Origin of the sequence: Achromobacter pulmonis, assembly GCF_902859765.1 — a bacterium.
In the GTDB taxonomy this organism is placed as follows: domain Bacteria; phylum Pseudomonadota; class Gammaproteobacteria; order Burkholderiales; family Burkholderiaceae_B; genus Achromobacter; species Achromobacter pulmonis.
On the sequence record NZ_CADIJV010000008.1, the window covers coordinates 1 to 55,836 of the forward strand.

Below are 55,836 nucleotides of genomic sequence, written 5' to 3' on the forward strand. Positions count from 1 at the left end.
CGAGGCCGCGCCACGCCGGCGCGGCGCCAGCGCTGCTCGGCCAGGGCCGCGGCCAGCTCATCGGCCGTGCCGGGCCGGAAGAACAGGAAGCCTTGCAGCAGGTCGCAGCCGGCTTCGCGCGCGGCGCGGCAATGCGCCTCGGTCTCGATGCCCCCGCCCACAGTGGTGATGTCCAGGTCCCGCGCCAGCCGGCAGATCGACGCCAGCACCTTCTGCGCCTCCGCCTGCCGCGCGGCGCTCCAGATGATCGACTTGTCCAGCTTCAGGCCCGCCAGGGGCAGCGTCGACAGCCACTCGAGGTTGTTGTAGCCCTTGCCGAAATCATCGAGCCACACCTGTATGCCGCGGCTGGTGAAGGCTTCCAGCATCGACCGGATGTCGGCGGACCCGGCGTGCAGCGCCGCCTCTTCGGTCAGCTCGATGCGGATATCGCCGTACGCCAGGCCGCAAGCGGCGATGTCGCGCAGGATCGCGCCGACGAAATCGCGGCGGGCAAAGCTCTGCGGCGAGATCTTGATGTTCACCGCCAGCCCTGAGCCGTGCGCCGCCTGCCGCCAGCGCGTCTGGTCACGGGCAATGGTGTGCAGGCCCCAACTGATCAGGGCCTGCGCCGCCTCCGGGGCGCAGGTTTCGCGTAGCAGGCCATCGATGCCCATGGTTTCGCCGCCGGCCGCGCGCCAGCGCAACAGGGCTTCGGCGCCGACGATCTCCAGATCCGTGGCGGTGACGATGGGTTGGTAATGGAACTGCAGCCGGTCGCCCTGGATCGCGGCCAGCAGCGGCGACACGGCGCCCTCCTTGCGGGCGGCTGGGGTTTCCTGGGCCTCGCCGTCCTGGGACAGCGCGGCCGAGAACGCATAGCCCTTGCCGCGCAGGCTGCGGATCGGGATGGCCATGCCGGCGGCGGCGCCCTTGCGCTTGAGGCGGCTGATGACCAGGTCCAGCGCGCGGCCGTTGCCGGCGATGTCCAGGCTGGCGACGGCAAAATCCGCGCGGCGGATGAGCCGCTCGGGGTGATCATGCATGCCCTTGAGCACCGCGCGCTCCATGGGCGTGAGGGTGATGCCCTGGCCGCCCGGCGACACCAGCGTCCATTCGTTCTCGCACAGCCGCCAGCTTTGTTCCGCCACGGGCGCGCCGGCGACCACGTCCGGCCGGCGCGGCGCGGACGCCGCGGGGGGCTGGCACAAGGTCAGTTTGCGCTGCGCCGACTGGATCGCCGCCGCCACCTCGCTGTAGCTGATGTTGGCGCCGTAGCAGCTGTCGGCGCCGGCCAGCAGCGCATTGATCCGCACCGCCGGGCTTTCGATATGGCGGATGGCGATGATGGTCGAATGGGCGAAACGCGCGCGCAATTGGCCGATCGTGATGTCCAGGTCCCGTGGCAGGCACAGGTGCACCTGGATTTCCCCAGCGTGACGCGCCGGCGCCGGTTCCTGGAGCGATACGGGATTCAGAACGAAGCCGATCTGCTGGAGCGAATCGGAAATGCCCTGCTTGGCGAATTCATTGTCGAAAATAAGGATAATGCGCGACCGATTCATGATGATTGAGCCCTGGAGAAAAACGCTTTCCATCGAACGGTATTGAAATGTTTTTTTGCATCTCCATACCTTGAACAGGGTCGCAAAAAAAAAGCGCTCAACCCCCTGTGTTGCCGCGCAAAGTCAAAAATAATTGAATTTCACTCATTATTAAATGAGTGGAATTCAATATATCGAAATAAAACTCACCGGTTGGTGAAACGTAGCGACACGCGCGCCGCTACGGTCCGCGCGGATTCTGACGCCATTGCGGCGTCAGTCGGCAACGCGTCCCGGCGGGCCGCCTGGCACATCCCGGCACGGGGATTCGTTGTTATTGCCTGGCCGGCGGACGGCTCAGGCTTCGCCCTGCGCCTGCCACTTGTCCCAGCCGGCCCGGCGCAGCTTGCAGGCAGGGCACTCGCCGCAGCCATAGCCCCAGGCATGGCGCGCGCCGCGCTCACCCAGGTAACAGGTGTGGCTTTCCTCGACGATGGTCTCGACCAGCGCGTCGCCGCCCAGTTGCCGGGCCAGCGCCCAGGTTTCGGACTTGTCGATCCACATCAGCGGCGTCTCGATGGTGACGCGGCTGCCCAGGCCCAGGCCCAGCGCCACCTGCTGCGCCTTGATGGTGTCGTCGCGGCAATCGGGGTAGCCCGAGAAATCGGTTTCGCACATGCCGCCCACCAGCACGTCCAGCTGGCGCCGGTAGCCCAAGGCGGCCGCCAGCGTCAGGAACAGCAGGTTGCGGCCGGGCACGAAGGTGTTGGGCAGGCCGTTGGCCTGCATCTCGATGGCGCGGTCGCTGGTCATGGCGGTGTCGCCCACCTGTCCCAGCACCTTCAGGTCCAGCAGATGGTCTTCGCCCAGGCGCGGCGCCCATTGCGGAAAGCGCGCGCGGATCTCGCGCAGCACGTTCAGGCGCGCGTCCAGTTCGATGCGGTGGCGCTGGCCGTAATCGAACGCCACGGTTTCCACATGGGCATAGCGCTCCAGCGCCCAGGCCAGGCAGGTGGTGGAATCCTGGCCGCCCGAAAACAGCACGAGCGCGCGACGTTGGTGATTCAGCATAAAAGGGGGCTTCTGCAAAGACAAAGGGATAGGCCAGACTTTACCGCAGCCAGCGGCCTGGCCCGTAAGGAAGCCTGCGTAAAATCGATGCTGTTCTCGTTCACGGTTTACCCCGCAGTGCGCATCACCTGACCCTTCCTCTTTCTCCAGCAGCCCGACGGATCCCCCGCCCGATGAATGCCAGCCGCCCGCAGTCCGACTCCGCAGAACCCTTGCGTCACGATATCCGGCTGTTAGGCCGGTTGCTTGGCGAAGTCATCGCCGAATGCGAAGGCAGACGGGTTTTCGACACCATCGAAACCCTGCGCCGCACCGCCGTCAAATTCCGCCGCGAAGGCAACAAGGCCGATGGCAAGCTGCTGGAACAGCGCGTCAAGCTCCTGCAGGGCAGCGACCCGAACTCGGTGGCGCGCGCCTTCAGCTATTTCCTGCATCTGTCCAACATCGCCGAGGACCGCGACCAGAACCGCAGCCAGCGGGCCCGCGCCCTGGCCGGCGACGCGCCCGCGCGCGGCAGCCTGCGCGATGCCGTGCAGACCCTGGGCCGCCACGGCGTGACGCCGGCGCGCATCCGCCGCCTGCTGGCCGAAGCCTGCGTCATGCCGGTGCTGACCGCCCATCCCACCGAAGTGCAGCGCAAGAGCACACTCGACCTGCACCGTGAAATCGCCGCCGCACTGGCGCAGCGCGACCAGCCACTGACGCCGGAAGAGCTGGCCGAACTCGACGCCGCCTTGCTCGGCCGCGTGGCCACGCTGTGGCAGACCCGCATGCTGCGCTACACCCGCCTGACGGTGGCCGACGAAATCGAGAACGCGCTCTCGTACTACCGCAGCACCTTCCTGCAGGTCATCCCGCGCGTCTACGGCGACCTGTCCAAGCTGCTCAACCGCGATGCCAAGCCGTTCGGCGCCCCGCCGCCGCCGCTGGAACCTTTCCTGCGCATGGGCAGCTGGATCGGCGGCGACCGCGACGGCAATCCCAATGTCGACGCCGGCACGCTGGAACGCGCCCTGCTGCGCCAGGCCACCGTGCTGTTCGAGCACTACCTGCAGGAAGTGCACGCGCTCGGCGCCGAGCTGTCCATCACCACGCTGCTGATCGCGGTCGATCCGGCGCTGCAGGCACTGGCCGAGCGCAGCGGCGACGACTCGCCGCATCGCAGCGACGAGCCCTACCGGCGCGCGCTGGTCGGCGTCTATGCGCGCCTGGCCGCCACCGCGCTGCGCCTGACCGGCCAGAACCTGGCGCGCCGCAGCACCGTCGCCGCGCAGCCCTACGACACGCCACAGGAATTGTCGGCCGACCTGGCCGTCATCGCCGCCTCGCTGGCCGCGCACCACGGCGCGCCCGTCGCCCGGCTGCGGCTGGCCGGGTTGCAGCAGGCCGTCGAAGTGTTCGGCTTTCACCTCGCCACGGTCGACCTGCGCCAGAGTTCCGACGTGCACGAACGCGCGCTGGCCGAACTGTTCAGCCGCGCCGGCGCCACCCACGACGGCCGGCCGCTCGATTACCTGGCGCTGGACGAAGACGCGCGGGTGGCGCTGCTGCGCGCCGAGCTGGCGCAGGCGCGGCCGCTGGCCTCGCCCTGGATCGCCTACAGCGAAGACACCACGCGCGAACTGGCGGTGCTGCGCGCCGCCGCCGCCGGCCGCCAGCGCTACGGCAAACAGGCGGTGCGCCAGACCATCGTCTCGCACACGGAAACCCTCAGCGACCTGCTCGAAGTGATGGTGCTGCAAAAGGAAGCGGGCCTGACCGCCCCTCCCGGCCAGGACATCCTGCCCGAGGATGGCCTGATGGTGGTGCCGCTGTTCGAGACCATCCCCGATCTGCAGCGCGGCGCCGGCATCATGGCCGCCTGGCTCGACCTGCCCGAGATCCGCGAGCGCGTGAAGCGCGCCCAGAACGGCGCCCAGGAAGTCATGCTGGGCTATTCCGACAGCAACAAGGATGGCGGCTTCCTGACGTCCAACTGGTCGCTGTACCAGGCCGAGCGCGCGCTGGTCGACGTGTTCTCCAGCCGCCACGTGCGCCTGCGCCTGTTCCACGGCCGTGGCGGCTCGGTGGGCCGCGGCGGCGGTTCCAGCTTCGATGCGATCCTGGCCCAGCCGCCGGGCACCGTGGCCGGCCAGATCCGCCTGACCGAACAGGGCGAGGTCATCCAGAGCAAGTACAAGGACGCCGAGGTCGGCCGCTGGCACCTCGAACTGCTGGTCGCCGCCGCCCTCGAATCGAGCCTGGCGCCGCGCGCCGCGGCCACCAGCGCCGAAGACGCGCACATGGCCCAGCACGGCCCGGCCATGTCGTTCATGTCGGAGGCCGCGCAGCGCAGCTACCGCGGCCTGGTCTATGACACGCCGCGCTTCGCCGAATACTTCTTCGCGGCCACCCCCATCGCCGAGATCGCCGGGCTGAACATCGGCTCGCGCCCGGCCTCGCGCAAGAAGGGCCAGCGCATCGAAGACCTGCGCGCCATCCCGTGGGGCTTTTCCTGGGCCCAATGCCGCCTGATGCTGACCGGCTGGTACGGCATGGGCTCGGCCATCGAGGCCTACCTGGAAACCGGCGCGCCGGGGGCGCCGCGCTCGCGGCGCGCCCGCCTGGCCCAGCTGCGCGAAATGGCGCAGGACTGGCCGGCCTTCCGCACCCTGCTGTCGAACATGGAGATGGTGCTGGCCAAGTCCGACCTGGCCATCGCCGCGCGCTATGCGCAACTGGTGCCGCAACGCGCGCTGCGCGAGAAGATCTTCGGCATGATCAGCGCCGAACACGCCCGCACCCTGGCCATGCTGAAACTGCTGACGCGGCGCGAACTGCTGGCCGACAATCCCGCGCTGCAAGCCTCGCTGCGCGAGCGTTTCGCCTATATCGACCCGCTCAACTACCTGCAGGTCGAACTGATCCGCCGCCACCGCGCGGCGCAGAAGTCGGCCGGCGGCGACGGCGACGAACGCGTGCAGCGCGCCATCCACCTGACCATCAACGGCATCGCGGCCGGGCTGCGCAACTCGGGGTGAAGATTGAAGGCCGGCAGGGGCGGGCGCGATGCCCGTCCCTGCCGGCCTGGTGCCCCGCCGCCGGCGCGTCACGCGCCATTACGTCCACCAGACGAACATCTCAAATCGCGTATTTGTCCGCTCCCGGCAACTTTTAGTACTATCTTCGCCAGAAATTCTATATACGCACAAATGTTCGTATATAGAACACAACGATTTTTCTGGCCCGCGCACAGGAAGACACCGACGGAAGAGACAGATCGCAGCTCCCTGGTTCCGCCCGTGCCCTTCTGCCGCACCGGCCTGTAAGGCTGCAAGCGAACCCTCATGGATACTCCCCTCAAGCATCTGGCCGTCATCGGCGCCGGCGCCATGGGCAGCGGCATTGCCGCGCTCTTCGCGTCGAAGGGATTGGACGTAGTCCTGGTCGATCCCATGGACGGCGCGCTGGATCGCGCCCGCGCGGTCATCGAGCGCCAATTGAATGTCTACGCCCCCGGCCAGATCGACGCCGTGATGCAACGCATCCGCATGGCGCCCGGCCTGGACGCGGCCGCCGCCTGTGATCTGGTGATCGAGGCGGTGCCGGAGAACCTGGAACTCAAGCGCGGCCTGTTCGCTCAGCTCGACACGCTGTGCCAGCCCGAAGCGATCTTCGCTACCAACACCTCGGGCCTGTCGATCAACGCCATCGCCAGCGCCGTGGCGCGCCGCGACCGTTTCGTCGGCACGCATTTCTTCACCCCCGCCGACGTCATCCCGCTGGTGGAAGTGGTGCGCAACGACGCCACCTCGGAAGAGACCGTGGCGCGCGTCATGGCCACCTTGCGGCAGGGCGGCAAGCGCCCCGTGCTGGTGCGCCAGGACATCCCCGGCTTCATCGCCAACCGCATCCAGCACGCCCTGGCGCGCGAGGCGATCTCGCTGCTGGAAAAGGGCGTGGCCAGCGCCGAGGACATCGATGAAGTGGTCAAGTGGAGCCTGGGCATCCGCCTGGCGCTGTCCGGACCGCTGGAGCAGCGCGACATGAACGGCATCGACGTCCACTACGCCATCGCCAGCTATCTCTACAAAGATCTGGAAAACCGCACCGAGCCGTCCGAGCTGCTGAAAAGCAAGGTCGAAAACGGCCAGCTCGGCGCCAAGAGCGGCCAGGGCTTCTATGCCTGGAGCCCCGAGCGCCGCGAACAGGTGCTGCGCGAAAAGAGCGCGGCGCTCGGCGAGTTGGCCGCGTGGCTCAACGCCAAGGCCGGCGACTCCTGACGCGGCGACCACTGCACCGAATACCTACACCATAAGGCGCGCGGCGACCCGCCCGACGCGCCAGCGGGCCACCGGCCCAACCACGCAAAGAAACCGACCGTCCCGCCACCGCGCCCCCACCCGGCGCGCCACGGCGCAAGACACCAGAGCAATAGGCCTTACCGGAGTTCGTTGGAGGCACCATGAATAAATTGGCATCTTTTTTCACTGAGCTGATGCGCAAGTATCTGCCCGATCCCTTTGTCTTCGCGATCGCGCTGACCTTGCTCACCGTGCTGCTGGCCATGGGCATCGAAGGCCAGAGCATCGGCGACGTGACCCGCGCCTGGGGCAAGGGCTTCTGGAGCCTGCTGGCCTTCACCACCCAGATGGCCGTGATCCTGGCCATGGGCTACGTGCTGGCCACCGCGCCGCTGACCGACCGCCTGCTCAACCGCATCGTCAGCCATGTGCACAAGCCGCACACCGCCATCATCGTCGCCACCCTGGTCGGCGGCATCGGCAGCTACCTGAACTGGGGCTTCGGCCTGGTCATCGGCGGCATCGTCGCCAAGAAGCTGGCGCTCAAGGTCAAGGGCGTGCACTACCCGCTGATCATCGCCGCGGCCTACAGCGGCTTCACCATGTACGGCCTGGGCCTGTCGGCCAGCATCCCGGTGCTGGTGGCCACCCCCGGCCACCCGACCGCCAAGCAGATGGGCACCATTCCGCTGACGGAAACCATTTTCTCGGTGCCGATGCTGATCACCAGCCTGGTGATCATCGTGACGCTGCCGCTGCTGAACGCCTGGCTGCATCCGAAAAAGGGCGAGAAGATCGTCGAAGTGGACCCGGCCATCGACCGCGACACCCACGCCGCCGGCGGCGCCGACGACCTGCTGGAAAAAGGCACGCTGGCCTCCAAGCTCAACAACAGCCGCCTCCTGAGCCTGCTGATCGGCGCGCTGGGCGTGGCCTATGTCGTCTTCCATTTCATGGATGGCGGCTCGCTCGACCTGAACCTGATCAACTTCATCATCCTGTTCCTGGGCATCATCCTGCTGGGCACGCCGGCCGCTTACGTGGCCAAGCTGACCGAAGGCATCAAGACCATCTCCGGCATCATCCTGCAATACCCGTTCTACGCCGGCATCATGGCCATCATGGCCGCCTCGGGCCTGGTGACGTCGATCTCCAAGGTGTTCGTCGACGTGGCCACGCCGGCCACGCTGCCGTTCTGGGGGCTGATCAGCTCGTTCGTCATCAACTTCTTCGCGCCCTCGGCCGGCGGCCACTGGGTCATCCAGGGGCCGTTCATGATCGACGCCGCCCGCGAGATCGGCAGCGCGCTCAACCAGACCACCATGGCCGTGATGCTGGGCAACGCCTGGAACGACCTGGTGCAGCCGTTCTGGATCCTGCCGGCGCTGGCGCTGTCCAAGCTCAAGCTGCGTGACGTGATGGGTTATACGGTCATCATGATGCTGTGGGTCGGGGTGATCCACATCACCGCCGTCCTCGCTTGGGGTTATTTGACTCATTGAGAGGGCCCCCCCGTACGCGCTGCGCGCGCCCCCCAGGGGGCGACACCTGCAGACCGGCAGCGCCGGATCTGGCGGTGTCCTCGCTGGGGAGGCAGATGGAATGGTGAAAGGCGGTGTTCTTGAGAATGTCGCGATTGAGAATTGAATTGGGAGCTGAGATGAGCAAACCTACCGCGTATCTGGTGACCGGCGGCAGCGCCGGGATCGGCGCCGCCATCATCCGCATGCTGCTGGATGCCGGGCACAAAGTGGTCAACATCGACTACCGCCTGCCCGAGCACCCGCCGGCCGGACTGGTGTCGTACCAGGCCGACCTGACCGACGAGGCGCGCACCAGGGAAGTGGCCGCCGAAGTGACCGCCGCCTACGACATCGTCGGCCTGGTCAACAATGCCGGCGCCACCCGTCCGGGCACCGCCGACACCGCCACGCTGGCCGACCTGGACTACGTGGTCAACCTGCACCTGCGCACCGCGCTGATCCTGGTGCAGGCCGCGCTGCCGGCGATGCGCGCGGCCGGCTTCGGCCGCATCGTCAACATGTCGTCACGGGCGGCGCTGGGCAAACCGGAGCGCGTGGTCTATTCGGCCACCAAGGCCGGCCTGGTCGGCCTGACGCGCACGCTGGCGATGGAACTGGGCGGCGACGGCATCACCGTCAACGCCATCGGCCCCGGCCCCATCGCCACCGATCTGTTCACCAAGAGCAATCCGGCCGGCGCGCCGCAGACCGAACGCATCATCAACAGCATCGTGGTCAAGCGCCTGGGCACGCCCGAGGACGTGGCGCGCGCCGCCATGTTCTTTCTGTCGCCCGACAACGGCTTCGTCACCGGCCAGATGCTGTATGTCTGCGGCGGCACGACGCTGGGCGTCGCCCCGATCTGAGGCCCGCCGCCATGTCCGCCCGCTTGGTCGCCCCCACCCGCCCGCGCCGCCTAACGGCGCAACAGCGCGTGGTTGATCTGGTCGGCGGCGTGGCGCAGCGGCGGCAGGAAGGCCGCCAGCATTTCCTCGCGCGTAAAGCGGTTGGCATGGCCGCTGACGTTCATCGCGGCGATCACGCGGCCGCTGCGATCGACGATCGGCACCGCCACGGATTGCAGGCCGGGTTCCAGTTCCTGCGCCACGCAGGCGTAGCCGTCGGCGCGCACGCCGGCCAGGATGGCCTTGAGCGCGGCGATATCGGTAACGGTGTCCTTGGTGTAGGCCCGGATCTGGCTCATCGCCAGCGCCCGGTCCAGTTCGGCCGCGGGCAATCCGGCCAGCAGCACCCGGCCCATCGACGTCACCCAGGCCGGCAGGCGGCTGCCCACCGCCAGGTTGATGGTCATGACCTTGTGAGTCGACAGCCGCAGGATGTAGACGATGTCGGGGCCTTCCAGCACCGACACCGAGCACGACTCGCGCGTCTGCTCGGCCACTTCTTCCATGTAGGGCAGCGCCAGGTTCCACAACGGCGTGCCCGACAGGTAGGCGTAGCCCAGTTCGAGGATGCGCGGGGTCAGCGCGAACTTGCGGTCCTCGACCGTGACGTAGCCCAGGTGTTCCAGCGTCAGCAGGATGCGGCGCGCGCCGGCGCGGGTCAGCCCGGTCACGGCCGCCACCTCGGACAGCGTCATCTGGGAACGTTCCGGGCCGAACGCCCGGATCACGGACAGGCCGCGCGCAAAAGATTGAACGTAGCTGTCGCTGGGTTGCTGGGTTGCTTGCTCGGCCATCCGTCTACCGCGAGAAAAAACGTTGCCGCTGCCGGCAACCCTGAACGGGGGGGATCGCACCGCGCCGGCTTGCCTTGACGGTCGACCATCCCCATGAAACGATGTTCTTCAGAAGAACGAAAGTTCTAATTGAGAACAAATTATGACACGCCACCTATGAGCGAACACCATGATTTCTAAGCTTGTTGCAAGCGCGGCGGCCGCCCTCGCCGACGTCCCCGACGGCGCCACCGTCATGATCGGCGGCTTCGGCACCGCCGGCCAGCCCATGGAACTGATCGACGCCCTGCTCGAACAAGGCGCCAAGGACCTGGTCATCATCAACAACAACGCCGGCAACGGCACCACCGGCCTGGCCGCCCTGCTGGGCGCCAACCGCGTGCGCAAGATCATCTGCTCGTTCCCGCGCCAGGTGGACTCGCAGATCTTCGACGGCCTGTACCGCAGCGGCAAGATCGAACTCGAACTGGTGCCGCAGGGCAACCTGGCCGAGCGCATCCGCGCCGCCGGCGCCGGCATCGGCGCCTTCTACTCGCCCACCGGCTACGGCACCCCGCTGGCCGACGGCAAGGAAACCCGCGAGATCAACGGCCGCCAGTACGTGCTGGAATATCCGCTGCACGCCGACTACGCGCTCATCAAGGCCGAGCGCGGCGACCGCTGGGGCAACCTGGTGTACCGCAAGACCGCGCGCAACTTCGGCCCCATCATGGCCAGCGCCGCGCGCGTGGCCGTGGCCCAGGTGCGTGAAGTCGTCGAACTGGGCGCCCTCGATCCGGAAACCGTCGTCACCCCCGGCATCTTCGTGCAGCGCGTCGTGCAGATCGACGCCGCCCAGGCCGCCAAGGAGCAGCAATGAGCACCAAACTGACCCGCGACCAGATCGCCGCCCGCGTCGCCCAGGACATTCCTGAAGGCGCCTACGTCAATCTCGGCATCGGCCTGCCGACGCTGGTGGCCAACCACCTGCCGGCCGACCGCGAAGTCATCCTGCACACCGAGAACGGCATGCTGGGCATGGGCCCGGCGCCGGCCAAGGGCGAGGAAGACTACGACCTGATCAACGCCGGCAAGCAGCCCGTCACCGAGCTGCCCGGCTGCTCGTTCTTCCACCATGCCGACTCGTTCGCGATGATGCGCGGCGGCCACCTGGACATCTGCGTGCTGGGCGCCTTCCAAGTGTCGCAGCACGGCGACCTGGCCAACTGGCACACCGGCGCGCCCGACGCCATCCCCGCCGTCGGCGGCGCGATGGACCTGGCCATCGGCGCCAAGGACGTCTTCGTCATGATGGAACTGCAGACCCGCGAAGGCCAGAGCAAGCTGGTCGACGCCTGCACCTACCCGCTGACCGGCGTGCGCTGCGTGTCGCGCGTGTACACCGACGTCGCGGTGTTCGACATCCGCGCCGACGGCGTCACGGTGATCGACATGTTCGGCGACATCACCGCCGACGAGCTGCTGCGCCTGACCGGCCTGCCGCTGAAGTTTTCCAACTGATCCCCCCCGCGCCCCGGCCGTGCCGGGGCCGCTTTCCTGGAGACACCCATCATGTTGTTCATGGTTCAAATGCAGGTCAATCTGCCCGTCGATATGCCGGCTGCGCAAGCCGACAAGCTCAAGGCCGACGAAAAGGCCCTGGCGCAGCAACTGCAACGCGACGGCAAGTGGAAGAGCCTGTGGCGCGTCGTCGGCCGCTACGCCAACGTCAGCATCTTCGACGTGCAGGACAACGACGAACTGCACACGCTGCTGTCGTCGCTGCCGCTGTTCCCCTACATGGACATCCAGGTGACGGCGCTGGCGCGCCATCCCTCGGCCATCTGAACGGAGCCGCCCATGCCCTACATCATCGAGACCTTCGACAAGCCGGACCACCAGGCCGTGCGCCAGCAGCACCGCGCCGCGCACCTCGAATACCTGGACGCCAACAAGCACCTGCTGCTGGCCTGCGGCGCCAAGCTGCAGGATGACGGCACGGACCTGGGCGGCGGCCTGTACATCGTCGACCTGGACACGCGCGAGGCCGCGCAGCAGTTCATCGACGCCGACCCCTTCGCCCAGGCGCAGCTGTTCCAGCGCGTGACCATCACGCGCTGGCGCAAGGCCTACGTCGACGGCACCTGCCACCTGTAATCGCCACGCGGCCGCCCGCGGGCGGCCGCGCCTTCATTCCCCGAGGATTTCCCGCATGTCTTACGCCGATCTCAGCCAGGCACGGCTGTACTACGTCATCGATGGCCCCGCCGACGCGCCGGTGCTGGTGCTCTCCAATTCGCTGGGCACCTGCGCCGACATGTGGGCGCGCCAGATTCCCGAACTGAGCAAGCACTTTCGCGTGCTGCGCTACGACACCCGCGGCCACGGCAAATCCTCGATCCCCGACGGCGAATACAGTTTCGCGCAGCTAGGCAACGACGTCGCCGAACTGCTGGCGCACCTGGGCATCGAACGCGCGCACTTCTGCGGCCTGTCGATGGGCGGCCCCACCGGCCTGTGGCTGGCGCTGAACCGCCCCGAACTGATCGGCAAACTGATCCTGTGCAACACCGCCGCGCGCATCGGCTCGGCCGAAGGCTGGAGCGCCCGCATCGCCGCCGTGGCCGAACAGACGCTGGAAAAAATGGCGCCCACCCTGGTCGAACGCTGGCTCACCGACGGCTACCGCGCCGCCGAGCCGGGCCTGGCGCAAGTGCTGGTGGACATGCTGCGCCGCACCTCGGACGCCGGCTACTCGGGCAACTGCGCCGCGCTGCGCGACGCCGATTTCCGCGAGCAGGTGTCGGCCATCAAGGCCCCGACGCTGGTCATCGGCGGCACCCACGACCTGGCCGCCACGCCCGCGCAGGGCCAGGAACTGGCCGGCGCCATCCCGGGCGCGCGCTACCTCGAACTGAACACCTCCCACATCTCCAACTGGGAACAACCGGAAGCCTTCACCCGCGCGGTGCTCGACTTCCTCACGCAATAGGCCATGCAGCGCGGCCGATGAGCGGCCCGCCGCTGCGCCTGCCGCGCGCGATCGGCTCGCCGGTCACGCCGATCGCCACGGCGTGACCAGCGGCGCAAACAAAAGCGCCGGTCCGAATGCACGGCCGGCGCTTTTCGCATGAGGCGGTATTCAGCCTTTCAGGCAGGTGCTCATGAAGGTCTTGCGCTTGTCGCCGGTCAGCTTCTGCTCGCTGGCCTTGGCGTTGCAGTCCTTCATCTTCTGCTGCTGCGGCGTCAATTGCTTGGCGGGCGGCGGCGCCTCGCCCTTGAGACAGGCGCTCATGTACGCCTTGCGCTCGTCACCCTTCTTGCCTTCGGCCGACTTGTTGCAGTCGGCCATGCGTTGCTGCTGCGCGGTCGGTTTCTTGGCCGGCGCGGGCGCGGAGGTCTGGGCGTTGACGGCGCCAAAGCAACAGGCGGACAACACGATGGCCGAGGCCAATTGGCTGGTACGGGAAAGCATGAGTTCCTCCCTTGAGCGCCCATGGACGCCACCCTGGCGCGCAACCGGGCCGCAAGATCCACCGGCCACATTGCCGGCGTGGTCATCATCGAACAAAGCCGGGCACGACGCAAGCGTCGAAAAGACAATAAATGCCAACGCCGGCGCGCCAGGGGCAGCCAGGCGCCCGCCCCCCGCCAACCCCCACAAATTGGAGACATTCCGACGCATTTGTGGCATCCGCGGAAGAATCTGCGGCTATCCCCTGCAACCTGTTACCCATTCATCCATTTGAGCCGTTGTGCGGCGGGCGGGAAAGGTGTGAGATAGGCACATGTCCCCGGACACGCGGCCCGCAGAGGCCGCGGCGCGGACAACCCGGTACCCGGGTCCCACAGGAGACCGCCATGAGAACCGCTCTTGCCTCCCTTGCACTGCTGGCCGGCCTGACTGGCGCGGCCGGTGCGCAGAGCCTGTACGGCATCACGCTGGGCAACATCCAGGCCATCCGCGACACCAACGAAAACCTGTCGACCATCACCGGCTCGCTCGCCAACCAATCGATGCGCGCCGTCAACTACGTCATGCTCACCTTTGTCCTCTACGACGAACAGGGCCGCGAAGTCGGCCGCGTGCGCGACGACGACATCGGCCCGCTGGCGCCGGGCCAGATCAAGACGATCCGCGCCATCACGCCACTGCGATTCGCCAAAGTCACCGCCCTGGACATTCGCGCCCGGTGACCAAAAAACCCTTATCTGGATAGGGTTTAGTCAAGCGGGCGGCCGCCCAATTGTGGGAAAATTCGGCAGCCGACTCGACAAAAGGGGCTTCCACACGAAGCCCCTTGTTGCGTCCGCCGGCACGCCGGCATGCCCGGCCTCGTTACCAAGGAAGTGAAAAGATCATGTTTCCCAAAAGACTCACCGAAGGCTATCAATCCTTTCTCGCCGGCCGCTTCCATTCCGAACGCAGCCGCTACGAAAAACTGGCCGAAACTGGGCAAAGCCCGGAAATCCTGATCATCGGCTGTTGCGACTCGCGCGTCTCGCCCGAAGCCATCTTCGACGCCGGCCCCGGCGAGATGTTCGTGGTGCGCAACGTCGCCAACCTGGTCCCGCCCTGTGATCCCGATTCCGAATCCTCGTACCACGGCACCAGCGCCGCCATCGAGTTCGCGGTCAACGGCCTGAACGTCAAGCACATCGTCGTCCTCGGCCACGCCTCCTGCGGCGGCATCCGCGCCTTCTTCGACGACGCCAAGCCGCTCACCAAGGGCGACTTCATCGGCAAGTGGATGTCCCAGATCGCCCCCGTCGCCGACGAACTCGGCCCCGGCGGCGACGACCGCGCCACCGACCTCAAACGCCTCGAACTCGCCGTCATCGGCCACAGCCTGAACAACCTGATGACCTTCCCCTCCATCCGCCGCCGCGTCGAAAACGGCGACCTGGAGCTGCACGGCACCTACTTCGGCGTCGCCACCGGCGTCCTGTTCCTGCGCGACCCCGCCACCGGCGAATTCAGCCCCTGCCTGGAAACCGGCCTGCCCGGCTGATCGCTCCGCGAACGCGGCGGCCCGGCCAGCGCGCAGCGCCACCGCCCCGACGCCAGCCCCCCAAACGCCAAAGGCGGCCGCCCCCCACGATTGCCGACAAAAACGCCAAGCAGCCAGCCCGCCTCAACGGCCGCCGTTAAGTCTCATCGCGAGCGGGTGACGGGGCCGGCGGGGGATGGCGGGGCGTGTAGATGCGCCCGAGGGAATCTGAAGGAACAGCCGTCACCCGCGCCTAAAGAACCCAACAGCCCCGCCCACAGCGACAACAATCCCCCTCAAACCCGATAGGCCTGCGCCAACCTCTCGTAATTCCCCTTGAGAATGATCCCCGCGTAGTAGACATGCTCGCGCATCAGATCCTCGGCCCGCGCCCCATCCCGCGCAATGATGGCATTGACGATCCGGTGATGATCGTCATGCGACCGCAGGATGATCCCGTGATCTTCCCAAAGGATGATCCGATCCGACGCATAAGGAATCGCCTGCGCCTGCGTCGCGAACCGCTTCACCCACGGATTGCCCGCCGCCTCCAGGATGCCGTTGTGCAGCGTGATGTTGACCTGCTGGTAAGGCAGATGATCCTCCGCCAGCAACACCCCCTTGCCGAGAATCCGATCGCCTTCGTCCAGGCAATTCTTCAGCACCGCCACCGCGTCGTTCGATAGTCCGCGCAGCGCCGCCTGCCGGCAGGCCAGCCCCTCCAGCGCCGCGCGCACCTCATAGGCCGCCACGATCTCCGCCAGGTCATAGGCCCGCACCGTATAGCCGCGCTTGGGCAAATGCTCCAGCAGCCCTTCATTGCCCAGCGTCGCCAGGGCCGCCCGCACCGGCGTGCGCGACACCCCCAGCTTCTCGGCCAACGGGATTTCCTCCAGGCGGGCGCCCGGGCTGAATTTGCCATGCAGCACCCAGTCCCGCAGCGTATCGGTCACGTGTTGAGATAGCGTATCCATGCCCGCATTGTATACATGAAGAATACATGCGATACCGCTCCTTACCACCCCGCTAGGGCTTTCCCCAATGAGAACAATCAAAGCCAGCGCACCACTACGGGAAAGCCCCTATACCTGCACCATGCTCATGTATACATAATCGCCAAAAATTCAGATCGACGGACGCCTACTCCAAGGCAGGCGAATCCGTGCAATAGGAGACAGCATGTCCAATGTATCCACGCCGGCCGCGGGCCCGGCCGCGCGGCTCGCGCTCGTCACCGGCGGCGGCGGCGGCATCGGCGCCACCATCTGCCAGGAGCTGGCCCGCGCCGGCTATCGCGTGGTGGCCTCCGACCTGGACGCCCGCCGCGCCGCCCGCGTGACCGACGAACTGGGCCCGCCGCACAGCGCCCACGCCTTCGACGTCAGCGACGAAAACGCCGTCGAAACCGCGTTCGACCAGATCGAACAGGCCCACGGCCCCATCGCCGTGCTGGTCAGCGCCGCCGGCCTGCTGCTGTTCCAGCCCAACGGCGAACGCCCGCTGATCAAGGACACCCCGCTCGACATCTGGGAACGCAGCTTCGCCGTCAACGCGCGCGGCGTGTTCCTGTGCGGCCGCGCCTACCTGCGCCGGCGCGAAGCCGCGCCGCTGCGGCATGGCCGCATCGTCACCTTCACTTCGGTCGCCGCGCAGTTGGGCGGCTACCGCTCCAGCGCCTCCTACATCGCCGCCAAGTCGGCCGTGCTGGGTCTGACCAAGGCCATGGCGCGCGAGTCCGCGCACCTGGGCGTCACCGTCAACGGCATCGCGCCCGGCCTGATCGACACCGACATGCTGCGCAGCACCGTCACCAGCAGCGGCGCGCTCGCGGCCGCCGCGCAGGCGATTCCGCTGGGGCGCATCGGCACCGTGGACGACGTGGCCGCCGCCGTGCGTTTCCTGGCCTCGGAAGAAGCGGGCTACATCACCGGCAGCGTCATCGACGTCAACGGTGGCTACCGCATGCAGTGAACCCAATCCGGCGGCTCCGCCGCCCTCGCAGCAACGCGCCATGGATAAAGGCGCGCACACATAAAACGGGAGACAAACCATGAAGCACCTTCGCCGCCATGCGGCTGCCGCGCTATGCGCCCTCGCCCTGGGCGCCTCCGCCCAGGCCCAGCAGGAACCCGGCATCACCGACAAGACCATCAGGATCGGCCTGTTCGCCCCGCTCTCGGGCAGCGGCATGGCCTATGGCTTCGACGTGCTCAACGCTGCCAAGATGTGGTACGCCAAGGTCAACAAGGAAGGCGGCATCAACGGCCGCCAGATCGAACTGGTGATCGAGGACGACCGCTGCAACGCCAACGACCTGGTGGCCGCGGTCAAGAAGCTGACCGAGCAGGACAAGGCGTTCCTGCTGAACGGCGGCTCATGCTCGGCCGCCGTCGTGGCCGCGCGCGAATACGTCGAGCGCGAGAAGGTGCCGCTGGTCATGCTCAACGCCTCCGGCGACGGCGCGCTGTACCCGCCGTCCAAGTACATCTACGGCGCCTTCTCGATCTCGCAACACGCCGTGGGCGGCTCGATGGTGCAGTTCGCCGCCGAGCACCTCAAGGGCAAGAAGATCGGCTACATCAATCACGACGACGCCTACGGCGGCTGGAACCTGGAGGCCGCCCAGGCCCAGGCCAAGCACCTGGGCGGCGTGAGCCTGCAGGTGCAGTCGGTCAATCCCAACATCACCGACGTTACCGCGCCGATGCTGAAGATCCGCGCCGGCAACCCCGACGTGCTGCTGCTGACCACCTACGCGCGGCCCGCCGCGCTGATCATCAAGAAGGCGCAGGAACTGGGCTGGAACAAGCCCATCGTGCTGGCCGTCAACGGCACCGCCGACCTGAAGCAACTGGTCGAGAACGTCGGCAACAAGGACGCCTTCAAGAACGTCTACATCCAGGAAGTATTGAGCGACATGCCTGGCGGCGCCAAGCTGAGCTGGGTCTACGACATGTACAAACAGGCCTATCCGGACCTGGCCTCCAAGCCCGGCCATCCGCAGACCTATATGCCCTACGGGCTGCCGTCGGCGATGGCGGTGGTCAACGCGCTCAAGGCCGCCGGCCCGCAGCCCACCCGCGAGAAGGTGCTGGCCGCGCTGGAGACCATGAAGTTCGATTCCGGCGTCATGGCCGGCCCGATCGAATTCGGCCCGAACGACCGCGCCGCGCAGGAGTCGGCCATCTACATCAAGTTCGACGGCAGCAACATGTCGCTCGTGCCGGGCGCCTTCAAGAGCGTCTGGCAGTACCAACCGTAACCGCCGCCACAGGCAGTGTGCTGTCCCGTAGATACGTGCGCATGACGAAATTCATCCATTGGCGTCAGGGCTAGGCGCAAACCGCAGTGCTACCCGTAGGTAGCGCGAGGATTTGCAACGACGCCATGGCGTCAAGGGGTGGATTTCGTGCGGGCGTATCTGCGGGACAGCACACCCGGTCCGCGCCGCGGCGCAGCGCCGCGCGGACCGCCGGAGACCATCATGAGCTTTGCCGATATCTGGTTGTTCCTGCAGCAGGGGGTGCTGTCGGGACTGGTGACGGGCAGCGTGTACGCGCTGCTGGCGGTCGCCGTCGTCATTATCTTCAAGACCACCGACGTGCCCAATTTCGCCCAGGGCGAGATCTTCATGGTCGGGGGCTACATCGCCCTGTTCCTGACCCTGGTGATGGGCTGGCCCTACCTGGTGGTCATTCCGGTGACGCTGGCCCTGGTGGCCGTGGTCTCCGGCCTGTTCCAGCGCGTGGTGATGGAGCGCGTCATCGCCTCCAAGGGCGTGGGCGTGCAGATGGTGATCGCCACGCTGGGCCTGGCCTACGCCCTGAAGGGGCTGGTGCGCCAGAGCGGGCTGGGCGACACGCCGCGCTCGCTGCCGCCGCTCGCCCCCACCGACGCCATCCTCATCGGCGACGCGGTGCTGACACAGCTGGACCTGGTGATCTTCGCCGTGGCCGTGGCCGTGATGCTGCTGCTGTACGCGATGTTCACCCATACCCGCGTGGGCAAGGCCATGCGCGCCGTCGGCATGAACCCCAAGGCCGCGCGCCTGGTGGGCGTGAACCTGACGCGCATCCGCATGATGGTGTGGGCGCTGTCCGGGCTGATCTCGGCCGTGGCCGCGCTGCTCATCACGCCCAAGATCCTGATCACGCCGGACATCGGCCACATCGCCATCCTGGCCTACGCGGCCGCCATCGTCGGCGGCATCACCAGCCTGCCCGGCGCGGTGGTCGGCGGCTTCGTGATCGGCGTGGCCGAGAACCTGGTGGGCCTGTTCATTTCGACCAACGCCATCGTCGTGGCGCCCTTCGTCGCCATCATGGTGGTGCTGCTGCTGCGCCCGCAAGGCCTGCTGGGCGGCAAACTGCAGGTGAAAAAAGTATGAAATCCAAGACCGACCGCGCCGTGCTGGCGCTGATGGCCGTGGTGCTGGCGGCCCTGCCGTTCATGGCCAGCGGCTACGTGATCTATGTCGTCAACCTGCTGATGGTGTTCGTGGTGCTGGCCCTGGGCCTGCATATCGTCATCGGCGAGACCGGGCAGTTCGCGCTGTCGCACGCCGCGTTCTACGGCGTCGGCATCTATACCGCCGGGCTGATCAACAACCTGTGGCATCCGCCCTTCTTCGTCTCGATCGTGGCGGGTGGACTGCTGGCCGCGCTGCTCGGCTACGTCATCGGCGCCCTGGCGCTGCGCATGCGCGACATCTACCTGGCGCTGTCGACCTTTGCCTTCGGCGAGGCAATGCAATGGGTGTTCCTGAACTGGCAGTCGGTGACCAACGGCTCGAACGGTTTTCGCATCTCGCCGGCCACGCTGTTCGGCTATGAACTGGTGTCCGACATCAAGGCCTACCCCTTCGTGGTCGCGATCGCCGCGCTGCTGCTGTGGGTCACCGTGGCGCTGTCGCGCTCGCAACTGGGCTCGGCCTTGCGTGCCGTGCGCGAAAGCGACGTGGCGGCGCAGGCGATGGGCGTGAACGTCAACGCCATCAAGCGCACCGCCTTCACGCTGTCGGCCGCCTACGCCGGCATTGCCGGCGGCATGTACACCACCTTCGCCTCGTTCATCCATCCGGAAAGCCTGGGGTTCCAGACCACCATCCTGATCCTGACCATGGTGGTGGTCGGCGGCATCGGCTCGGTGCGCGGCGCCATCGCCGGCGCGATCGGCTTCGGCCTGATCTCGGAACTGCTGCGCCAGGCGCTGTCGTTCCAGGAAATCATCTACGGCGTGATTCTGATGGGCTTCATGATGTTCGCGCCCAAGGGCCTGTTCGCCGGCCGCGAGGCCCGCCGCCGCGCGCCGCCCCCGGCCGCGCCGTTGCCCGCGCGCCAGGACGCCGCCGCCAAACCGACGCAAAGGAGCGCCGCATGAGCGCCCAACCCTATCTCGACGTCCAGGACCTGACGGTGAAGTTCGGCGGCCTGACCGCCATCAACGGCCTGTCGATGCAGGTCGAGCGCGGCCGCATCCATGCGCTGATCGGCCCCAACGGCGCCGGCAAGTCCACCACCTTCAACTGCGTCTCGCGCTACTACCGGCCGACCCAGGGCCGCATCGTTTTCGACGGCGTCGACATCACGAAAAAGAAGCCGCACGAGATGGCCGCGCTGGGCGTGGCCCGCACCTTCCAGAACCTGGAGCTGTTCAGCGCCCTGAGCGTGCGCGAGAACGCCTTGCTGGGCACCTATGCCCACGGCGCCAACACGGCCGCGCGCCTGCTGCGCCCGGCCAATGCCGAGGCGCGCGAGCGCGTCGAACACCTGCTGGAGCGCGTCGGCCTGGCCGACTTCCTCGACACACCGGCGTGCAGCCTGGACTTCGGCCGCCAGAAGATGCTGGAGCTGGCGCGCGCCCTGGCCATCTCGCCCAAACTGCTGTTGCTGGACGAGCCCGCCGCCGGCCTGCGCAACCGAGAAATCGAGACGCTCGACCGCATCCTGACCGAACTGTGCCAGCGTGACGGCATCACGGTGCTGCTGGTCGAACACGTGATGCAGCTGGTGATGTCGATCTCGGATCGCATCACCGTCATGTCGTTCGGCGAGAAGATCGCCGAAGGCACGCCCGCGGAGGTGCGCAGCAACCCCCGCGTCATCGAAGCCTATCTGGGCAAGGGAGCCGCCGGTGGCTGAAAACCTGCTTGAAGTCGAATCGGTCAGCGCCGCCTACGGCAACATCCGCGCCCTGCAGGATGTCTCGCTGACAGTGCCGCAAGGCGCCATCGTCGCGTTGCTGGGCGCCAACGGCGCCGGCAAGTCCACCACGCTCAACGTGATCTCGCGGCTGGTGACGCCCACCGCCGGCAGCGTGCGCTTTGCCGGCGAGGCCATCCACCGCCAGTCCGCCGACGCCATCGTCGGCCGCGGCATCGTGCAAGTGCCCGAAGGCCGCGAGATCTTCCGTGAAATGAGCGTGCGCGAGAACCTGGAGATGGGCGCCTACCTGCGCCAGGACCGCCAGGCGATCAAGACCGACCTGGACATGGTCTGCGACACCTTCCCGCGCCTGCGCGAGCGCTTCGAACAGAAGGCCGCCACGCTCTCGGGCGGCGAGCAGCAGATGCTGGCCACCGGGCGCGCCATGATGGCGCGCCCGCGCATGATCCTGCTGGATGAACCCTCCATGGGCCTGTCGCCGCTGGTGGTGGAACAGATCTTCGACATCGTGCTGCGCCTGAACCGCGAGCAAGGCATCACCATCCTGCTGGTGGAACAGAACGTGAAGCTGGCGCTGTCCGTGTCCAGCTACGCCTACATCCTGGAGAACGGCGAGATCGCGCTGGAAGGCGCATCGGCCGCGCTGGCCAGCGACGCAGGCGTGCAGCGCGCCTACCTGGGCGGCTAGGGAGAACACCATGGGCATGATGCAAGACAAGCGGGTTCTCGTCACCGGCGCCGGCCGCGGCCTGGGCGCCACCATCGCGCAGGGCTTCGCCCGCGAAGGCGCCACGGTGATCGTGGCCGACCTCGACCCCGCGCTGGCGCGCGCCAGCGCCCAGGCCATCGCCACGGCGGGCGGCCGCGCCGTCGATGCCGCGCTGGACGTGACCGATGCGCAGGCAGTGCGCGCCTTCGCCGCCGAATGCGAAGCGCGCCATGGCGCCCTCGACGTGCTGGTCAACAATGCCGGCATCTCGGCGCGCGCGCCGTTCGACGATCCCCAGACCCCGCAGATCTGGGAACGCGTGATGAACGTGAACCTGCAAGGCACCTTCAACGTCACCCACGCCTTCGTCGAACAGCTCAAGGCCAGCCGCGGCGCCATCGTCAACCTGTGCTCGATCGTGGCCTATGGCTGCGGCATCTCGACCGCCGGCTACGTGGTGTCCAAGGGCGGCGTGCGCTCGTTCACCGAAGTGCTGGCGCGCGACCTGGCGCCGCACGGCGTGCGCGTCAACGCCGTCGCCCCCGGCCTGATGGAAACCGAGATGACCGCCGGCCAGCGCGCCCAGGCCCACGGCACCGACTGGTACCTGCGGCGCGCGCCGATGGCGCGAACCGGACGCGCCGACGAAATCGTCGGCCCCGTGCTGTTCCTGGCCTCGGACATGGCCAGCTATGTCAATGGCGTGGTGCTGCCGGTGGACGGCGGCTACCTGGCCGTATAGGAATCGAAATGGAACCTCTCACCTCCCCCGGCACCGCGCTGGTCACCGGCGGCGCCAGCGGCATGGGCCTGGCGATCGTCGAACGGCTGGCGCGCGACGGCTTTCGCGTCGTCATGGCCGACCGCAACGCGGCCCTGGCCGACCAGGAAACCCAGGCGCTGCGCGCGCAAGGCCTGGACGTGGACTACCGCGTGGTCGACCTGGCCGACGAGCACGCCACCCGCGCCCTGGCGCGCGAACTGGCGCCGCTGGCGGCGCTGATCAACAACGCCGGCCTGTTCGACGAGCGCAAGTTCTTTGACGTCACCAGCGACGACTACCGCCGCATGTACGACGTCAACCTGCTGGCGGTGGCCACACTGACGCAGGAGGCCGCGCGCGACATGCCCGCCGGCGGCAGGATCGTCAACATCGCCTCGCGCGCCTACCTGGGCGCCCGCAATCATCCCCATTACGTGGCCTCGAAGGCCGCGCTGGTGGGCTACACCCGCGCCTCGGCCATGGAACTGGCGCCGCGCGGCATCCTGGTCAACGCCATCGCTCCCGGGCTGATCGACACGCCGCTGCTGCGCAACCTGAGCGCCGAGCGCCTGGCCGCCCAACTGGCGCTGCAGCCCACGGGCCGCGCCGGCCGGCCGCAGGACGTGGCCAACGCGGTGGCGTTCCTGGCCTCGCCGCGCATGGATTTCATCACCGGCCAGGTCATCTTCGTGGACGGCGGCAAATCGCTGGGCGGGTCGGGAGCATAGGCGGCATGGACAGCATCAAGTGGGACAAGGAAGTCGACGCGCTCGTGGTCGGCTCGGGCGCCGGCGGCATGAGCGCCGCGCTGACCGCCAGCGTGGCGGGGCTGGACGTACTTCTCATCGAAAAGACCGGCCGCATCGGCGGCTCGACGGCTATCTCCGGCGGCGCGCTATGGATACCGCTTAACTCGCAGACCGAGGCCGCCGGCCATCCGGACAGCTTCGACAAGGTTTGGACCTATCTGACGGAGACCGTCGGCGACGGCGCTGCCGACGCCATGAAGCGCGCCTACCTGGAGGCCGGCCCGCGCATGCTGGACGACCTGGTCGCGCGCGGCTTCCTGCAAGTGGCCGCGCGCACCGCCTCGCCCGACTATTACCCCGACCGGCCCGGCGCGGCCATGGGCGGCCGCTCGCTCGATCCGGTGGAATTCGACGGCCGCAAACTGGGCCGCCATTTCAAGACGCTGCGCGATCCGCTCAAGGAATTCACGGTGCTGGGCGGCATGATGGTCAGCATCACCGACGTGCGCCATCTGCTGCGCGCCACCCGCGCGTTTGCGTCCTGGCGCCATGCCATGAAGCTGGTGCTGCGCTACGGCGCCGACCGCCTGCGCGGTTATCACCGCGGCACCCGCCTGCTGCTGGGCAACGCGTTGGCCGCGCAGCTGTTCCACGCCATGCTGACGCGCCAGGTGCCGTACTGGCTCAACACGCCGGCGCTGACCCTGCTGCGCGACGCTGGCGGCGCGGTGCTGGGCGCCACCGTCGAACACCAAGGCCGGCGCCTGAACATCCGCGCGCGCCGCGGCGTGGTGCTGGCCACCGGCGGCTTTCCCTGGGATTCCGCCCGCCGCCGCCAAACCTACCCGCATCCCACCGGCGACTGGTCGATGGCGCCGCGCGACAACACCGGCGACGGCATCCGCCTGGCCGAAGCCGCCGGCGCGACGCTGGGCCAGGGCTATTCCAGCCCCGCCTTCTGGGCCCCAGTCTCCATCCTGGAGCAGCCCGGCGGCAAGCGGCTGCATTACCCCCACCTGGTATGGGACCGCGCCAAGCCGGGACTGATCGCCGTCAACGGCGCCGGCCGCCGCTTCGTCAACGAATCGACCTCGTACCACGCCTTCGTGCAGGCCATGTACCGCAGCCACGAACAGGCGCCGACAGTGCCCGCCTTCCTGCTGTGCGACCAGCGCTTCATCGACACCTGGGGCCTGGGCCTGGCGCTGCCGGGCGGACGCCCGCGCCAGCACCTGATCGACGCTGGCTACCTGTTGCAGGCGCCAACGCTGGAAGCACTGGCGCAGAAGCTGGGCGTGCCGGCCGACGCGCTGCGCGCCACCGTGGCGCGCTACAACGAACACGCGGCGCTGGGGCAGGACCCCGACTTCGGCAAGGGCGGCACCGCCTACAACCGCTACCTGGGCGACCCGGAACACCAACCCAACCCCTGCCTGGCGCCGCTCGGCGCCGGTCCCTACTACGCGGTCAAAGTCTATGCCGGCGACATCGGCACCGCCTGCGGCATCGCCGCCAACGGCAACGCGCAGGCCCTGGATGCCACGGGCCAGGTCATCGCCGGCCTGTACGTGGCCGGCAACGACATGCACTCGGTCATGGGCGGCGCCTACCCCGCGCCCGGCATCACGCTCGGACCCGCGCTGACGTTCGGCTGGGTCGCTGGACAACATCTGGCTCATGGCCAACACTGACGCTCCACCCTGACAAGGACTCCCATGAAGATCTACTTCTCGCCCGCCTCGCCCTTCGTGCGCAAATGCATGGTCATCGCCCATGAGCTGGGGCTGGCCGACCGCATCGAAAAGCTGCCCAGCGCCGCCGGCCCCGTGGCGCGCGACCAGACCATCATCCCCGACAACCCGCTGGGCCAGGTGCCGACGCTGATCACCGACGACGGCCAGCGCCTGTTCGACAGCCGCGTCATCTGCGAATACCTGAACGACCTGGGCAAAGGCGCGCTGTTCCCGGCCGGCGCCGCCCGCTGGCACGCGCTGACCGAGCAATCGCTGGGCGACGGCATGCTGGGCGCGGCGCTGCTGGCGCGCTACGAAACCGCGCTGCGGCCCGAGCCGCTGCGCTGGGACGGCTGGTACGAAGGCCAGATGGGCAAGGTGCGCGACGGCCTGGCGCTGCTGGAAAAAACCGCCGCCAGCCTCGAAGGCCGCCTCGACATCGGCACCATCACCATCGGTTGCGCGCTGGGCTACCTGGACTTCCGCTACCCCGATTTCGACTGGCGCGCCGGCCACCCCGCCGTCGCCGCCTGGTTCAAGGCGTTCAACCAGCGCCCGTCGATGCAGGCCACGTTGCCGCCCGCCTGAACCGATTTTGGGTCGGCGCCACGCCTGGAGAACCCGCCGGGCTCCCGGCCGGGCGCCGGGCCGGTACGGCGCCCCCTTTGGGTTCGCCGCTCGCCCCTGGCTTTTGCCAGGGGCTTTTTTTAGGTTCATCGCGAAATAGCCTGAACCGATCACGCGAGTTTTCAGAAAGATATCGCGGCGATCAACGCTCGATTCCTTGAAACTTATTGCGGCGTTTTTCCGACTTACAGCATGACTCATCAGTTTCAGACTGAGTGAAGGGTGAATAGGGAACTCACCCCTGTCATACATATTGATTTCACGATGCCGGATCGGTAACCATGTTGATCAAACAGCGGTGGCTCGATGCGCGCATTGCCGCTGGGCCAGATCAATCGTTTTGCTGTAAGCGTTGCACCACCGATTCATGAGCAAGCCTGTTCCAAAATTTCCCACCAGCGGCATCTATCCCTGGGTCAAGCAATACATCCAATCAATGCCGGCACTACATGGCAAGGTTGCTCTTGACATCCCCTGCGGCGATGGCCGTGCAACCGCCGTTTTGCGCGAATCCGGGGCCAACGTATTGGCCTACGATCTTTTTCCCGAGAGCTTTTTGCTGGACGGCCAAGCCCAATTCGCGGATCTGGCCGAACGCCTGCCTCTTCCGGATGACTCGGTCGATCTCGTCGTATGCCAGGAAGGCATCGAGCATCTGCCGAATCAATTGCTCGCCTTGCAGGAATTCCACCGTGTGCTGAAACCCGGCGGCACGCTGATCATCACGACGCCCAACATTTCCAACCTGGTCGGCAGATTGGCCAACCTGGTATTCGAGTCGCAACTGTTGCGTGATACGCCGTATGCCGCCGAAGAATCCGCCTGGCGCATGGAGCATGCCGGTCCGGACGGAGCCTCTCAGGCGCGGACGTATTACGGCCACATTTTCCTGGCCGGCGTCCAGCGCCTGCGCACGCTACATCGCTTGGCCGGCTTCACTGACATTCGTGAGCTGCCGACACACAAGAGCACTTCTTCCTTGCTGCTCGTTCCATTTCTGCTTCCCATCATTGTCCTGCTCAATCTCAAATCCATGTGGAGAGCGAAAGGGCGGCTGCGAAACAACCCCGTCCTCTGGGCGGAAAAACAAGCGCAGTTCCGGACCAACCTGTCACGCCCGACATTGTTCAATCGGAATCTCTTCCTGGTGAGCCAGAAAGGTTCTTTGGCATGCAGCGATTCGGCCTGACCGCACAGGCTGATTTGAATCGGTTGCGGTTTTTCTCTTACAGATGGAAATGCGGCCGCGCGCGGCGCCGTCTATATTGAACTTTCGAGATACCGGCCAGACCAACCTGTAACCCTCATCGAACCGGGAGCCCACGCATGAACGTGTCCGCCGTCTCCCCCATCGCCCGAGTCGCCGCGCCGTATGCCGCGCGCATTCCGCTGCTGGACGATACCCGCCCCGTCTGGGAGGCCGAATGGGCCGCCCGCAATGCCGCCACCCGCCGGGCCCAACGCAGCGCGCAGGCGCAGGCCGCCTGGCAGGCCCAGCGCATCGCCCGTGCTGGCGCCTCGCCGCAGGCAGAAGACGCCGATGCCGGCCGCGCCGTCACCAACACGCCATCCCGGACGGTTGCCCTCGCGGCCGCGGCGCCCGCCGCCGTCAACGTCGACCAGTTGCGCGAGCTGTACGCCGATGCCCGCCTGCGCCGCGCCGTCGACGAATTTGCGGCGCGCCCCGACCCGGTGGCGCTGCGCGCCGATAGCGCCAACGATCTCGGCACCATCGCGGGCCTGGCGCCGCTGCAGCCCTATCGCGTGGCCATGGGCAACCCGCAAGTGCAGGATTTACAGACCACCGTGGCCTTGAAGGCCGCCGGCCTCGGCATTCCCAAGGTCCAGAACATCGGCCCGACCGAGAACGTCACCGACAACGCGCGCTACCGGCCCAACGCCCGCACTTGACTGAACCGCGCGGGCGCAACCCGCGCCTTATGGCCGCTCGGCGCCGTACACGAAGGGCTCGTGCAGAAACGCCTCGTGCGCGCCACTCCCGCCGATGCAAGCAAGAAAAAGCCGCCCACAGGGGCGGCTTATCGCTTGCCGGACGGCGACATCCGATCAGTGGAAGAACTCGGCGATCATCGTCGCGCCCATGAAGGTGCCGGCGTTGGCCGCCAGCGACACCACCACGATCTTCCAACCCAGCTTGCGGAAGGCCGGCAGGTCCTTCAGGATCGACAGGCCGGCCATCGCCAGGATCACCGTGGTGAACGGCAGGAAGTTCACCTTGTTGACGGCGGCGATGATCTGGTCCGAATACGGCACCACGCCAGGGCAGCCCACGGTCATCGCGATCAGCGACAGCACCGCCACGGCCGGCAACTTGGGCACCACGCGCAGCAGCAGGTCGGCAATGACAACCAGCAGGATGATGATGAGCATGCCGGGCAGCGCGTCCAGGATCGGCACCTTGTAGCCGAACTGGTTGCCAACCAGCGCGAACAGGCCGCACACGGCATAGGCCGTCAGGCGGTCGCCGAAACCCATCTTCACCGCGTGCGACGGCGCATCGGTCGCCGCCGAAGGCTCGGCGGCGGCGTCGGCCTTGCCGCGCGTGAAGCGGCCCAGCACCGGCTCCAGCTTGCCATACAGGAAGACCGTGGTCGGCAGCGAAATGAACAGCGTGAAGTACACGCCCACCACCGTGGTCAGCAGGTTGGCGGCGGCGGCCAGCGCGGCCACCTGGTGCGCCACTTCCGGCGTCTGCTGCGAAGCGATCGCGCCCACGCCAGCGGCCATCATGCTGCCCGAGCCCACGCCGGCGCCCATGGCGAGCGAACGCGGGTCGAAGATGTTCAGGCTGGTGATGAAGCCGGCCATCAGCGCCACGAACAGCGCGCCGATCACGGTGCCGGTGATGTACTCGGCCATCACGCCGCGGCCTTCGGGCGAATTCATGCCGTAGCGCTCGCCGATGATCGCCAGGCTGGGCTCGCGGCCCACCGAGAACGTCGCGCCAATGGCTTCGCGCTTGATGCCCAACAGCAGCGCCAGCGGCAGGCCGATGGCCATGGTGCCGAAGAAGTGGCCGAATTCCTGGAACACCAGCGCCCAGCCGGCCTCGCGCACCTGCGGCAGCGAACCGCCGACCATCAGGCCGAGTTTGGCCAGGAACGGCAGCAGCGCGTATTGCAGGTAGCCGCTGATGCGGGTCTGCATGGCGGTGTCGATGCCAGCGCCGGCCGGCATGCGCTGGCCGACGGCGGCCACCACCGCGCCGATGAAGATGGCCCAGAGCATGGGTTGCAGAACGATCTTGCCCGGGCCCACCGCGAAGGTGGCGCTGCCGATCGCTTCGGACACGAGTACCACCAGCAAGATGGCGACAAGCATGCGGATGCGGCTGGACAACGACATGGCGGGCATGGCCAGGCTGGCGCTGGCATGAGACATCGGATTCCCCTGAGTGCGTGAATAGGTATTAGGCGCGGCCCTCTCGTCGCATCCACGGCGGCCGCCTCCGGCGGCAGGGCCAGTGCGGGACGGCTCGCGGCGCGGGCGGGCGGGCGGCAGCGGCGATTTTCGCCCGGGGGCCGGCGCGCCAACCATGACAGCGCTGGGGCTAATGTGTTGCGTAAAATGCAACAGATGCCCCTGGACGGGGAATTTTTTGCAAGAACCGACCGTCCACCAGGGTAAACCCTTTATCTATTGCAAGCCGAATCGACGCTTCTGCGCCACGGAGCCACCGCCATGGACGAAAAACTCGACGCCCGCCGCACCCACTACTTCATGCAGGTCATGAGCCGGGGTTCGGTGCGCGGCGCCGCCGAAGTGCTGAACATGGATCCGTCCGCCGTCAGCCGCGCCATTGCCGCGCTGGAACGCGACTGCGGCATGGCCCTGTTCGAGCGGCGCGGCCGCGGGGTGGTGCCGACCGACGCCGGCCACATCCTGGCGCGCTACGTCAAGCGCCAGCAGAACATCCAGGAAAGCTTCTTCTCGGAAATCGACAGCCTGCGCAAGGCCGAACGCGGCCACATCGACCTGGTGCTGGGCGAGGGCTTCGTCGAAATGATGTTCGACCAGGTGCTGCCCGGCTATTGGCGCCACCATCCCGAGGTGACGCTGGACATCGACGTGGCCCGCACCTCGGAGATCGTGCAGCGCATCGTCGACGACCTGGCCTATATCGGACTGGTGTTCCAGCCGCCCAACGACGCCCGGCTGCGCACGCACTACTCGCGGCCGGAGCCGATCCGCGCCATCGTGCGCCAGGACCATCCGCTGACGCGCCTGCAACGGCCGCTGCTGCTGACCGACCTGGTCGAGTATCCCGGCGCCTCGATGCAGGAAGGCTTCGGCGTGCGCCAGCACATCCAGGCCGCCGAGATCAGCGAACAGGTGCGCCTGCGCAACGTGCTGACCACCTCCTCGTTCAAAGCGCTGTGGCAGTTCGCCGCCACCGGCATCGGCTACGCCCTGACGCCCCCCATCGCCGTCACCGCCGACATGGCCGCGATGCGCCTGGCCAGCCTGCCGCTGGCCAACCCGATCCTCAACCAGGGCAGCCTGCACGTGCTCAGCCGCGCCGGCCGCCATATTTCGCCGGCCGCGCGCGAACTGCTGGACCACATCGTGCGCGGCATCGGCACGCCCGGGAGCGGCGCCATCTGATACGGTCGCGCGGGACCAAACTGCATCTGCCCCGGCCGCGCCGGGCCGGCTACAGTGGTCCCATCCCCTGTCAGGAGACCTTCGCCATGCTCAGCTTCCTGCGCACGGTCAAATCCGTCCTGTGGGGCTTTTTCGGCGTGCGCCGCGGCCGTGGCTACGACGCCGACATCGCCCACAACAAGCCCGCCCCACTGATTCTCACCGGCCTGTTGATGGCCGCCTGCCTGGTGGCAATCCTGGTGCTGGTGGCCCGCTGGGCGGTCACTGCGGCCCTGTAGGCGCCGCGGGGGCATACCGTTATTACCAGAATGACTTAGACGGTCGGAACGGCTGCCTGTTACGGTTATGAATCCCCCGTCCCCGTCCGCGGTGGACCGTGCTCCCGGGACCAGACCGAGAAGACCTCAAGGGCAGTAGACATGTACGTGTATGACCCCGTCGACCAGCAGCTCGTCGAGCAGCGCGTGGCGCAGTTCGCCGACCAGACGCGCCGCTTTCTCGACGGCCAGCTCACCGAAGATGAATTCCGCGTCCTGCGCCTGCAGAACGGCCTGTACATCCAGCGCCACGCGCCGATGCTGCGGGTGGCCATCCCCTACGGCATCCTGGCCTCGCGCCAGCTGCGCACCCTGGCGCACATCGCGCGCAAGTGGGACCGCGGCTACGGCCACTTCAGCACGCGCCAGAACATCCAGTTCAATTGGCCCAGGCTGGAAGACGTGCCGGACATCCTGGCCGAACTGGCCACGGTGCAGATGCACGCCATCCAGACCAGCGGCAACTGTATCCGCAACACCACCACTGACCACTTCGCCGGCGTTGCGCCGGACGAACTGATCGACCCGCTGGTGTGGTGCGAGATCATCCGCCAGTGGTCCACGCTGCACCCCGAATTCGCGTTCCTGCCGCGCAAGTTCAAGATTGCCGTCAGCGGCGCCGTGCAGGACCGCGCCGCGGTCGGCGTGCACGACATCGGCCTGCAGGCGGTCGAGCGCGACGGCAAGCTGGGCTTTCGCGTCTGGGTCGGCGGCGGCATGGGCCGCACGCCGATCGTCGGCAAGCTGATCAACCCCTTCGTGCAGTGGCAGGACCTGCTGACCTACCTGCAGGCCGCGCTGCGCGTCTACAACCTGCATGGCCGCCGCGACAACAAGTACAAAGCGCGCATCAAGATCCTGGTGAAGGACCTGACGCCGGAAGTCTACGCGCAGCAGGTCGATGAACAGTGGCAATTGATCAAGGGCGGCCCCGACACCATCACGCAGGAATTCGTCGATTCCATCGCCGCGCGTTTCATCCGGCCGCAATACGATCCGGCCGCCGCCAACGACACCGACGACACCGCCGCGCTGGCCGCGGCCGACCCGCGCTTCGCGCGCTGGGTCCGCACCAACGTGCATGCCCACAAGGCCCCGGGCTACGCCGCCGTCACGGTCTCGCTCAAGGCCACAGGCGTGCCGCCGGGCGACATCACCGCCGACCAGATGGACGCGGTGGCCGCGCTGGCCGATGAATACGGCTTCGGCGAACTGCGCGTGTCGCACGAGCAGAACCTGATCCTGGCCGACGTGCGCCGCGCCCGCCTGCACGAACTGTGGGGCAAGCTGCAGGCGCTGAACCTGGCCACGCCCAACGTCGGCCTGCTGACCAACATCATCGCCTGTCCGGGCGGGGATTTCTGCGCGCTCGCCAACGCCGTGTCGATCCCCGTGGCCGAGGCCATCCAGCGCCAGTTCGACAACCTCGACTACCTGTTCGAGATCGGTGAACTGGACCTGAACATCTCCGGCTGCATCAACTCCTGCGGCCACCACCACGTCGGCCACATCGGCATCCTGGGCGTGGACAAGGCCGGCGAGGAGTGGTACCAGGTCACCATCGGCGGGCGCCAGAACGGCGCCGCCAAGCCGCTGCCCGACATCGAATCGACGCGCGGCGGCGGCGCGGCCATCGGCCGCATCATCGGCCCCTCGTTCGCGCGCGACCAGGTGCCGGGCGTGGTCGACCGCCTGATCCGCACCTACCTGGGCCTGCGCGACAGCGAGGAGGAACGCTTCATCGACGTGGTCGACCGCGTCGGCATCGAGCCCTTCAAGCAAGACGTGTACGCCGATCCGGCCTTCGCCAAACCCCAGGCGCAGGAGGCCGCCCATGTCTGAGCCCTATGCCCACGACGCCCCCGGCCCGCACCTGATCCGCAACGGCCGGCTCGAAGCCGACGATGCGCGCCCCTTCGTGCCTGACCCGGAAGTCGCCGCCGAAGGCCAGGTGCCTGCCGACGCGCCCGGCTGGATCGTGCCGCTGGCCACCTGGAAAGCCTCGCACGCCACGCTGCGCCGCCATCGCCACCCGGTCGCAATCCTGCTGGAGCCGGACGCCGACCTGCGCGACCTGCTGGAAGCCGACGGCACGCTCGACCCGGCCGGCATCGCCTTCATCGCGGTGGACTTCCCGGTCTACACCGACGGCCGCGGCTATTCGCTGGCGCAGCTGCTGCGCACCCGCTACCAGTGGACCGGCGAACTGCGCGCCGTTGGCGACGTGATGATCGACACCATCCACTACCAGGCGCGCGTCGGTTTCGACAGCTTCCTGGTCAAGCCGGGCCACGATCCGCGCAAGGCGCTGGACGCGTTCAAGACCTTCACCGTGCATTACCAGAAGACCTACCGCGCGCCGGCGCCGGCCCAGGCCTGACGCGCAGCGCCGGCCTCGATGCGATCGGGGCCGGCGCGTTCCCTCAATCCGCCTCGTCCGCCGCGCCCGGCAGGCTCCAACGCTGGCGCCTGACCTCGTCCTGCGCCAGCTGGCCGCGGATCAATTCGGCGATCGCACGCTGGCGCGGCGCCTGCATGCGGTCGATCAGGCTCGATACGCTGACCGCCAGCCGCGGGTAACCGCCAGCGTCGCACAGCGCCACGCCCACGCCCAACACCCCCGGCACGGCGGCGTTGCCCACCACCGCCCACCCTCGGTCACGCGTGTTCTCCGCCAGCCGCCGCATCTGCGCCACCGTCATGCCGCCATAGGCGCGCAAGGCCTGTTCGTTCTGCGCGATCACCTCGTCGGCCTCGGCCGTCGGCAAGGCGCCCAGCAGCGCCAGGCCGGCCGCGCCCACCCCCAGCGGCTGGCGATGGCCGATCGTCACCGCCAGCACCTGCACCGGGTAATTGCCCACCTCGCGGTGCAGGCAGAGCGAATCGCCGCCGGCGCGGCAGATCAGGAACGCCGAATCGCCGCTCACGTCGCTGATCTGCCGCAGCACCGGGCGCAGGCTGCGCACCGCCTCGGCATGCGGATCGCCGGCCAGCATCACGCCCAATTCCGCCATGCGCCAGTGCGGCGCGTCCGGCTCACGCAGCGCATAGCCTTCCTGCGCCAGCACATCCAGGTAGCGGTACACGGTGGAACGCTGCATGCCGGCGGCGCGCGCGATGTCGGTGACATGCATGCCGGCCGCGCCCGCCCGGCGCAGCACGCCCAGGACCCGCAACCCGCGCCGCAGCACCCGCGGGCCGCCATCGTCGTTTTCCGGCTTGTTCATTTTCTGGACACCTTGCATTGATGAGGCGCTTATCAAAGCCCAATATGAAGTCGGGCAGGCATAGATCTGTCCAAATATTAGACAAACAGGACGGAGACAACCATGCAGACATTCAGCAAGCGGCTGGCCGCGAGCGTCGCGGCCCTGGCGAGCGCCCTGGCCTTCAGCACCCCCGGCCATGCCGCCGGGGCCTACCCCGACCGCCCGGTGACCCTGGTGGTCGGCTATGCCGCGGGCGGCGCCACCGACATCGTCGCGCGACTGGTGGCCAAGTCGCTGGCCGAGGAACTGGGGCAGACCTTCGTGGTCGAGAACAAGACCGGCGCCAACAGCAATATCGGCGCCGAAATCGTCTCGCGCGCCGCGCCCGACGGCTACACCTTGTACGTCGGCTCGATCGCCAACACCATCAATCGCTCGCTCTACAGCAAGCTGAACTACGACTTCGTCAAAGACTTCAAGCCCATCGGCCTGCTGGCGACCATCCCGAACATCCTGGTGGTCAACCCCAAGCTGCCGGTCAAGACGGTGCAGGAGTACATCGACTACGCCAAGGCCCATCCGGGCAAGCTGACCTGCGCCTCGTCCGGCACCGGCTCATCCATCCACTTGTCGTGCGAGCTGTTCAAAATGCGCACCGGCACCGACATCCTGCATGTGCCGTATCGCGGCAGCGGCCCGGCGGTGGCGGACCTGCTGGGCGGCCAGGTGGACTCCATGTTCGACAACCTGCCCTCGTCGCTGCCGCACGTGCAGGGCGGCAAGCTGCGCCCCATCGGCGTGACCTCGCCGCAGCGCCTGGCGGTGCTGCCCGATGTGCCGACGCTGGCCGAATCCGGGCTGCCCGGCTTCGACGTCGAATCCTGGTTCGGCTTGATGGCGCCCGCGGGCACGCCGCAAGCCGTCATTGACCGCCTGAACCAGGCCATGAACAAAGCGCTGGCCAGCGCCGCCTTGCAGGCGTCCTACAAACAGGCCGGCTTCTACGCGCCCAAACCGCCCAACACGCCGGCGACCTTCTCCACGAAGATCGCCAGCGAAATCGACAAGTGGGGCGCGGTAGTCAAACGCGCCGATATCAAGGCCAACTGAGGAGCCACAGGGTGTACCCGATCGATTTCTTTTTCCGCGCCGCCGAGCAGTATCCGGACCGGGTGGCGCTGGACGCGCCCGAGGGCCAGGTCACTTATGCGCAACTGGCCGCGGACGTGCGCGCGCTGGCCGCGGCGCTGCAGGACCTGGACCCGGCGCCGCAGACCCGCGTCGCGCTCTGCGCCGGCAACACCCGCCGCCACATCCTGGCGCTGCTGGCGGTGCTGGCCAGCGGCAAGGTCTGGGTGCCGCTCAATACCCGCAGCACCGCGCGCGAGATCGGGCGCATCCTGGAGGCCACCGAGCCGTCCATCGTCATGGTGGACGGCGCCGGCGACGCGCTGGTGGCGGCGGGCGCGCCGCACCGCGTCAGCCTGTCGGCCGAGGCCGCCGGGCTGCAGGTCGAGCGCCTGTTGCAGCGCGGCGCCGGACGCGAACCGGTGCGCCACGCGCTGCCGCGCGACGCCACCCAGGCCATCAAATTCACCGGCGGCACCACCGGCCTGCCCAAGGGCGTGATGCAGCCCTATCACGCCTGGAACGCCGCCATCATCAACCAAATCCACAGCTGGGGCCTGACGCACGAGGACCGCTACGTGGTCGCCGCCCCGGTGACGCATGGCACCGGCACCTACCTGCTGCCGGTACTGGCGCGCGGCGGCGCGCACGTGCTGCTCGACAGCGCCACGCCGGCCAGCATCACCGCCGCCTTCCGCGAGCGCGGCGGCACGCTCAGCTTCATGCCGCCGACCCTGATCTACATGATCATGGCCCAGCCCGGCGTGTCGCGCGCCGATTTCCCGACCCTGCGCAACCTGATCTACGGCGGCGCGCCCATGCCGCCCGAGAAGATCGACCGCGCCCGCGCCTTCTTCGGCCCGGTGCTGGGCACCACCTACGGCCAGACCGAAGCGCCGCAGATCGTCACGGTGCTGCGCCCCGGCGATCTGGAATCCCCCGAGAACCGCGCCTCGGTCGGGCGCGTCACCTGGCTGTCGGACGTCGCCATCATGGACCCGGCCGGCGCCCTGCTGCCGCGCGGCGCCATCGGCGAAGTGGTGGTGCGCGGCGACCTGGTGATGTCGGGCTACTGGCGCCTGCCCGAGAAGACCGCCGAGACCATCGTCGACGGCTGGCTGCACACCGGCGACACCGGCCTGATCGACACCCGCGGCTATCTGTTCCTGAAAGACCGGCTGCGCGACGTCATCATCACCGGCGGCTTCAACGTGTACCCCGTGGACGTCGAGAACGCGTTGTCGGCCCACCCGGCGGTGTACGAATGCTCGGTCTTCGGCCTGCCCGACGACAAATGGGGCGAGGCGGTGCACGCCGCCGTGCAACTGCATCCCGGCATGGCCGCGGATGCGGAAGCGCTCAAGGCCCATGTGCGCGGCCTGCTCGGCCCGGTCGCCACGCCCAAGCAGATCCATATCCACGACAGCCTGCCGCGCTCGCCCGTCGGCAAGGTGCTCAAGAACGCCGTGCGCGACGCGGCCCTCCAGGAATCCCCATGAACACGCCCGAAACCCGTCTCTGCGCCCATCACCTCACCGGCATGTCGTACCGCGACGTCGACCTGGTCGATGACCTGATCGGCAAGAAGACCTTCACCGAAGTCATGATCATGCAGATCCTGGGCCGCGAGGCGCGCCCGGTGGACATGCGCATCGTCGACGCCGTGCTGGTGACGCTGATGGAGCACGGCCTGACGCCCAGCGCCATCGCCACCCGCCTGATCTACATGAGCGCGCCCGAGAACCTGCAGGGCGCGGTGGCGTCCGGCCTGATGGCGGTCGGCAGCCAGTTCGTCGGCACCATGGAAAACTGCTCGCGCCTGCTGGACCGCATCCGCCAGGCCGCCGACGGCCGCGCCGAAGCGCTGGCGATCGCGCGCGAATTCCGCGCCGGCCGCCAGGCGCTGCCGGGCTTCGGCCACCACCTGCACAAGCCCGACGACCCGCGTTCGATCAAGCTGCTGGCGCTGGCCGAGGCCGAGCCCGACCTGCCCGGCGATTCACTCAAGGCGCTGCGCCTGCTGGCGGCGGCCATCGACGAAACCTACGGCAAGCACATCACCATCAACGCCACCGGCGCGGTCGCCGCGCTGCTCAGCGAGATCGGCGTGCCCACGGCGCTGATGCGCGGCTTCGCCGTCATCTCGCGCGCCGCCGGGCTGGTGTCGCACGTGGCCGAGGAACAGCAGAGCCCAAGCGGCCGCTTCATCTGGGAAACCATCGACCACGCCATTCCCTACGTCGGCAAGGGCAAATCGCACCAGCGCGACGGAGAACCGTCGTGATTCCGCCCGTGCCGGGTGCGCGGCTGGCCGGCAAGGTCGTGCTGGTGGCCGGCGCCGGCTCGTCGGCCGCCGGCTGGAGCATCGGCAAGGCCAGCTGCGTGACGCTGGCGCGCCAAGGCGCGGCCATCATCGCGCTGGACGCCGACCTGGCGGCGGCCGAGGATGCCGCGCATGAAGTCGAACGGGCCGGCGGCAAGGCGCTGCCCGTGCAGGCCGACGTCGCCGACGCCGACGCCATGCAGGCCGCCGTGGACACCGCGCGGGGCCACTACGGCCGCATCGACGTGCTGCAGGCCAATGCCGGCATCGGCAAGGTCGGCGGCCCCGAAGACATCGACCTGGCTGACTGGGACCGCATCCAGCGCGTCAACGTCACCAGCCTGCTGATCGCCACGCGCCTGCTGGCGCCGCTGATGCGCGCGCAGGGCGGCGGCGCCATCGTCACGGTGTCGTCGATCGCCGGCATCCGCTATACCGGTTATCCCCATCTGGCCTACAGCGTCAGCAAGGCCGCGGTGATCCACTTCGCGCGCATGGCGGCGCAGCAGTATGCGCCCGACGGCATCCGCGTGAACACGGTGATCCCGGGCCTGATCGACACGCCGCGCGTCGCCAGGAACGTGGCGGGCATGTTTGCCAAGGATGATCTGGAGGCGGCGCGCGCCGCGCGCGACCGGCAGGTGCCGATGGGCCGCATGGGCACGCCCTGGGAAGTGGCGAACGCGGTGGCGTTCCTGGCGTCGGATGAAGCGTCGTACATCACCGGCACGGAACTGCTGGTCGATGGCGGGCTGACGGGCAAGTATGCGTAAGGGCCTCGGCCCGGCGGTCATGGCCCCCGGGCCGTGACCGCGCCTATTACATGCCTTCCCAGTGCGGGCCGGGGACGTGGATGTCGAACAGCTCCAGCACCCGGGCCACGGTGTGGTCCACCATTTCCTCGATGCTGGCGGGCCGGTGATAGAACGCCGGCAACGGCGGAAACACGATGCCGCCCATCTCGGTGACGGCGGTCATGTTGCGCAGGTGCGCCAGATTGAAGGGCGTTTCGCGCACCAGCATGACCAGGCGGCGGCGCTCCTTGAGCGTGACGTCGGCCGCGCGCGTGATGAGATTGTCGGACAGGCCATGGGCCACCGCCGCCAGCGTGCGCATCGAGCACGGCACGATGACCATGCCGGCCGTCTGGAACGCGCCGCTGGCCAGCGTGGCGCCCACATCGCGCACGCTGTGCACGTGATCGGCCAGCGCGTAGACATCATGGCGGCCGACATCGAGCTCGTGCTTGATGTTCAGCACGCCCGAGGCCGACACCACCAGGTGCGTCTCGACATCGTCCACGCCGCGCAGCGCCTGCAGCATGCGCACCGCGTACAGGGAGCCGGTGGCGCCCGTGATGCCGATGACCAGTCGCCGCATGGAATCAGGCCGTGGCGCCGGATTGCTCCAGCAGGGTCTTCAGTTCGCCGGACTCGTTCATCTCGTTCATGATGTCCGAGCCGCCGATGAACTCGCCGGCCACGTACAGCTGCGGAATCGTCGGCCAGTTCGAGAATTCCTTGATGCCCTGGCGGACCTCGTCGTCCTCCAGCACATTCACGGTGACCAGCTTCTTGACGCCACAGCCCTTGAGGATCTGGATGGCCTTGCCGGAAAAGCCGCACTGCGGGAATTGGGCGGTGCCCTTCATGAACAGCACGACGGGGTGCTGGGTCACGGTTTCGCGGATGAATTCTTGAACGTCGCTCATGGTGGTCTCTTGGACAGGAGGCATAACGGAATACGCCAATTATAGGTACAGGCGGGATTTCGTCCCGGATTCCCCGTGGCCGTTCCGGGGAATCGGCCAGTTACAAATCGTTGACCCGGCGTCAGCCGCGCCCCGGCCAGCGCCCGCCGGAAACGCGTTCGATGCCGGCCAGATCGCGCCGGCTGTGGACGTCGGCGAAGCCCGCGGCGGCCAGCAGGCCGCGCACCGCCTCGGCCTGATCCCAGCCATGTTCCATCCACAACGCGGCCCCCGCCTTCAGGTGGCCAGGGGCGCCGGCCACGATGCGGCGCAGGTCTTCGAGGCCGTCGGCGCCATCGGTCAGCGCGCCGCGCGGCTCGAAGCGCACGTCGCCCCGGCCCAGGTGCGGGTCGTCGCTGGCGACATACGGGGGATTGGACACGATCAGGTCGAAACCCTCGCCAGCCGGCACCGCGCCGTACCAGCTGCCTTCGACAAAGCGCACCGAAGCGGTCAAGGCCCAGGCATTGCCCGCCGCCACGGCCAGCGCCGCGGCGCTGACGTCGCTGGCCATCACGCGGGCGTCACGGCGCGCCAGGGCGATCGAAATGGCGATGGCGCCGCTGCCGGTGCCCAGGTCCAGCACCGCAGGCGCGGATTGCCCCGCCACGCATTCCAGCGCCGTTTCCACCAGCACCTCGGTGTCCGGCCGCGGGATCAGCACGTCGGGCGTCACGCGAAACACATGCCCCATGAACTCGCGCTGCCCCAGCAGATAAGCCATCGGCTCGCCGGCCAGGCGGCGCTGCGCCAGCGCCTCGTAGGCCGTGGCCACTTCCGGCGCCAGCGGGTCGGTGTCGTGCGCCAGCAGCCAGGCGCGCGGCTTGCCCAGCACGTGTTCGAGCAGCATGCGCACCTCGAGCCGCGGCAGGCGCGTATCCAGCAGCAGGTTCTTGATCTGGGCGGTCATGGGCGCGGAAAGCTCGACAATCGGATGCCTGGGAGTCGCCCGCGACTCAGACGTCGTCGCCCAGCGCCGCCAACTGCTCGGCCTGGTGCTCGGCGATCAGGGCGCCGGTCAGTTCTTCCAGATCGCCTTCCATGATCTGCTGCAACTTGTACAACGTCAGGTTGATGCGATGGTCGGTGACCCGGCCCTGCGGGAAGTTGTAGGTGCGGATGCGCTCGGAACGGTCGCCCGAACCGATCAGACTCTTGCGCTCGGCCGCCTCCTTGCTCTGGCGCTCGCGGGTTTCCTTGTCCTTCAGGCGCGCGGCCAGCACCTGCATGGCCTTGTCCTTGTTGCGGTGCTGAGAACGGTCGTCCTGGCACTCCACCACCAGTCCGGTCGGCAAGTGCGTGATGCGCACGGCCGAATCGGTCTTGTTGATGTGCTGGCCGCCCGCGCCGCTGGCGCGGAAGGTGTCGATGCGCAGGTCGCTCGGGTTGATGACGATCTCCGACATCTCGTCGGCTTCGGCCATGACGGCCACCGTGCAGGCCGAGGTGTGGATGCGCCCCTGCGCCTCGGTGGCGGGCACCCGCTGCACGCGATGCGCGCCGGATTCGAACTTCAGCCGGCCATAGGCGCCATCGCCCTCGATGCGCGCGATCACTTCCTTGTAGCCACCCAGCTCCGACGGACTCTCCGACATCAATTCGACGCGCCAGCCGCGCTGTTCGGCGTAGCGCGTGTACATGCGCAGCAGGTCGCCCGAGAACAGCGCGCTTTCATCGCCGCCGGTGCCGGCGCGGATTTCCAGGAACACGCTGCGGCCGTCGTTGGGATCGCGCGGCAGCAGCAGCAACTGCAACGCCGCCTCCAGCGATTCCAGCCTGGCCCGGCCGGTCTTGATCTCATCCTCGGCCATCGCCTTCAGCTCGGGATCGGCCAGCATCTCCTGCGCGGTCGCCAGGTCTTCCTCGCTGCGCACGAACGCGGTGAACGCCTCCACCACCGGCTCCAGCTCGGCGCGCTCGCGCGACAGCTTGCGAAAGCGATCCATGTCGCCCGCGGTTTCCGGTTCGGCCAGCAGCGCGTCCACCTCGATCAGGCGGTGACACAGATGCTCCAGCCGGCTGCGCATGGAAGATTTCATGATGGGGATTCAGCAAAGGAAAACAGGGATGGCGGGCGCTCGGTCCGGGCGCCCGCCGCAAGGCGGGGCGGAGGCAGCGCCGCTAACGGCGCGAGTCGCGGCCGGGGAACAGGCGCGGCATCCAGGCAAGCAGTTGCTTGCGGTCGTCGCCTTCGCTGCGGTTCAGCGCCGCCAGCGGGCCATGCAGGTATTTCTGGGTCAGGCCGTGCGCCAGTTGTTCGAGCACGGCTTCCGGCGATTCGCCGCGCGCCAGCAGGCGGCGGGCGCGTTCGAGTTCGGCGGCGCGGACATCCTCGGCGGCCTGGTGCAGGTCGCGGATGACGGGCACCACTTCACGCGATTGCATCCAGTGCATGAAGCCCTGGACGCGGGTCTCGATGATGGCCTCGGCCTGCACCACGGCGGCGCGGCGCGCATCGGTGCCGGTCTGGACCAGGCGGCCCAGGTCATCGACGGAATACAGGTAGACGTCGTCCAGGCGGCCGACCTCGGGTTCGATGTCGCGCGGCACGGCCAGGTCGATCATCACCATGGGGCGGTGACGGCGCAGGCGCGTGGCCCGTTCCACCATCCCCAACCCGAGGATGGGCAGGGAGCTGGCCGTACAGGAGACGACCACGTCGAATTCGGACAGGCGGTCGGTCAGGTCCGACAGCTTCATGGTGCTGGCCGAGAACCGGTTGGCCAGCAGCTCGGCGCGTTCAGCCGTGCGATTGGCCACCACCATGCTGCGCGGACGCTGCGCGGCGAAGTGGGTGGCGCACAGTTCGATCATTTCGCCCGCGCCGATGAACAGCGTGCGGGCCTGGTCCAGGTTGCCGAACACGCGTTCGGCCAGGCGCACCGCGGCGGCGGCCATCGACACCGACTGCGCGCCGATGGCGGTCTGCGAGCGGACTTCCTTGGCCACCGAGAAGGTGCGCTGGAACATCTGGTGCAGCAGCGTGCCGAGCGAACCGGCCTCGCCAGCCGCGCGCACCGCGTCTTTCATCTGGCCGACGATCTGGGTTTCGCCCAGCACCATGGAGTCGAGCCCGCTGGCCACGCGGAAGGCGTGGCGCACGGCGTCGTCCTGCTGGTGGCGGTACAGGTGCGGGTGCAGCGTGCCGGCATCCAGGCGGTTGTGTTCGGCCAGCCACGCGGGCAGCTTGTCGGCCACGTGGCCGTCGGCGGCGCAATAGATTTCGGTGCGGTTGCAGGTCGACAGGATGGCGGCTTCGCGCACCGATCCGCCGAACGCCGAACGCAGGCCTTCCAGCGCCGGCTTGACCAGATCGACGGGCATGGACACGCGTTCGCGGACCGACACCGGCGCGGACGTGTGATTCAGACCGAAGGCTAGAACAGCTACCGACATGTAAGGACAAGGCCGTGAGTATTAGAGCTGTGGTCCCCGCCAAGCACCACGTTGTACAGCGTGCATGTAACAGCGGACCGGCCATGATTATACTCCCGCGGGTTATCCCCACGCCATCCGGGACCCCGGCCGCGACCTTGCGTCGCACCCCATGCAACAGCCGTTTGCGGTAGTATGCGCGCCTTGCCCCTTGCCGCATGGAAAGGCGCACCGAAAATTCTTCAGACTTTTTCGGCGCGACTGGCACAAGTCCAAAAAATTGTGTATAGTTGCGGACTTCGTTGGCCTGGTAGCTCAGTTGGTAGAGCAGCGGATTGAAAATCCGCGTGTCGGTGGTTCGATTCCGCCCCAGGCCACCAGAATTAAAAAGCCCGGCTCCTAGGAGCCGGGCTTTTGCATGGATGGGTCAGAAAGTGGGGGCCAAACCCAGGCGGTGGCTCAAGCCCACTCGCCTCAAGACCCCGGCAACGCCGCCCCCATCGCCGCGAACAATCCCCCGCACACCTTGTTGAAGCGCCGTCCCGCGCGTTCCAGCCACGGACGCACGCGGTGCGCCAGACGCGCCAGCACGTACTCCACCAGGAACTCGATGGCCACGAAGGTGGCGGCCATGATCATGAACTGCGTGAACAGGCTGCGCGCCGGATCGATGAACTGCGGCAGGAAGGCGCCGTAGAACAGCAGCGCCTTGGGATTGGCGATCGCCGACAGGAAGCCCTGGCTGAACATGCGCGTGCCGCGCAGGCGCGGCATGTCGGGCGCCGGACGCAACTGCACGCCGGGCGAGCGCCACAGCTGGACGCCGAGCCAGATCAGGTAGGCGCCGCCGGCCCATTTCAATACCGTCAGCGCCGGCCCCCAGGCCTTGAGCAGCGCGCTGATGCCCAGCATCGACAGGGCGATCAGGGCGATGAAACCGACCGCGCCGCCGGCGATGGTGCACAGCGCCTTGCGATGCCCGTGCAGCGCGCCATGGGTCAGCGCCAGCAAGGTGTTGGGGCCGGGCGTGATCGACAGGCCGATCACGGCAACCAGATAGATGAGCCAGCTATGCAAGGCCATGTGGTTTCCTTTCTATTCTTCGTCCGGCCGCGCCGTCGGCACGGCCAGCCCGTATTTCACGCGGTTCATCACCACCAGCGTCGAGAAGCGCTTCACATTCGGATCACCCCAGAAGTGGCGCTGCGCGAAGGCATCGTACTCCGCCATGTCGCGCACGGTCATGGTGACCACGAAATCCACTTCGCCCGTCACCGCCAGGCACTGCATGATCTCCGGCGCGCCGCGCATGGCGCGCTTGAAGCTGTCCAGCTTGTCGGCGCGCTCGCTTTCGAGCGACACCAGCACCATCATCATGATGTCGCGTCCTACCGCCGCCGGGTCCACTACCGACACGTCGCCCAGCACCGCGCCGGATTCACGCAGGCGCTTCATGCGGCGCAGGCACGATACCGGCGACAGGTTGACGCGCTCGGCCACCTCCTGGCTGGTGCGCTGGTTGTCTTCCTGCAGGCTCTGCAGGATCTGAAGATCGAAATCGTCTAGTTCCATGGGGTGTCTCGGACTGCGGCGGGCCAGGCCCGATGGGCCGGTTGAACGATTCTAAACGTCCCGCGCCGCGATCCGCCCCCCGAACTTGACGGGAAACTTCATTTGCAGCCCCCTCACCGCAGAAAATAATCAGGCGCCTTGCTTACACTGGGAAGCCGTCGCCCCTGATTTTCCTGTAGCCGCAACACCATGACCGCCACCGCCCTGCCCTCCGCACGCGACGCCTCCGTCTCCACCCTGATGCCGACCCTGTCGCTGATCGGCGCCATGGCCTCGCTGTGCATCGGCACCTCGTTCGCCAAGTCGCTGTTTCCCGAAGTGGGCGCCCAGGGTACGACGGCCTATCGCATCGTCATCGGCGCCATCATCCTGATCGCGTTCTGGCGCCCGTGGCGCTTTCCGCTGACGCGGCGCAACGCCGCCAAGATCGCGCTGTACGGCGTGACGCTGGCCTGCATGAACCTGCTGTTCTACATGGCGCTGCGCACCCTGCCGCTGGGCGTGGCCATCGCCATCGAATTCACCGGGCCGCTGACCCTGGCGGTGGCGCTGTCGCGGCGCGCCATCGACTTCGTCTGGATCGCCTGCGCCCTGGCCGGGCTGCTGCTGCTGATCCCGACCGGCCAGTCGATGCACGACCTCGACCCCGTCGGCATCGCCTACGCGCTGGGCGCGGCGGTGTGCTGGGCGCTGTACATCATCTTCGGCAAGAAGGCCGGCAACGTGCATGGCGGCCAGGCCACCTCGCTGGGGTTGCTGGCGGCCACCATGGTGGCGCTGCCGGTGGGCGCGGCCCACGCCGGCATGGCGCTGCTGGACCCGAAGCTGATCCTGGCCGGCATCGCCGTCGGCATCCTGTCCAGCGCCCTGCCCTATTCCCTGGAAATGGTCGCCCTGCGGCGCCTGCCGCAGAAGACCTTCGGCGTGTTGCTGAGCATGGAGCCCGCCATGGGCGCGCTGGCCGGCGTCATCGTGCTGCACGAGCACCTGTCCGGCACGCAGTGGCTGGCGATCTGCGGCATCATCATCGCCTCGGCCGGCTGCGCCGCCACCGCGCGCCGCCAGAACCGCGCCGCCTCGGCGTAGACCGCGCCTCCGTCACGCCAAGCCCCGCCACCGGCGGCCTTGGCCCGGCAGGCGAAGCGGCGCGCGCGGCCTCAATCCACCGAGATATTCTTCTTGCGGATGACCACGCCCCAGTTCTCGTACTCGCGGCGCGCGTAATCGTAGAAGTCGTTCGAGGAACTGCCCATCGGCTGCATGCCTTGCAGCCTGAGCTGCCGGGCCACCTCGGGCGCTCGCAGCGCCGCCTGGATCGCGCCGCTGAGCTTGTCGACCACCGCCTTCGGCGTGCCCGCCGGCGCCACCACGCCCTGCCAGGCGGTGGCCTCCAGCGGCGGCCCGCCGGCCTCGCCGAAAGTCGGCACATCCGGCAACTGTTCCGAACGCGCGTTCGCGGGCACCGCGATGGCGCGCAGCTTGCCCGCCTGGATCAAAGGCCGCGCGGCCGCCAGGTCGGCCATCATCAGCGGCACCACGCCCGCCGCCACGTCCTGCAAGGCCGGCGGCGTGCCTTTGTACGGAATCGCGGTGGCCTTGGCGCCGAACAGCGACAGGAACAGCTCCATCGCCAGGTGGTGCGGACTGCCCACGCCCAGCGAGGCGTAGCTGGCCGACTTGTCGTCCGACAGGTACGCCATCACCTCCGGCAGGTTCTTCAGATCGGAAGCCGGCGAGGCCACCAGCACGATCGGCAGTGCCACCAGCGTCGAGACCGGCCTCAGATCCTTCCAGGGGTCATAAGGCAGTTGCTTGTACAGCCACGGGTTCAAGGCCAGCGTGCTCATGCCCGCAGTCATCAGCGTATAGCCATCGGGCGCGGCGCGCGCGGTTTCCTGGGCCGCCACGATGGTGGCCGCCCCGGGCCGGTTCTCCACCACCACCGGCTGGCCCAGCGTCTGGCTCACATGTTTGGCGACGATGCGGGTGGCCAGATCGCTGCCGCCGCCGGCGCTGAATGGCACCAGCCAGCGGATCGGACGGTCGGGGAATTCGCCGGCCAGCGCGGGCGCGGCGTGCGCGGCGAATGCCGCCACGGCCGCGGCGCCCAGCACGCGGCGCATGAAGCCTCTTCTGGACATGGGGTTGTCTCCTGGTGTTCTTGATTTAATTAACATATTAACTATATTTTTGGCGCGACGCGACAGCCGCGATCACGGTCATGACGCGCCGGCACGAAAGCGACCGGAACCCACGCGCTCAGGCGCGCGCCGCGGCCAGCCAGCCCAGGCCGGCGCGGGTGCCGGCGGCGGGACGGTACTCGCAGCCGATCCAGCCGGTGTAGTCCAGCTCGCGCAGCACCTGGAAAATCCAGCCGTAATCCAGCTCGCCCCGATCGGGTTCCTGGCGCAGCGGCACGCCGGCGATCTGCAGGTGCCCAACCCGCCCGGTGGGCAGGTACTGACGCAAGCGGGCGGTGACATCGCCCTCGACGATCTGGCAGTGGTACAGGTCCATCTGCACTTTCAGGTTGGGCGCGTTGACCGCCTGCACCACCTGGTGGGCCTCGTCCTGACGATTGAGGAAATAGCCGGGAATGTCGCGCGTGTTGATGGGTTCGATCAGCAGCGTCACGCCCGCCGGGCGCGCCTGGCGCGCGGCCCAGTCCAGGTTCTCGCGGTAGCAGTCCAGCATGGGCGCGCGCGCCACGCCCTCGGGCGCCACGCCGGCCATCACATGCACCTGGGCACAGGCCAGCGCGGCGGCATAGTCCAACGCCTGCTCGATGCCGGCGCGAAATTCGGCCTGGCGCCCGGGCAAGGCGGCCAGGCCCCGCTCGCCGCGCGCGGTCACGCCGGGCGGCGCGTTGAACAATACCTGCGACACCCCCGCGTCATCCATGCGCGCGCGCACGGAAGCGGCGGGCGCTTCGTAGGGAAACATGCATTCAACCGCCGCGAAGCCATCGGCGGCCGCGGCCGCATAGCGGTCCAGGAACGCATGTTCCTGGTACATCATCGACAGATTGGCGGCGAACTTCAGCATGGCGCACTCCGGGGCGGGCGGGATGGCGGGAACTTAGCACATCCCTCGGCCCGCGCAGTCCGGCCGCGCCGCCTCAATAGGTCAGGCGCATACCCAGCATCACGCTGCGCCCGGGCAGCGGCGCCACCGACGAAATGAACGAGGCGTGGTTGTAGGCCAGCTTGTTCAGCAGATTGGTGCCGCGCAGGTAGACCTCGTAGCCCGTGGCGCCATAGCGGCCGCGATAGGCCACCACCGCATTGACCATGTTGTAGCCCGGCGTGCTGCTTTCATAGGCAGCGATATCCTTCTGCGAAAACACGCGCGCATACTCGACGCCGCCCGACCACTGCTGCCACTTGACGTTGCCGCGCAGACCGGCGCGCGCCGCCGGGATGCGCGGCAGGTTGCCGTCGCCGCCGGTCAGCTTGCCGCGCACGTAGTCGCCGAACACCGCCGCCGAAAACACCGGCGTGAACTGGTGCCGCAGCTCGCCTTCGACGCCGGTGAACTCGGCGTCGCGCTGGGTGTACTCGATCAGGCGGAAGTCCTCGTAGCGGTCCAGCGTATTGGCGTAGATGTAGTTCTTGACGCGATTGTGGAACACGCTGGCCGAGAAGGTCGTGTCGCCCGCATGCTTGCGCAGGGTCAGGTCGATATTGTGCGAGGTCTCGCGGCCCAGGCCCGAGTTGCCCAGTTCATAGGTATTGGTGGCCAAGTGCACGCCATCGGCGTACAGCTCCTGCGCGGTCGGCAGGCGCTGCGAACGCGACAGCGACAGGGCCACGGAGTACTGCGGCGCGAAGTCCCAGATGGCGGCAGCCGACAGCGAGGTGCCCGACAGGCTGCTGCGCGAGGCGCCGCCGGACGGCGCGATGCGCTGCCAGTCCTGGCGCGCACCGACCTCGAAACGCCAGTCGTTCAGCTGGTACTCCTCCAGCACGAACAGGCCGTTCGAACGCGTGCGGCTGCGCGGCAGGAAGGCTTCCTCGCCGTCGGCGCGGAAGTCGCTGTAGGCGTTCTGCAGCCCGATTACGCCGCGCCAGCCGGCCACCGGCTTGTGCTGCAATTCCACGCGCAGGTCGTAGCCCTTGTTCTTGAAGCGGGTGCCGACCTGGCCGCCCTCGATCTCGTCGTGCTGGTAGTCGGTCAGGCCGCCGCGCACGCGGATCTTCTCGAAACCGGCGAACGGGTCCTGGTATTCGGCGCGCAGGTCCAGGCGGTTGCTGCGCAGTTTGACGTAGGGCACGCCGCCATGTTCGTGATCGTGGTCATGGTCGTGGCCTTCCTCGCCTTCTTCGTCATGATCATGGTCATGGCCGCCGCAATGCAGGTGCGTGCCGTGCGGATGGCAGCCTTCGTATTCGTGATTGTGGCCGGGCAGGCCGTACTTGCTTTCCAGGTGCGTGAAGGCCAGGCCGACATAGCCGCGCGGCGTGATCCACGACATACCGACCGTGCCCTGCGAGGACTCGCTGTACGACCCCGCCAGTTTGCCGCCGGGCCAGTCCGGCACGTCGTAGTCGCTGGTGCGCCGCTTCATGCCCTCGACCCGCACCGCAAACTGCCCTTGGCCGGCGGTAATGCCGACCGCGCCCGCGCGCTCCTTGGTGCCGGTGGCGCCGCGCAGCTCGGCTTCCATCTCCACGCCCTTCTCCGGCACGGCGGTGGGAATCTTCTTGTCCACCACGTTCACCACGCCACCGATCGCGCCGCCGCCGTACAGCAGCGTGGCCGGGCCGCGCAGCACCTCGATGCGCTCGGCCAGCAGCGGCTCCACCGTCACCGCGTGGTCGGGCGAAATGCCGGACGCGTCCATCACCTCGGAACCGTCGGACAGCACCTTGACGCGCGGCGCGGTCTGGCCACGGATCACGGGCCGGCTGGCGCCGCCGCCGAAGGTATCGCTGTTCACGCCCGGCAGGCTCTTGAGGGTCTCGCCCAGCGTGCCGGCGCGGCGCTCGATCAGTTCATCGCCTTCCAGCACGGAAGCCGGCAGCATGGTGCTGTTCAGGTCCAGGCCCAGCGGATTGGCCGACACCGTGATCGGCGCCAGCGTGCGGCTGCGCGATGCATCGGCTTCGGTCTCGGCCTGCGCCACCGGCGCGGCCAGCATCAGGGAACAAACCAGGGGTTTGAGCGCCCGCGTGCCGCGCATCCCCCCTGCCCGCGCCGTGCCACGCCTTCCCCGCCACCCCTGCTTTCCCTGCATCTTGCTTGCCATTTTTTACCTCTTGGATGTTATATCATTACAAAAAACTGAAAGATGATATAACATCTCAATGACAATGCAAGCCGATCCGTGGCGGATCGGCCCTGCCGGCCGGCGTCAGTCCGCCGCCAGGCCCAGCACGGCTTGCAGCACCGCCACGCGGCTCTGCCCGAGCACCGCGCCATGCCAGTCCGGCGCGTCGCAATAGAACGCCTCCAGCGTGGCGCGCAGGATCTGGTCACGCAATGCCGGCGGGGCATCGGGATGCGCGCGCAGCCAATTGCGGCCCCGCAACGCGTCCACCACCTGCTCGGACGGCTGTGTGCCGTATTCCAGCGCCATCAGCGTCGGCACCGCGTCCGGGCAGGCCTGGTACATCAGGCCCGCCAGGTGCCCGGTGATGTCCACCGAGGCCGACGTGCCCTGGTACGGCACGGCGATGTCGGCGCCCCACCATTGGCGCGCGCGCGCCACTTCGGCCTCGTCGCGGCGGCCGGCGTAGATCTTCTCGCCATGGCCGCGCGGCCCCAACCCCGTGTGCACGTCGATCCAGCCGATCTGCCTGTATGCGGCCGCATGCTCCTGGAGGATGCGGCGCAGGTTCGACAGCGAGGCGGCCGGGCGGTCGCCGCCATAGAACAGGCCATCGGCATGCGTGTATTGCCCGCGGGTGACGGCCTGCTTGAAGGCCGGCAGGCCGTTTCCGGCGATGTAGGCGGCGATCTGCTCGCGGTTGCTGTCCGACGGCGGCCACTGCTCGGGCAGCAGCAATTCGTGGATGCGCCCGTACTCCGGATTGGCCGGCAACGGCTGCCCGTCAAAGGGCTGCGCGTTGCGGTTCAGGTCGACATTGCCTTCGTCGGTGCGCGCGAGCCACGAGAAGCCATGCGGATTCACCGCATGCACCAGCAGCAGCGCCACGCCGGCCAGGCGCGCGCGCTCCAGCATCTCGGCGTCATCCAACAGCGCCAGCTGGCAACCCGAACCACAGAAGCCTTCCACGCCGTGGGTCGCGGACGTCATGATCAGCAGCCGCGTGGCATCCTGGTCGCCGATCAGCGCCACATCGGTGGCAAGATCCTCGCCCTCGCGCCCCTTGGGCGCGATCGGATAGGACTCGAACTGCGTGGCCAGCGGCCGGGCCGCGGCGGCAAAGCGCGCCCGCGCCTCGGCGTAGCTGCGGGAAAAATAGGGCGTAGCGGATTGCATCAGGCCTCCTGGTTGTCGATATCGTCGCCGGTGCGGTCGCGGATCCAGAACAGCACCACTGTGGAAAGCGCCACCGCCACCATCAGATACCAGGCGGGCGCCATGGGATTGCCGGTCACGTGCAGCAACCAGGTCACGAAGAACTGGGCAAAGCCGCCGAACACGGAAATCCCCAGGCCGTACACCACCGACATGCCGGTGGTGCGCACGGATTTCGGGAACAATTCAGGCAACATGGTGATGCCGGGCGCCGATTGCAGCGCCAGCAGGATCGACAGCAGCGCCACCACCAGCATCAGCCGCGCGCTGCTGGGCGCGGCGATCAGCCATTCGAAACACGGCAGCAGCACCGCCACCGTCGTCACCCTCGACCAGAAGATCACGCGCTTGCGTCCCACCCGGTCGGCCAGCTTGCCGACCAGCGGCGCGAACAGGAAGCCCACCGCCCCCACCACCACGCTGGCCGACAGGGTCGAGGTCGCCGGCAGCCCCAGTTCGCGGTGCGCGTACGACGGCATGTAGAAGCCGATGATCTGCGCGCACACCATGCCGCCGATCATCAGCAGGATGCCTTTGGCGACTTCGGTCTTGTGTTCGGCGAAGATGCGGCGCAGCGGCTGGTGGCCGGCGGCGCGCGGCCGGCGCGCATCCGGCTCATCGGCGTGCAGCGTCTCTTCCAGATTGCGGCGGATATAGGCGCCCACCGGCACCGTCAGGATGCCGATCACGAACGGCACGCGCCAGCCCCAGGCCTGCATCTGCTCGGCGGTCAGCGCGGCGGTCAACGTCCCCACCACGACGGCGCCCAGCGCCACGCCAAGCGACTGGCTGCCGAACTGCCAGCTGGAATAGAACCCGCGCCGCGACGGCGGCGCATGCTCGACCAACAGCGTGGTCGAGGCGCCCACCTCGCCGCCGGCGGCAAAGCCCTGGATCAGCCGCGCCAGCACCATCATCACCGGCCCCAGCGCCCCCATTTGCGCATGGGTCGGCGCCGCCGCGATCAGCGCGCAGCCCAGCCCCATCAGCCACAACGTCAAGGTCATGGCGGCGCGGCGGCCGTGGCGGTCGGCGTAGGAGCCGATCAGCATGCCGCCCACCGGCCGCATCAGGAAGCCGACGCCGAAGGTGGCCGTGGTCAGCAGCAATTGCCCGTAGCTGGAGGCCGCCGGAAAGAACAGCGGCCCGATGACCAGCATCAGGAAGGTGAAGACGGTGAAGTCGAAGAACTCCAGCGCGTTGCCGATGGTGGTGCCGGCGATGACCCGCCGGCGCATGGATGGCGTATGCAGGCTGCGCGCGCTGGCGCCGGCCGCGATGGCGATGGACATGTGTTCCCCTTGATATCGGATCTGTATGCCGGCCCGTGTTTCCGGAAGCCGTGCCAGGCCCGCCCATTCCGGAGCGGGCGCGGCCGGCGCGCCGCAGCCGGAAGCGGCGGGTGCTAGTGAATATACGGATGGCCGCCGAAACGCGAAAGACAGTATTTTTGCTGCGGTGATGACTTTTGCTTATACCCCTTGCCCGCGCCCATGAACTTGCGCCAGTTGCGCGCCTTCGTGCTGATCGCCGAACACGGCAGCATCCGCGCCGCCGCGCGCGCCCTGTGCGTGACTCAGCCGGCGGCCACGCGCAGCCTGCGCGAACTGGAACAGAGCCTGGGCGCCGAACTTGTGCGGCGCAGCGCCAAGGGCGTCGAGCTGACGTCCTACGGCCAGGCCCTGCACAAACGCGCCGTGCTGATCCTGCAGGAAGCGCGGCGCGCGCAGGAAGACATCGACCAGATGCGCGACGGCGAAGGCGGCACGCTCAACCTGGCCATCAGCTCGTCGGTGCTGCCGATCCTGCCGGCCGCGCTGGCGGCGTTCCGCGCCCGCATGCCGCGCGTCGCGGTGGCCTTCCATGAGGTCGCGCCGCCCTACAGCCACGAACAGCTGGAAACAGGCCGCTACGACCTGGTGGTGCAGACCGAATACGACGGCGACATCTACGACGGCTTTGCCCGCACCACCCTGTTCACCTTGCCGCTGGCGGTGGGCGCGCGCGCCGACCACCCCCTGCGCCATGCCACCGATCTGGCCGAACTGCGCGACCTGCTGTGGTTGATGCCCGGCAATACGCAGACGCCCACCAACCTGCTGCGCCTGGCCTACACGGAACGCGGCCTGCCGCCGCCCGCAGACGTGATCCCTTGCCAGTCCATCGCCATCGCCCTGGCGATCCTGGGGCAGAGCGACGCCGTGGGTTTTTTCGTGCGCAATGGCCTGCACCGCGTGCTCGCGCCCACGTCCTTGTGCATCCTGCCGCTGGCGCACCCGCTGCCGGCGGCGCGGGTGTCGATCCTGACGCGGGCCGATTCGCCGCCGACGCCGGCCGCGCAGTTTTTCATCGACTGCCTGAACCGCGCGCGCGCGGCGGCCGGAACCGGCGGGTTATCATGAAGCCCCTGTTCCGAGGCGGCGCCGCGCCCCGCTTTCACGGCCCCATGCCATGGCCTTTCCCCGACTCCACACCCCCCCCACGCTGACCGACACGGTGGCCAAGCAGTTGCTCGCCGAGATCGACGCGGGCCGCGTGCAGCCTGGCGAAAAACTGCCCACCGAAACCCGCCTGGCCGAGCAGTTCGGCGTCAGCCGCACCGTCATCCGCGAAGCGGTGTCACGGCTGCGCCAGGACGGCATCGTCGAGGCGCGCCAAGGCAGCGGCGTGTTCGTCACCGGCCAAGGCGGCAACCGCGCGCTGCGCATCGACGCGGCGGAACTCGACTCGCTGGACGCGGTACTGCACATCGTCGAACTGCGCCGCGCGCTGGAAACCGAAATCGCGGCGCAGGCGGCGGCGCACCGCGGCAAACGCGACATGGCGGCCATCGACCAGGCGCTGGCCGCCATCACCACGGCGGTCGACAACGGCGGCGACGGCGTCACTGAAGACGTGGCCTTCCACCGCAGCATCGCCCGCGCCACCGGCAATCCGTATTTCCTCGCCACCCTGGCCTTCGTCAGCCAGTATCTCGAAGCCGCCACCCGCGTCACGCGCGGCAACGAGGCGCGTCACGCCGACCAGATGCGCGCGGTGCTGCGTGAGCACGAAGCCATTGTCGACGCCATCCGGCGCCAGGACGCGGAAGCGGCGCGCGAAGCCGCCCGCATCCACATGGTCAACGCCGCCAAGCGACTGCGCCAGGCGCATCGCTGAACACGCCGGCCCGCGCAGGCGCGGCGTCCGGACCAGCGGTCGATCGTCAGGCGTCCTGAAGGAACGCCCGCGTGAAGAAATCGACGCCGCCGAAGTTGCCTGACTTCAAGGCGATGCTCATACGCGCTTGCACCGCCTGCGCATCGCCGGCGCACCACGGCACCCCCGGGTCGATCTGCTCGCCGATCGCCAGTTGCGTCAAGCCCAACGCCTGCACCACCGCGCCCGAGGTCTCGCCCCCGGCGACGATCAGCTGCCGCACCCCGAGCCGCGCCAGGCCCGCCGCGATCCGCGCGATGGCGTCCTCGACCAGGGCGCCGACGCGCGCCGCGCCCAGGCTGGCCTGCGCCGCCTGCACTGCGTCGGGCCGGGCCGTCGAATAGATCAGCAGCGGGCCGCCGGACAGGCGCGGCGCGGCCCAGGCCAGCGCCTGCGCCACGACGTCCTCGCCCGCGGCGATGCGCAAGGGATCGAGCGCCAGCGCCGGCCGGCCCTGCGCGATGAACGCCGCCACCTGGCCCTGGGTCGCGCTCGAGCAGCTGCCCGCCACCACCGCCTGGGCGCCCGGCTCGCGCGGCAATGCGGCGGCCGCGCCCGGCGCCAGGCCCCAGTTTCCGGGCAGGCCGATCGCCACGCCCGACCCCGCCGTCACCAGCGGCATGTCCTTGAGCGCCGGCCCCAGCGCCAGCAGGTCGTCATTGGAGATAGCGTCGACGATGGCGATCTCCACCCCCTCCCGCCGCAGCGCGTCGATGCGCCCGCGTATCGCGCGGCTGCCGCGCGCCACCACCGCGTAGTCGATCAGGCCGACCTTGCGCCGGGTCTGCGCCGCCAACACACGCACCAGGTTCGGATCGGTCATCGGCGTCAGGGGATGATGCTGCATGCCCGACTCGTTCAGCAGCACGTCGCCGGCGAACAGATAGCCCTTGAACACCGTGCGCTTGTTGTCGGGAAAGGCCGGCGTGGCAATGGTGAAATCCGTGTCCAGCGCCGTCATCAGCGCATCGGCGACCGGGCCGATATTGCCCTGCGCCGTGCTGTCGAAGGTCGAGCAATACTTGAAATAGATCTGCCCGGCGCCCTGCGCCCGCAGCCAGGCCAGCGCCGCCAGCGATTGCGCCACCGCCTCGGCGGCGGGCAGCGTGCGGGTCTTGAGCGCCACCACCACCGCGTCCGCCGGCGTCTCAAGCGCCCCGTCCGGCACGCCGATGGTCTGCACGCTACGCATGCCGGCGCGCACCAGGTTGTTGGCCAGGTCGGTGGCGCCGGTGAAGTCGTCGGCGATGCACCCCAGTTTGATCGTCATGCGGACTCCGGCAAAGTGATTCCGGGAAAGATCTTGATGACCGCGCTGTCGTCCTCGCGGCCGTGGCCGGCCGCAGATGCCTGCATGAACATCTGGTGCGCCGTGGACGCCAGTGGCAGCGGAAACTTGCTGTGGCGCGCCGTGTCCAGCACCAGCCCCAGGTCCTTCACGAAAATGTCCACCGCCGACAGCGGCGTGTAGTCGCCGGCCAGCACGTGAGCCATGCGGTTCTCGAACATCCAGCTATTGCCGGCGCTGTGGGTGATGACTTCATACAAGGCGTCGGCGTCGACCCCTTCGCGCAGGCCCAGCGCCATGGCCTCGGCGGCCACGGCGATGTGCACGCCGGCCAGCAGCTGGTTGATGATCTTGACCTTGCTGCCCGCGCCGGCTCGCTCGCCCAGCCGGTAGACCTTGCCCGCCATGGCCTCCAGCACGTTGCCGCAGGCGGCATAGGCAGCCGGGGTGCCGGCGGTCATCATGGTCATCTGGCCCGCCGCGGCCTTGGCCGCGCCGCCGGAAATGGGCGCATCCAGGTAGTGGATGCCCAGCGCCGCCAGGCGCGCCTCCAGCGCGCTCGACCAGGCTGGGTCCACCGTCGAGCACATCACGAACACGCTGCCGGGCCGCAGGGCGGCGGCAATGCCGCCCTCGCCGAACAGCACGCTCTCGGTCTGCTGCGCGTTCACCACCACGCTGACCACCACGTCGCAGGCGCCGGCCATGTCCGCCAGCGTCGCGCAGGCCACGCCGCCCTGCCCGGCGAACGC

General features: G+C 68.1%; 55 protein-coding genes and 1 tRNA gene (1 of these 56 only partly in view). 35 read left to right on the forward strand and 21 right to left on the reverse strand.

Annotated elements, in window-relative coordinates; translation table 11 throughout:
- Window positions 1-1,544, reverse strand: a 1,544-nt coding sequence (locus HV701_RS09035; RefSeq protein WP_254595147.1) for an EAL domain-containing protein, incomplete at its 3' end; no start/stop codon positions are given.
- 336 nt (window positions 1,545-1,880) lie between these two features.
- Complete coding sequence (gene queC / locus HV701_RS09040) at window positions 1,881-2,594, reverse strand: 7-cyano-7-deazaguanine synthase QueC (RefSeq protein WP_175132740.1); 714 nt, start codon at window positions 2,592-2,594, stop codon at window positions 1,881-1,883.
- 173 nt (window positions 2,595-2,767) lie between these two features.
- Between queC and ppc the strand changes: the two genes are divergently transcribed.
- The 4 genes from ppc to HV701_RS09060 all read left to right on the forward strand — a co-directional run bounded on the left by ppc (window position 2,768) and on the right by HV701_RS09060 (window position 9,266).
- Entirely contained in the window at window positions 2,768-5,614 is a 2,847-nt protein-coding gene (ppc, locus tag HV701_RS09045; RefSeq protein WP_175132741.1) for a phosphoenolpyruvate carboxylase, read from the forward strand.
- Between the two features lie 306 nt (window positions 5,615-5,920).
- Complete coding sequence (locus tag HV701_RS09050) at window positions 5,921-6,856, forward strand: 3-hydroxyacyl-CoA dehydrogenase family protein (protein WP_175132742.1); 936 nt, start codon at window positions 5,921-5,923, stop codon at window positions 6,854-6,856.
- A gap of 182 nt (window positions 6,857-7,038) precedes the next feature.
- Window positions 7,039-8,379: a short-chain fatty acid transporter gene (locus tag HV701_RS09055; protein ID WP_175132743.1), complete on the forward strand. Its 1,341-nt coding sequence runs from the start codon at window positions 7,039-7,041 to the stop codon at window positions 8,377-8,379.
- 158 nt (window positions 8,380-8,537) lie between these two features.
- Window positions 8,538-9,266, forward strand: a complete 729-nt coding sequence (locus HV701_RS09060; RefSeq protein ID WP_175132744.1) for an SDR family NAD(P)-dependent oxidoreductase — start codon at window positions 8,538-8,540, stop codon at window positions 9,264-9,266.
- A gap of 50 nt (window positions 9,267-9,316) precedes the next feature.
- Here HV701_RS09060 and HV701_RS09065 read toward each other — a convergent pair whose 3' ends face one another.
- A complete protein-coding gene (locus tag HV701_RS09065; RefSeq protein ID WP_175132745.1) occupies window positions 9,317-10,099 on the reverse strand; it encodes an IclR family transcriptional regulator in 783 nt (260 codons plus the stop codon).
- Window positions 10,100-10,268: 169 nt separating this feature from the next.
- On the opposite strand from HV701_RS09065, the gene HV701_RS09070 reads away from it, so the two are divergent.
- Genes HV701_RS09070 through pcaD form a run of 5 tightly spaced genes read left to right on the forward strand, consistent with a single transcriptional unit; the run spans window position 10,269 to window position 13,070 of the window.
- Window positions 10,269-10,958: a 3-oxoacid CoA-transferase subunit A gene (locus HV701_RS09070; protein ID WP_006390038.1), complete on the forward strand. Its 690-nt coding sequence runs from the start codon at window positions 10,269-10,271 to the stop codon at window positions 10,956-10,958.
- Window positions 10,955-11,599: a 3-oxoacid CoA-transferase subunit B gene (locus HV701_RS09075; RefSeq protein WP_175132746.1), complete on the forward strand. Its 645-nt coding sequence runs from the start codon at window positions 10,955-10,957 to the stop codon at window positions 11,597-11,599. The genes HV701_RS09070 and HV701_RS09075 overlap by 4 nt, the downstream gene beginning before the upstream one ends.
- A 51-nt stretch (window positions 11,600-11,650) precedes the next feature.
- Window positions 11,651-11,926 carry a muconolactone Delta-isomerase gene (gene catC / locus HV701_RS09080; RefSeq protein ID WP_054429400.1) on the forward strand — a complete coding sequence of 92 codons (276 nt, stop codon included), beginning with the start codon at window positions 11,651-11,653 and terminating at the stop codon, window positions 11,924-11,926.
- A 12-nt stretch (window positions 11,927-11,938) separates the two neighbouring features.
- Window positions 11,939-12,235 carry a YciI family protein gene (locus HV701_RS09085; protein ID WP_175132747.1) on the forward strand — a complete coding sequence of 99 codons (297 nt, stop codon included), beginning with the start codon at window positions 11,939-11,941 and terminating at the stop codon, window positions 12,233-12,235.
- A gap of 55 nt (window positions 12,236-12,290) precedes the next feature.
- Complete coding sequence (gene pcaD / locus HV701_RS09090; protein ID WP_175132748.1) at window positions 12,291-13,070, forward strand: 3-oxoadipate enol-lactonase; 780 nt, start codon at window positions 12,291-12,293, stop codon at window positions 13,068-13,070.
- A gap of 150 nt (window positions 13,071-13,220) precedes the next feature.
- Here pcaD and HV701_RS09095 read toward each other — a convergent pair whose 3' ends face one another.
- A complete protein-coding gene (locus tag HV701_RS09095; RefSeq protein WP_175132749.1) occupies window positions 13,221-13,553 on the reverse strand; it encodes a PsiF family protein in 333 nt (110 codons plus the stop codon).
- A gap of 386 nt (window positions 13,554-13,939) precedes the next feature.
- Between HV701_RS09095 and HV701_RS09100 the strand changes: the two genes are divergently transcribed.
- Both HV701_RS09100 and HV701_RS09105 read left to right on the forward strand, forming a co-directional pair.
- The gene (locus HV701_RS09100; protein ID WP_175132750.1) at window positions 13,940-14,275 is read left to right on the forward strand and encodes an FxLYD domain-containing protein; all 336 of its coding nucleotides are present in this window, start codon (window positions 13,940-13,942) and stop codon (window positions 14,273-14,275) included.
- A 164-nt stretch (window positions 14,276-14,439) separates the two neighbouring features.
- Window positions 14,440-15,090 carry a carbonic anhydrase gene (locus HV701_RS09105; RefSeq protein ID WP_175132751.1) on the forward strand — a complete coding sequence of 217 codons (651 nt, stop codon included), beginning with the start codon at window positions 14,440-14,442 and terminating at the stop codon, window positions 15,088-15,090.
- A 275-nt stretch (window positions 15,091-15,365) separates the two neighbouring features.
- On the opposite strand, the gene HV701_RS09110 is transcribed toward HV701_RS09105, so the two are convergent.
- Window positions 15,366-16,022 (reverse strand): GntR family transcriptional regulator, encoded by a 657-nt coding sequence (locus tag HV701_RS09110; RefSeq protein ID WP_236755581.1) that lies wholly within the window; start codon window positions 16,020-16,022, stop codon window positions 15,366-15,368.
- Between the two features lie 226 nt (window positions 16,023-16,248).
- Between HV701_RS09110 and HV701_RS09115 the strand changes: the two genes are divergently transcribed.
- The 12 genes from HV701_RS09115 to HV701_RS09170 all read left to right on the forward strand — a co-directional run bounded on the left by HV701_RS09115 (window position 16,249) and on the right by HV701_RS09170 (window position 27,725).
- On the forward strand, window positions 16,249-17,040 hold the full coding sequence (locus tag HV701_RS09115) for an SDR family NAD(P)-dependent oxidoreductase (protein ID WP_175132753.1): 792 nt from the start codon (window positions 16,249-16,251) through the stop codon (window positions 17,038-17,040).
- A 79-nt stretch (window positions 17,041-17,119) separates the two neighbouring features.
- The gene (locus HV701_RS09120; protein ID WP_175132754.1) at window positions 17,120-18,331 is read left to right on the forward strand and encodes an ABC transporter substrate-binding protein; all 1,212 of its coding nucleotides are present in this window, start codon (window positions 17,120-17,122) and stop codon (window positions 18,329-18,331) included.
- A 222-nt stretch (window positions 18,332-18,553) separates the two neighbouring features.
- Entirely contained in the window at window positions 18,554-19,456 is a 903-nt protein-coding gene (locus HV701_RS09125) for a branched-chain amino acid ABC transporter permease (RefSeq protein WP_175132755.1), read from the forward strand.
- Entirely contained in the window at window positions 19,453-20,448 is a 996-nt protein-coding gene (locus HV701_RS09130) for a branched-chain amino acid ABC transporter permease (RefSeq protein ID WP_175132756.1), read from the forward strand. The genes HV701_RS09125 and HV701_RS09130 overlap by 4 nt, the downstream gene beginning before the upstream one ends.
- Complete coding sequence (locus tag HV701_RS09135; protein WP_175132757.1) at window positions 20,445-21,209, forward strand: ABC transporter ATP-binding protein; 765 nt, start codon at window positions 20,445-20,447, stop codon at window positions 21,207-21,209. The genes HV701_RS09130 and HV701_RS09135 overlap by 4 nt, the downstream gene beginning before the upstream one ends.
- Window positions 21,202-21,921, forward strand: coding sequence for an ABC transporter ATP-binding protein (locus HV701_RS09140; protein ID WP_175132758.1), 720 nt, complete (start codon window positions 21,202-21,204; stop codon window positions 21,919-21,921). The genes HV701_RS09135 and HV701_RS09140 overlap by 8 nt, the downstream gene beginning before the upstream one ends.
- Before the next feature lie 10 nt (window positions 21,922-21,931).
- The gene (locus tag HV701_RS09145) at window positions 21,932-22,684 is read left to right on the forward strand and encodes an SDR family NAD(P)-dependent oxidoreductase (RefSeq protein ID WP_175132759.1); all 753 of its coding nucleotides are present in this window, start codon (window positions 21,932-21,934) and stop codon (window positions 22,682-22,684) included.
- A gap of 8 nt (window positions 22,685-22,692) precedes the next feature.
- Complete coding sequence (locus HV701_RS09150; RefSeq protein ID WP_175132760.1) at window positions 22,693-23,433, forward strand: SDR family NAD(P)-dependent oxidoreductase; 741 nt, start codon at window positions 22,693-22,695, stop codon at window positions 23,431-23,433.
- A 5-nt stretch (window positions 23,434-23,438) separates the two neighbouring features.
- Entirely contained in the window at window positions 23,439-25,145 is a 1,707-nt protein-coding gene (locus HV701_RS09155; protein ID WP_175132761.1) for an FAD-dependent oxidoreductase, read from the forward strand.
- A 24-nt stretch (window positions 25,146-25,169) separates the two neighbouring features.
- Window positions 25,170-25,775, forward strand: coding sequence for a glutathione S-transferase (locus HV701_RS09160; RefSeq protein WP_175132762.1), 606 nt, complete (start codon window positions 25,170-25,172; stop codon window positions 25,773-25,775).
- A gap of 391 nt (window positions 25,776-26,166) precedes the next feature.
- A complete protein-coding gene (locus HV701_RS09165) occupies window positions 26,167-27,003 on the forward strand; it encodes a class I SAM-dependent methyltransferase (protein WP_338077762.1) in 837 nt (278 codons plus the stop codon).
- Between the two features lie 137 nt (window positions 27,004-27,140).
- On the forward strand, window positions 27,141-27,725 hold the full coding sequence (locus HV701_RS09170; RefSeq protein WP_175132764.1) for a hypothetical protein: 585 nt from the start codon (window positions 27,141-27,143) through the stop codon (window positions 27,723-27,725).
- A 156-nt stretch (window positions 27,726-27,881) separates the two neighbouring features.
- Here HV701_RS09170 and HV701_RS09175 read toward each other — a convergent pair whose 3' ends face one another.
- Complete coding sequence (locus HV701_RS09175) at window positions 27,882-29,216, reverse strand: DUF3100 domain-containing protein (protein ID WP_175132765.1); 1,335 nt, start codon at window positions 29,214-29,216, stop codon at window positions 27,882-27,884.
- Between the two features lie 300 nt (window positions 29,217-29,516).
- On the opposite strand from HV701_RS09175, the gene HV701_RS09180 reads away from it, so the two are divergent.
- From HV701_RS09180 to HV701_RS09195, 4 genes are all read left to right on the forward strand, one after another.
- The gene (locus HV701_RS09180) at window positions 29,517-30,440 is read left to right on the forward strand and encodes a LysR family transcriptional regulator (protein ID WP_175132766.1); all 924 of its coding nucleotides are present in this window, start codon (window positions 29,517-29,519) and stop codon (window positions 30,438-30,440) included.
- 86 nt (window positions 30,441-30,526) lie between these two features.
- Window positions 30,527-30,718 (forward strand): DUF2970 domain-containing protein, encoded by a 192-nt coding sequence (locus HV701_RS09185; RefSeq protein ID WP_175132767.1) that lies wholly within the window; start codon window positions 30,527-30,529, stop codon window positions 30,716-30,718.
- Between the two features lie 141 nt (window positions 30,719-30,859).
- A complete protein-coding gene (locus tag HV701_RS09190) occupies window positions 30,860-32,599 on the forward strand; it encodes a nitrite/sulfite reductase (protein WP_175132768.1) in 1,740 nt (579 codons plus the stop codon).
- Window positions 32,592-33,137: a DUF934 domain-containing protein gene (locus HV701_RS09195; RefSeq protein ID WP_175132769.1), complete on the forward strand. Its 546-nt coding sequence runs from the start codon at window positions 32,592-32,594 to the stop codon at window positions 33,135-33,137. The genes HV701_RS09190 and HV701_RS09195 overlap by 8 nt, the downstream gene beginning before the upstream one ends.
- 43 nt (window positions 33,138-33,180) lie before the next feature.
- Here the strand turns inward: HV701_RS09195 and HV701_RS09200 are convergent, their stop codons facing one another.
- Window positions 33,181-33,984, reverse strand: a complete 804-nt coding sequence (locus HV701_RS09200) for an IclR family transcriptional regulator (RefSeq protein WP_175132770.1) — start codon at window positions 33,982-33,984, stop codon at window positions 33,181-33,183.
- A gap of 102 nt (window positions 33,985-34,086) precedes the next feature.
- On the opposite strand from HV701_RS09200, the gene HV701_RS09205 reads away from it, so the two are divergent.
- From HV701_RS09205 to HV701_RS09220, 4 genes are read left to right on the forward strand one after another with little or no spacing between them, the layout of a single operon-like run.
- Window positions 34,087-35,076, forward strand: a complete 990-nt coding sequence (locus tag HV701_RS09205) for a Bug family tripartite tricarboxylate transporter substrate binding protein (protein ID WP_175132771.1) — start codon at window positions 34,087-34,089, stop codon at window positions 35,074-35,076.
- 11 nt (window positions 35,077-35,087) lie between these two features.
- A complete protein-coding gene (locus tag HV701_RS09210; RefSeq protein ID WP_175132772.1) occupies window positions 35,088-36,593 on the forward strand; it encodes a class I adenylate-forming enzyme family protein in 1,506 nt (501 codons plus the stop codon).
- The gene (locus tag HV701_RS09215) at window positions 36,590-37,378 is read left to right on the forward strand and encodes a citryl-CoA lyase (protein ID WP_175132773.1); all 789 of its coding nucleotides are present in this window, start codon (window positions 36,590-36,592) and stop codon (window positions 37,376-37,378) included. Before HV701_RS09210 ends, HV701_RS09215 begins: the two co-directional genes overlap by 4 nt.
- Window positions 37,375-38,190, forward strand: coding sequence for an SDR family NAD(P)-dependent oxidoreductase (locus HV701_RS09220; protein ID WP_175132774.1), 816 nt, complete (start codon window positions 37,375-37,377; stop codon window positions 38,188-38,190). The genes HV701_RS09215 and HV701_RS09220 overlap by 4 nt, the downstream gene beginning before the upstream one ends.
- Before the next feature lie 46 nt (window positions 38,191-38,236).
- On the opposite strand, the gene HV701_RS09225 is transcribed toward HV701_RS09220, so the two are convergent.
- From HV701_RS09225 to hemA, 5 genes are all read right to left on the reverse strand, one after another.
- Window positions 38,237-38,797 (reverse strand): UbiX family flavin prenyltransferase, encoded by a 561-nt coding sequence (locus HV701_RS09225; protein WP_175132775.1) that lies wholly within the window; start codon window positions 38,795-38,797, stop codon window positions 38,237-38,239.
- A gap of 4 nt (window positions 38,798-38,801) precedes the next feature.
- Window positions 38,802-39,128 carry a Grx4 family monothiol glutaredoxin gene (gene grxD, locus HV701_RS09230; RefSeq protein ID WP_006391696.1) on the reverse strand — a complete coding sequence of 109 codons (327 nt, stop codon included), beginning with the start codon at window positions 39,126-39,128 and terminating at the stop codon, window positions 38,802-38,804.
- 121 nt (window positions 39,129-39,249) lie between these two features.
- Window positions 39,250-40,077: a peptide chain release factor N(5)-glutamine methyltransferase gene (gene prmC / locus HV701_RS09235; protein ID WP_175132776.1), complete on the reverse strand. Its 828-nt coding sequence runs from the start codon at window positions 40,075-40,077 to the stop codon at window positions 39,250-39,252.
- Window positions 40,078-40,123: 46 nt separating this feature from the next.
- Complete coding sequence (prfA, locus tag HV701_RS09240) at window positions 40,124-41,206, reverse strand: peptide chain release factor 1 (RefSeq protein ID WP_175132777.1); 1,083 nt, start codon at window positions 41,204-41,206, stop codon at window positions 40,124-40,126.
- 82 nt (window positions 41,207-41,288) lie between these two features.
- Window positions 41,289-42,563, reverse strand: a complete 1,275-nt coding sequence (gene hemA / locus HV701_RS09245; protein ID WP_175132778.1) for a glutamyl-tRNA reductase — start codon at window positions 42,561-42,563, stop codon at window positions 41,289-41,291.
- A 283-nt stretch (window positions 42,564-42,846) separates the two neighbouring features.
- Between hemA and HV701_RS09250 the strand changes: the two genes are divergently transcribed.
- Window positions 42,847-42,922: transfer RNA gene (locus HV701_RS09250), tRNA-Phe, on the forward strand.
- A gap of 94 nt (window positions 42,923-43,016) precedes the next feature.
- Here the strand turns inward: HV701_RS09250 and HV701_RS09255 are convergent.
- Both HV701_RS09255 and HV701_RS09260 read right to left on the reverse strand, forming a co-directional pair.
- Complete coding sequence (locus tag HV701_RS09255) at window positions 43,017-43,625, reverse strand: LysE family translocator (RefSeq protein WP_175132779.1); 609 nt, start codon at window positions 43,623-43,625, stop codon at window positions 43,017-43,019.
- A 12-nt stretch (window positions 43,626-43,637) separates the two neighbouring features.
- A complete protein-coding gene (locus tag HV701_RS09260) occupies window positions 43,638-44,114 on the reverse strand; it encodes an Lrp/AsnC family transcriptional regulator (protein ID WP_175132780.1) in 477 nt (158 codons plus the stop codon).
- A 189-nt stretch (window positions 44,115-44,303) separates the two neighbouring features.
- Here HV701_RS09260 and HV701_RS09265 point away from each other — a divergent pair, with 189 nt between their 5' ends.
- The gene (locus tag HV701_RS09265) at window positions 44,304-45,200 is read left to right on the forward strand and encodes an EamA family transporter (protein ID WP_175132781.1); all 897 of its coding nucleotides are present in this window, start codon (window positions 44,304-44,306) and stop codon (window positions 45,198-45,200) included.
- A 71-nt stretch (window positions 45,201-45,271) separates the two neighbouring features.
- Here HV701_RS09265 and HV701_RS09270 read toward each other — a convergent pair whose 3' ends face one another.
- The 5 genes from HV701_RS09270 to HV701_RS09290 all read right to left on the reverse strand — a co-directional run bounded on the left by HV701_RS09270 (window position 45,272) and on the right by HV701_RS09290 (window position 51,890).
- A complete protein-coding gene (locus tag HV701_RS09270) occupies window positions 45,272-46,255 on the reverse strand; it encodes a Bug family tripartite tricarboxylate transporter substrate binding protein (RefSeq protein ID WP_175132782.1) in 984 nt (327 codons plus the stop codon).
- Between the two features lie 118 nt (window positions 46,256-46,373).
- Window positions 46,374-47,159, reverse strand: coding sequence for a 2-oxo-tetronate isomerase (otnI, locus tag HV701_RS09275; protein WP_175132783.1), 786 nt, complete (start codon window positions 47,157-47,159; stop codon window positions 46,374-46,376).
- 73 nt (window positions 47,160-47,232) lie between these two features.
- Entirely contained in the window at window positions 47,233-49,350 is a 2,118-nt protein-coding gene (locus HV701_RS09280) for a TonB-dependent receptor domain-containing protein (protein WP_175132876.1), read from the reverse strand.
- Between the two features lie 117 nt (window positions 49,351-49,467).
- Complete coding sequence (locus HV701_RS09285; RefSeq protein ID WP_175132784.1) at window positions 49,468-50,559, reverse strand: M14 family metallopeptidase; 1,092 nt, start codon at window positions 50,557-50,559, stop codon at window positions 49,468-49,470.
- Window positions 50,559-51,890: an MFS transporter gene (locus HV701_RS09290; RefSeq protein ID WP_175132785.1), complete on the reverse strand. Its 1,332-nt coding sequence runs from the start codon at window positions 51,888-51,890 to the stop codon at window positions 50,559-50,561. Before HV701_RS09290 ends, HV701_RS09285 begins: the two co-directional genes overlap by 1 nt.
- 201 nt (window positions 51,891-52,091) lie before the next feature.
- On the opposite strand from HV701_RS09290, the gene HV701_RS09295 reads away from it, so the two are divergent.
- Together HV701_RS09295 and HV701_RS09300 are read left to right on the forward strand one after the other, a co-directional pair.
- Complete coding sequence (locus tag HV701_RS09295) at window positions 52,092-53,000, forward strand: LysR substrate-binding domain-containing protein (RefSeq protein WP_175132786.1); 909 nt, start codon at window positions 52,092-52,094, stop codon at window positions 52,998-53,000.
- 49 nt (window positions 53,001-53,049) lie between these two features.
- Complete coding sequence (locus tag HV701_RS09300; protein ID WP_175132787.1) at window positions 53,050-53,757, forward strand: FadR/GntR family transcriptional regulator; 708 nt, start codon at window positions 53,050-53,052, stop codon at window positions 53,755-53,757.
- 46 nt (window positions 53,758-53,803) lie between these two features.
- Here HV701_RS09300 and otnK read toward each other — a convergent pair whose 3' ends face one another.
- Together otnK and ltnD are read right to left on the reverse strand one after the other, a co-directional pair.
- Window positions 53,804-55,066, reverse strand: coding sequence for a 3-oxo-tetronate kinase (gene otnK / locus HV701_RS09305; RefSeq protein WP_175132788.1), 1,263 nt, complete (start codon window positions 55,064-55,066; stop codon window positions 53,804-53,806).
- Window positions 55,063-55,836 carry the 3' portion of an L-threonate dehydrogenase gene (ltnD, locus tag HV701_RS09310; RefSeq protein ID WP_175132789.1) on the reverse strand. Its footprint extends 132 nt past the window's final position, so only the last 774 of its 906 coding nucleotides appear in the window; its start codon lies beyond the right edge, outside the window; its stop codon occupies window positions 55,063-55,065. The genes otnK and ltnD overlap by 4 nt, the downstream gene beginning before the upstream one ends.

Coding starts and splice junctions, on each gene's coding strand:
- queC (WP_175132740.1), bottom strand. CDS start 2,594: ATGCTGAATCACCAACGTCGCGCGCTCGTGCTGTTTTCGGGCGGCCAG.
- ppc (WP_175132741.1), top strand. CDS start 2,768: ATGAATGCCAGCCGCCCGCAGTCCGACTCCGCAGAACCCTTGCGTCAC.
- HV701_RS09050 (WP_175132742.1), top strand. CDS start 5,921: ATGGATACTCCCCTCAAGCATCTGGCCGTCATCGGCGCCGGCGCCATG.
- HV701_RS09055 (WP_175132743.1), top strand. CDS start 7,039: ATGAATAAATTGGCATCTTTTTTCACTGAGCTGATGCGCAAGTATCTG.
- HV701_RS09060 (WP_175132744.1), top strand. CDS start 8,538: ATGAGCAAACCTACCGCGTATCTGGTGACCGGCGGCAGCGCCGGGATC.
- HV701_RS09065 (WP_175132745.1), bottom strand. CDS start 10,099: ATGGCCGAGCAAGCAACCCAGCAACCCAGCGACAGCTACGTTCAATCT.
- HV701_RS09070 (WP_006390038.1), top strand. CDS start 10,269: ATGATTTCTAAGCTTGTTGCAAGCGCGGCGGCCGCCCTCGCCGACGTC.
- HV701_RS09075 (WP_175132746.1), top strand. CDS start 10,955: ATGAGCACCAAACTGACCCGCGACCAGATCGCCGCCCGCGTCGCCCAG.
- catC (WP_054429400.1), top strand. CDS start 11,651: ATGTTGTTCATGGTTCAAATGCAGGTCAATCTGCCCGTCGATATGCCG.
- HV701_RS09085 (WP_175132747.1), top strand. CDS start 11,939: ATGCCCTACATCATCGAGACCTTCGACAAGCCGGACCACCAGGCCGTG.
- pcaD (WP_175132748.1), top strand. CDS start 12,291: ATGTCTTACGCCGATCTCAGCCAGGCACGGCTGTACTACGTCATCGAT.
- HV701_RS09095 (WP_175132749.1), bottom strand. CDS start 13,553: ATGCTTTCCCGTACCAGCCAATTGGCCTCGGCCATCGTGTTGTCCGCC.
- HV701_RS09100 (WP_175132750.1), top strand. CDS start 13,940: ATGAGAACCGCTCTTGCCTCCCTTGCACTGCTGGCCGGCCTGACTGGC.
- HV701_RS09105 (WP_175132751.1), top strand. CDS start 14,440: ATGTTTCCCAAAAGACTCACCGAAGGCTATCAATCCTTTCTCGCCGGC.
- HV701_RS09115 (WP_175132753.1), top strand. CDS start 16,249: ATGTCCAATGTATCCACGCCGGCCGCGGGCCCGGCCGCGCGGCTCGCG.
- HV701_RS09120 (WP_175132754.1), top strand. CDS start 17,120: ATGAAGCACCTTCGCCGCCATGCGGCTGCCGCGCTATGCGCCCTCGCC.
- HV701_RS09125 (WP_175132755.1), top strand. CDS start 18,554: ATGAGCTTTGCCGATATCTGGTTGTTCCTGCAGCAGGGGGTGCTGTCG.
- HV701_RS09130 (WP_175132756.1), top strand. CDS start 19,453: ATGAAATCCAAGACCGACCGCGCCGTGCTGGCGCTGATGGCCGTGGTG.
- HV701_RS09135 (WP_175132757.1), top strand. CDS start 20,445: ATGAGCGCCCAACCCTATCTCGACGTCCAGGACCTGACGGTGAAGTTC.
- HV701_RS09145 (WP_175132759.1), top strand. CDS start 21,932: ATGGGCATGATGCAAGACAAGCGGGTTCTCGTCACCGGCGCCGGCCGC.
- HV701_RS09150 (WP_175132760.1), top strand. CDS start 22,693: ATGGAACCTCTCACCTCCCCCGGCACCGCGCTGGTCACCGGCGGCGCC.
- HV701_RS09155 (WP_175132761.1), top strand. CDS start 23,439: ATGGACAGCATCAAGTGGGACAAGGAAGTCGACGCGCTCGTGGTCGGC.
- HV701_RS09160 (WP_175132762.1), top strand. CDS start 25,170: ATGAAGATCTACTTCTCGCCCGCCTCGCCCTTCGTGCGCAAATGCATG.
- HV701_RS09170 (WP_175132764.1), top strand. CDS start 27,141: ATGAACGTGTCCGCCGTCTCCCCCATCGCCCGAGTCGCCGCGCCGTAT.
- HV701_RS09175 (WP_175132765.1), bottom strand. CDS start 29,216: ATGTCTCATGCCAGCGCCAGCCTGGCCATGCCCGCCATGTCGTTGTCC.
- HV701_RS09180 (WP_175132766.1), top strand. CDS start 29,517: ATGGACGAAAAACTCGACGCCCGCCGCACCCACTACTTCATGCAGGTC.
- HV701_RS09185 (WP_175132767.1), top strand. CDS start 30,527: ATGCTCAGCTTCCTGCGCACGGTCAAATCCGTCCTGTGGGGCTTTTTC.
- HV701_RS09190 (WP_175132768.1), top strand. CDS start 30,860: ATGTACGTGTATGACCCCGTCGACCAGCAGCTCGTCGAGCAGCGCGTG.
- HV701_RS09195 (WP_175132769.1), top strand. CDS start 32,592: ATGTCTGAGCCCTATGCCCACGACGCCCCCGGCCCGCACCTGATCCGC.
- HV701_RS09200 (WP_175132770.1), bottom strand. CDS start 33,984: ATGAACAAGCCGGAAAACGACGATGGCGGCCCGCGGGTGCTGCGGCGC.
- HV701_RS09205 (WP_175132771.1), top strand. CDS start 34,087: ATGCAGACATTCAGCAAGCGGCTGGCCGCGAGCGTCGCGGCCCTGGCG.
- HV701_RS09215 (WP_175132773.1), top strand. CDS start 36,590: ATGAACACGCCCGAAACCCGTCTCTGCGCCCATCACCTCACCGGCATG.
- HV701_RS09225 (WP_175132775.1), bottom strand. CDS start 38,797: ATGCGGCGACTGGTCATCGGCATCACGGGCGCCACCGGCTCCCTGTAC.
- grxD (WP_006391696.1), bottom strand. CDS start 39,128: ATGAGCGACGTTCAAGAATTCATCCGCGAAACCGTGACCCAGCACCCC.
- prmC (WP_175132776.1), bottom strand. CDS start 40,077: ATGACCGCCCAGATCAAGAACCTGCTGCTGGATACGCGCCTGCCGCGG.
- prfA (WP_175132777.1), bottom strand. CDS start 41,206: ATGAAATCTTCCATGCGCAGCCGGCTGGAGCATCTGTGTCACCGCCTG.
- hemA (WP_175132778.1), bottom strand. CDS start 42,563: ATGTCGGTAGCTGTTCTAGCCTTCGGTCTGAATCACACGTCCGCGCCG.
- HV701_RS09255 (WP_175132779.1), bottom strand. CDS start 43,625: ATGGCCTTGCATAGCTGGCTCATCTATCTGGTTGCCGTGATCGGCCTG.
- HV701_RS09260 (WP_175132780.1), bottom strand. CDS start 44,114: ATGGAACTAGACGATTTCGATCTTCAGATCCTGCAGAGCCTGCAGGAA.
- HV701_RS09265 (WP_175132781.1), top strand. CDS start 44,304: ATGACCGCCACCGCCCTGCCCTCCGCACGCGACGCCTCCGTCTCCACC.
- HV701_RS09270 (WP_175132782.1), bottom strand. CDS start 46,255: ATGTCCAGAAGAGGCTTCATGCGCCGCGTGCTGGGCGCCGCGGCCGTG.
- otnI (WP_175132783.1), bottom strand. CDS start 47,159: ATGCTGAAGTTCGCCGCCAATCTGTCGATGATGTACCAGGAACATGCG.
- HV701_RS09280 (WP_175132876.1), bottom strand. CDS start 49,350: ATGCAGGGAAAGCAGGGGTGGCGGGGAAGGCGTGGCACGGCGCGGGCA.
- HV701_RS09285 (WP_175132784.1), bottom strand. CDS start 50,559: ATGCAATCCGCTACGCCCTATTTTTCCCGCAGCTACGCCGAGGCGCGG.
- HV701_RS09290 (WP_175132785.1), bottom strand. CDS start 51,890: ATGTCCATCGCCATCGCGGCCGGCGCCAGCGCGCGCAGCCTGCATACG.
- HV701_RS09295 (WP_175132786.1), top strand. CDS start 52,092: ATGAACTTGCGCCAGTTGCGCGCCTTCGTGCTGATCGCCGAACACGGC.
- HV701_RS09300 (WP_175132787.1), top strand. CDS start 53,050: ATGGCCTTTCCCCGACTCCACACCCCCCCCACGCTGACCGACACGGTG.
- otnK (WP_175132788.1), bottom strand. CDS start 55,066: ATGACGATCAAACTGGGGTGCATCGCCGACGACTTCACCGGCGCCACC.